Source organism: Mangrovimonas sp. TPBH4 (genome assembly GCF_001280505.1).
Lineage (GTDB): Bacteria > Bacteroidota > Bacteroidia > Flavobacteriales > Flavobacteriaceae > Mangrovimonas_A.
The window spans coordinates 1-57,671 of sequence record NZ_LBIO01000043.1 but is presented as its reverse complement, the minus strand read 5'-3'; the positions used below and the strand labels follow the sequence as shown (position 1 = coordinate 57,671).

General features: G+C 38.2%; 57 protein-coding genes (1 of these 57 running past the window's edge). 20 read left to right on the top strand and 37 right to left on the bottom strand.

All coding sequences use genetic code 11. The annotated features are described in order from the left end of the window. Together ZA05_RS07670 and ZA05_RS07665 are read left to right on the top strand one after the other, a co-directional pair. Nucleotides 1–185, top strand: the 3' portion of a protein-coding gene (locus ZA05_RS07670) for an alkene reductase (protein ID WP_053991108.1). Its footprint begins 925 nt before the window's first position; the window shows 185 of its 1,110 coding nt (coding positions 926–1,110); the start codon falls outside the window, past its left edge; the stop codon is at nucleotides 183–185. Between the two features lie 313 nt (nucleotides 186–498). Next, nucleotides 499–1,122 carry a hypothetical protein gene (locus ZA05_RS07665; RefSeq protein WP_082333715.1) on the top strand — a complete coding sequence of 208 codons (624 nt, stop codon included), beginning with the start codon at nucleotides 499–501 and terminating at the stop codon, nucleotides 1,120–1,122. Nucleotides 1,123–1,220: 98 nt separating this feature from the next. Here the strand turns inward: ZA05_RS07665 and ZA05_RS07660 are convergent, their stop codons facing one another. After that, the gene (locus ZA05_RS07660; protein WP_053991106.1) at nucleotides 1,221–1,649 is read right to left on the bottom strand and encodes a peptidylprolyl isomerase; all 429 of its coding nucleotides are present in this window, start codon (nucleotides 1,647–1,649) and stop codon (nucleotides 1,221–1,223) included. A gap of 233 nt (nucleotides 1,650–1,882) precedes the next feature. Between ZA05_RS07660 and ZA05_RS07655 the strand changes: the two genes are divergently transcribed. Then, nucleotides 1,883–2,938, top strand: coding sequence for an NAD(P)-dependent alcohol dehydrogenase (locus ZA05_RS07655; RefSeq protein WP_053991105.1), 1,056 nt, complete (start codon nucleotides 1,883–1,885; stop codon nucleotides 2,936–2,938). 7 nt (nucleotides 2,939–2,945) lie between these two features. Here ZA05_RS07655 and ZA05_RS07650 read toward each other — a convergent pair whose 3' ends face one another. Then, nucleotides 2,946–3,329: a DUF3037 domain-containing protein gene (locus ZA05_RS07650; RefSeq protein WP_053991104.1), complete on the bottom strand. Its 384-nt coding sequence runs from the start codon at nucleotides 3,327–3,329 to the stop codon at nucleotides 2,946–2,948. Next, nucleotides 3,307–4,095, bottom strand: a complete 789-nt coding sequence (locus ZA05_RS07645; protein ID WP_053991103.1) for a HipA family kinase — start codon at nucleotides 4,093–4,095, stop codon at nucleotides 3,307–3,309. Before ZA05_RS07645 ends, ZA05_RS07650 begins: the two co-directional genes overlap by 23 nt. A gap of 160 nt (nucleotides 4,096–4,255) precedes the next feature. Here ZA05_RS07645 and ZA05_RS07640 point away from each other — a divergent pair, with 160 nt between their 5' ends. Beyond that, nucleotides 4,256–6,286 carry a M13 family metallopeptidase gene (locus ZA05_RS07640; RefSeq protein WP_053991102.1) on the top strand — a complete coding sequence of 677 codons (2,031 nt, stop codon included), beginning with the start codon at nucleotides 4,256–4,258 and terminating at the stop codon, nucleotides 6,284–6,286. Between the two features lie 100 nt (nucleotides 6,287–6,386). On the opposite strand, the gene ZA05_RS07635 is transcribed toward ZA05_RS07640, so the two are convergent. Further along, nucleotides 6,387–6,992, bottom strand: a complete 606-nt coding sequence (locus ZA05_RS07635) for a hypothetical protein (RefSeq protein WP_053991101.1) — start codon at nucleotides 6,990–6,992, stop codon at nucleotides 6,387–6,389. 199 nt (nucleotides 6,993–7,191) lie between these two features. On the opposite strand from ZA05_RS07635, the gene ZA05_RS07630 reads away from it, so the two are divergent. After that, the gene (locus tag ZA05_RS07630) at nucleotides 7,192–8,010 is read left to right on the top strand and encodes a winged helix-turn-helix domain-containing protein (protein WP_053991100.1); all 819 of its coding nucleotides are present in this window, start codon (nucleotides 7,192–7,194) and stop codon (nucleotides 8,008–8,010) included. A 21-nt stretch (nucleotides 8,011–8,031) separates the two neighbouring features. Here ZA05_RS07630 and ZA05_RS07625 read toward each other — a convergent pair whose 3' ends face one another. The 3 genes from ZA05_RS07625 to ZA05_RS07615 all read right to left on the bottom strand — a co-directional run bounded on the left by ZA05_RS07625 (nucleotide 8,032) and on the right by ZA05_RS07615 (nucleotide 11,135). Further along, nucleotides 8,032–9,465 carry an FAD-dependent oxidoreductase gene (locus ZA05_RS07625; protein WP_053991099.1) on the bottom strand — a complete coding sequence of 478 codons (1,434 nt, stop codon included), beginning with the start codon at nucleotides 9,463–9,465 and terminating at the stop codon, nucleotides 8,032–8,034. A gap of 1 nt (nucleotide 9,466) precedes the next feature. After that, on the bottom strand, nucleotides 9,467–10,138 hold the full coding sequence (locus tag ZA05_RS07620) for a phosphoglycolate phosphatase (RefSeq protein ID WP_053991098.1): 672 nt from the start codon (nucleotides 10,136–10,138) through the stop codon (nucleotides 9,467–9,469). A 97-nt stretch (nucleotides 10,139–10,235) separates the two neighbouring features. Further along, a complete protein-coding gene (locus ZA05_RS07615; RefSeq protein WP_053991097.1) occupies nucleotides 10,236–11,135 on the bottom strand; it encodes a DMT family transporter in 900 nt (299 codons plus the stop codon). A gap of 315 nt (nucleotides 11,136–11,450) precedes the next feature. Between ZA05_RS07615 and ZA05_RS07610 the strand changes: the two genes are divergently transcribed. Next, nucleotides 11,451–11,933, top strand: coding sequence for a hypothetical protein (locus ZA05_RS07610; protein ID WP_157514605.1), 483 nt, complete (start codon nucleotides 11,451–11,453; stop codon nucleotides 11,931–11,933). 323 nt (nucleotides 11,934–12,256) lie between these two features. Here ZA05_RS07610 and ZA05_RS07605 read toward each other — a convergent pair whose 3' ends face one another. Continuing rightward, nucleotides 12,257–12,685, bottom strand: a complete 429-nt coding sequence (locus ZA05_RS07605) for a hypothetical protein (protein ID WP_053991095.1) — start codon at nucleotides 12,683–12,685, stop codon at nucleotides 12,257–12,259. 175 nt (nucleotides 12,686–12,860) lie between these two features. Here ZA05_RS07605 and ZA05_RS07600 point away from each other — a divergent pair, with 175 nt between their 5' ends. The 4 genes from ZA05_RS07600 to ZA05_RS07585 all read left to right on the top strand — a co-directional run bounded on the left by ZA05_RS07600 (nucleotide 12,861) and on the right by ZA05_RS07585 (nucleotide 17,733). Beyond that, a complete protein-coding gene (locus ZA05_RS07600) occupies nucleotides 12,861–13,685 on the top strand; it encodes an OmpA family protein (protein WP_053991094.1) in 825 nt (274 codons plus the stop codon). A 273-nt stretch (nucleotides 13,686–13,958) separates the two neighbouring features. After that, nucleotides 13,959–16,142, top strand: coding sequence for a T9SS type A sorting domain-containing protein (locus ZA05_RS07595; protein ID WP_053991185.1), 2,184 nt, complete (start codon nucleotides 13,959–13,961; stop codon nucleotides 16,140–16,142). Between the two features lie 48 nt (nucleotides 16,143–16,190). Continuing rightward, on the top strand, nucleotides 16,191–16,481 hold the full coding sequence (locus tag ZA05_RS07590) for a DUF3817 domain-containing protein (protein ID WP_053991093.1): 291 nt from the start codon (nucleotides 16,191–16,193) through the stop codon (nucleotides 16,479–16,481). A 1-nt stretch (nucleotide 16,482) separates the two neighbouring features. After that, nucleotides 16,483–17,733, top strand: a complete 1,251-nt coding sequence (locus tag ZA05_RS07585; protein WP_053991092.1) for a mechanosensitive ion channel family protein — start codon at nucleotides 16,483–16,485, stop codon at nucleotides 17,731–17,733. A 31-nt stretch (nucleotides 17,734–17,764) separates the two neighbouring features. Here the strand turns inward: ZA05_RS07585 and ZA05_RS07580 are convergent, their stop codons facing one another. The 4 genes from ZA05_RS07580 to ZA05_RS07565 form a co-directional block, all read right to left on the bottom strand. After that, nucleotides 17,765–18,433, bottom strand: coding sequence for an OmpA family protein (locus ZA05_RS07580; RefSeq protein WP_053991091.1), 669 nt, complete (start codon nucleotides 18,431–18,433; stop codon nucleotides 17,765–17,767). Nucleotides 18,434–18,447: 14 nt separating this feature from the next. Then, nucleotides 18,448–18,951: a lipocalin family protein gene (locus ZA05_RS07575; protein ID WP_053991090.1), complete on the bottom strand. Its 504-nt coding sequence runs from the start codon at nucleotides 18,949–18,951 to the stop codon at nucleotides 18,448–18,450. A gap of 61 nt (nucleotides 18,952–19,012) precedes the next feature. Then, a complete protein-coding gene (locus ZA05_RS07570) occupies nucleotides 19,013–19,402 on the bottom strand; it encodes an acyl-CoA thioesterase (RefSeq protein ID WP_053991184.1) in 390 nt (129 codons plus the stop codon). A 5-nt stretch (nucleotides 19,403–19,407) separates the two neighbouring features. Beyond that, a complete protein-coding gene (locus tag ZA05_RS07565; protein ID WP_053991089.1) occupies nucleotides 19,408–20,298 on the bottom strand; it encodes a DUF72 domain-containing protein in 891 nt (296 codons plus the stop codon). Nucleotides 20,299–20,485: 187 nt separating this feature from the next. On the opposite strand from ZA05_RS07565, the gene ZA05_RS07560 reads away from it, so the two are divergent. Next, nucleotides 20,486–20,887, top strand: coding sequence for a hypothetical protein (locus ZA05_RS07560; RefSeq protein WP_053991088.1), 402 nt, complete (start codon nucleotides 20,486–20,488; stop codon nucleotides 20,885–20,887). Nucleotides 20,888–20,890: 3 nt separating this feature from the next. Continuing rightward, a complete protein-coding gene (locus ZA05_RS07555; protein WP_053991087.1) occupies nucleotides 20,891–21,337 on the top strand; it encodes a hypothetical protein in 447 nt (148 codons plus the stop codon). On the opposite strand, the gene ZA05_RS07550 is transcribed toward ZA05_RS07555, so the two are convergent. Together ZA05_RS07550 and ZA05_RS18335 are read right to left on the bottom strand one after the other, a co-directional pair. Next, nucleotides 21,334–22,011, bottom strand: a complete 678-nt coding sequence (locus ZA05_RS07550) for a DUF2461 domain-containing protein (RefSeq protein WP_053991086.1) — start codon at nucleotides 22,009–22,011, stop codon at nucleotides 21,334–21,336. The two genes, ZA05_RS07555 and ZA05_RS07550, sit on opposite strands and share 4 nt — an antisense overlap. An 80-nt stretch (nucleotides 22,012–22,091) precedes the next feature. After that, the gene (locus ZA05_RS18335) at nucleotides 22,092–22,262 is read right to left on the bottom strand and encodes a hypothetical protein (RefSeq protein WP_197276065.1); all 171 of its coding nucleotides are present in this window, start codon (nucleotides 22,260–22,262) and stop codon (nucleotides 22,092–22,094) included. A gap of 372 nt (nucleotides 22,263–22,634) precedes the next feature. Here ZA05_RS18335 and ZA05_RS07545 point away from each other — a divergent pair, with 372 nt between their 5' ends. Both ZA05_RS07545 and ZA05_RS07540 read left to right on the top strand, forming a co-directional pair. Next, entirely contained in the window at nucleotides 22,635–22,859 is a 225-nt protein-coding gene (locus tag ZA05_RS07545; RefSeq protein WP_053991085.1) for a hypothetical protein, read from the top strand. 138 nt (nucleotides 22,860–22,997) lie between these two features. After that, nucleotides 22,998–23,423: a hypothetical protein gene (locus tag ZA05_RS07540; protein ID WP_231632466.1), complete on the top strand. Its 426-nt coding sequence runs from the start codon at nucleotides 22,998–23,000 to the stop codon at nucleotides 23,421–23,423. A gap of 51 nt (nucleotides 23,424–23,474) precedes the next feature. Here the strand turns inward: ZA05_RS07540 and ZA05_RS07535 are convergent, their stop codons facing one another. The 22 genes from ZA05_RS07535 to ZA05_RS07430 form a co-directional block, all read right to left on the bottom strand. Continuing rightward, entirely contained in the window at nucleotides 23,475–24,260 is a 786-nt protein-coding gene (locus ZA05_RS07535) for a tRNA pseudouridine(38-40) synthase TruA (RefSeq protein ID WP_053991084.1), read from the bottom strand. A 37-nt stretch (nucleotides 24,261–24,297) separates the two neighbouring features. Next, on the bottom strand, nucleotides 24,298–24,894 hold the full coding sequence (gene hisIE / locus ZA05_RS07530; RefSeq protein ID WP_053991083.1) for a bifunctional phosphoribosyl-AMP cyclohydrolase/phosphoribosyl-ATP diphosphatase HisIE: 597 nt from the start codon (nucleotides 24,892–24,894) through the stop codon (nucleotides 24,298–24,300). Nucleotides 24,895–24,933: 39 nt separating this feature from the next. Beyond that, nucleotides 24,934–25,689, bottom strand: coding sequence for an imidazole glycerol phosphate synthase subunit HisF (gene hisF / locus ZA05_RS07525; RefSeq protein WP_053991082.1), 756 nt, complete (start codon nucleotides 25,687–25,689; stop codon nucleotides 24,934–24,936). A 2-nt stretch (nucleotides 25,690–25,691) separates the two neighbouring features. Further along, nucleotides 25,692–26,423, bottom strand: coding sequence for a 1-(5-phosphoribosyl)-5-[(5-phosphoribosylamino)methylideneamino]imidazole-4-carboxamide isomerase (gene hisA, locus ZA05_RS07520; protein WP_053991081.1), 732 nt, complete (start codon nucleotides 26,421–26,423; stop codon nucleotides 25,692–25,694). Nucleotides 26,424–26,435: 12 nt separating this feature from the next. Continuing rightward, nucleotides 26,436–27,023: an imidazole glycerol phosphate synthase subunit HisH gene (gene hisH, locus ZA05_RS07515; protein ID WP_053991080.1), complete on the bottom strand. Its 588-nt coding sequence runs from the start codon at nucleotides 27,021–27,023 to the stop codon at nucleotides 26,436–26,438. Nucleotides 27,024–27,037: 14 nt separating this feature from the next. Continuing rightward, nucleotides 27,038–28,171 carry a bifunctional histidinol-phosphatase/imidazoleglycerol-phosphate dehydratase HisB gene (gene hisB / locus ZA05_RS07510; RefSeq protein ID WP_053991079.1) on the bottom strand — a complete coding sequence of 378 codons (1,134 nt, stop codon included), beginning with the start codon at nucleotides 28,169–28,171 and terminating at the stop codon, nucleotides 27,038–27,040. Next, entirely contained in the window at nucleotides 28,168–29,226 is a 1,059-nt protein-coding gene (gene hisC, locus ZA05_RS07505; protein WP_053991078.1) for a histidinol-phosphate transaminase, read from the bottom strand. The genes hisB and hisC overlap by 4 nt, the downstream gene beginning before the upstream one ends. Continuing rightward, nucleotides 29,223–30,524: a histidinol dehydrogenase gene (gene hisD, locus ZA05_RS07500; RefSeq protein WP_053991077.1), complete on the bottom strand. Its 1,302-nt coding sequence runs from the start codon at nucleotides 30,522–30,524 to the stop codon at nucleotides 29,223–29,225. Before hisD ends, hisC begins: the two co-directional genes overlap by 4 nt. 13 nt (nucleotides 30,525–30,537) lie before the next feature. Beyond that, the gene (hisG, locus tag ZA05_RS07495; RefSeq protein ID WP_053991076.1) at nucleotides 30,538–31,395 is read right to left on the bottom strand and encodes an ATP phosphoribosyltransferase; all 858 of its coding nucleotides are present in this window, start codon (nucleotides 31,393–31,395) and stop codon (nucleotides 30,538–30,540) included. 222 nt (nucleotides 31,396–31,617) lie between these two features. Next, nucleotides 31,618–32,223, bottom strand: coding sequence for a hypothetical protein (locus ZA05_RS07490; RefSeq protein ID WP_157514603.1), 606 nt, complete (start codon nucleotides 32,221–32,223; stop codon nucleotides 31,618–31,620). A gap of 39 nt (nucleotides 32,224–32,262) precedes the next feature. Further along, complete coding sequence (locus ZA05_RS07485; protein ID WP_053991074.1) at nucleotides 32,263–33,078, bottom strand: prohibitin family protein; 816 nt, start codon at nucleotides 33,076–33,078, stop codon at nucleotides 32,263–32,265. 8 nt (nucleotides 33,079–33,086) lie between these two features. After that, a complete protein-coding gene (locus ZA05_RS07480; protein WP_053991073.1) occupies nucleotides 33,087–35,123 on the bottom strand; it encodes a hypothetical protein in 2,037 nt (678 codons plus the stop codon). A 51-nt stretch (nucleotides 35,124–35,174) separates the two neighbouring features. Next, a complete protein-coding gene (gene fabG, locus ZA05_RS07475; protein WP_053991072.1) occupies nucleotides 35,175–35,921 on the bottom strand; it encodes a 3-oxoacyl-[acyl-carrier-protein] reductase in 747 nt (248 codons plus the stop codon). Nucleotides 35,922–36,070: 149 nt separating this feature from the next. Beyond that, nucleotides 36,071–39,040 (bottom strand): pitrilysin family protein, encoded by a 2,970-nt coding sequence (locus ZA05_RS07470; protein WP_053991071.1) that lies wholly within the window; start codon nucleotides 39,038–39,040, stop codon nucleotides 36,071–36,073. Between the two features lie 106 nt (nucleotides 39,041–39,146). Then, a complete protein-coding gene (sucD, locus tag ZA05_RS07465) occupies nucleotides 39,147–40,019 on the bottom strand; it encodes a succinate--CoA ligase subunit alpha (RefSeq protein WP_053991070.1) in 873 nt (290 codons plus the stop codon). Nucleotides 40,020–40,090: 71 nt separating this feature from the next. Further along, a complete protein-coding gene (locus ZA05_RS07460) occupies nucleotides 40,091–40,498 on the bottom strand; it encodes a nuclear transport factor 2 family protein (protein WP_053991069.1) in 408 nt (135 codons plus the stop codon). Next, nucleotides 40,495–41,436 (bottom strand): UDP-3-O-(3-hydroxymyristoyl)glucosamine N-acyltransferase, encoded by a 942-nt coding sequence (locus ZA05_RS07455; protein ID WP_053991068.1) that lies wholly within the window; start codon nucleotides 41,434–41,436, stop codon nucleotides 40,495–40,497. The genes ZA05_RS07460 and ZA05_RS07455 overlap by 4 nt, the downstream gene beginning before the upstream one ends. Before the next feature lie 6 nt (nucleotides 41,437–41,442). Continuing rightward, the gene (gene efp / locus ZA05_RS07450; RefSeq protein ID WP_053991067.1) at nucleotides 41,443–42,009 is read right to left on the bottom strand and encodes an elongation factor P; all 567 of its coding nucleotides are present in this window, start codon (nucleotides 42,007–42,009) and stop codon (nucleotides 41,443–41,445) included. A gap of 4 nt (nucleotides 42,010–42,013) precedes the next feature. Then, nucleotides 42,014–42,799 carry an acyl-ACP--UDP-N-acetylglucosamine O-acyltransferase gene (gene lpxA, locus ZA05_RS07445; protein ID WP_053991066.1) on the bottom strand — a complete coding sequence of 262 codons (786 nt, stop codon included), beginning with the start codon at nucleotides 42,797–42,799 and terminating at the stop codon, nucleotides 42,014–42,016. A 59-nt stretch (nucleotides 42,800–42,858) separates the two neighbouring features. After that, on the bottom strand, nucleotides 42,859–44,265 hold the full coding sequence (locus tag ZA05_RS07440; protein ID WP_053991065.1) for a bifunctional UDP-3-O-[3-hydroxymyristoyl] N-acetylglucosamine deacetylase/3-hydroxyacyl-ACP dehydratase: 1,407 nt from the start codon (nucleotides 44,263–44,265) through the stop codon (nucleotides 42,859–42,861). Continuing rightward, nucleotides 44,252–45,280, bottom strand: coding sequence for a UDP-3-O-(3-hydroxymyristoyl)glucosamine N-acyltransferase (lpxD, locus tag ZA05_RS07435; RefSeq protein WP_053991064.1), 1,029 nt, complete (start codon nucleotides 45,278–45,280; stop codon nucleotides 44,252–44,254). Before lpxD ends, ZA05_RS07440 begins: the two co-directional genes overlap by 14 nt. 25 nt (nucleotides 45,281–45,305) lie before the next feature. After that, entirely contained in the window at nucleotides 45,306–46,538 is a 1,233-nt protein-coding gene (locus ZA05_RS07430) for an HD domain-containing protein (RefSeq protein ID WP_053991063.1), read from the bottom strand. 34 nt (nucleotides 46,539–46,572) lie between these two features. Here ZA05_RS07430 and ZA05_RS07425 point away from each other — a divergent pair, with 34 nt between their 5' ends. The 6 genes from ZA05_RS07425 (at nucleotide 46,573) to ZA05_RS07405 (ending at nucleotide 51,117) form a co-directional block, all read left to right on the top strand. After that, entirely contained in the window at nucleotides 46,573–48,126 is a 1,554-nt protein-coding gene (locus tag ZA05_RS07425) for a bifunctional response regulator/alkaline phosphatase family protein (protein ID WP_053991062.1), read from the top strand. An 89-nt stretch (nucleotides 48,127–48,215) separates the two neighbouring features. Beyond that, entirely contained in the window at nucleotides 48,216–48,680 is a 465-nt protein-coding gene (gene tsaE, locus ZA05_RS07420; RefSeq protein WP_369793853.1) for a tRNA (adenosine(37)-N6)-threonylcarbamoyltransferase complex ATPase subunit type 1 TsaE, read from the top strand. 157 nt (nucleotides 48,681–48,837) lie between these two features. Further along, nucleotides 48,838–48,981 (top strand): hypothetical protein, encoded by a 144-nt coding sequence (locus tag ZA05_RS18330; protein ID WP_197276064.1) that lies wholly within the window; start codon nucleotides 48,838–48,840, stop codon nucleotides 48,979–48,981. 280 nt (nucleotides 48,982–49,261) lie between these two features. Beyond that, the gene (locus ZA05_RS18455) at nucleotides 49,262–49,477 is read left to right on the top strand and encodes a hypothetical protein (protein WP_231632465.1); all 216 of its coding nucleotides are present in this window, start codon (nucleotides 49,262–49,264) and stop codon (nucleotides 49,475–49,477) included. Between the two features lie 61 nt (nucleotides 49,478–49,538). Next, on the top strand, nucleotides 49,539–50,738 hold the full coding sequence (locus tag ZA05_RS07410) for an alanine dehydrogenase (RefSeq protein WP_053991060.1): 1,200 nt from the start codon (nucleotides 49,539–49,541) through the stop codon (nucleotides 50,736–50,738). Between the two features lie 7 nt (nucleotides 50,739–50,745). Continuing rightward, nucleotides 50,746–51,117, top strand: a complete 372-nt coding sequence (locus ZA05_RS07405; protein ID WP_053991059.1) for a DUF4258 domain-containing protein — start codon at nucleotides 50,746–50,748, stop codon at nucleotides 51,115–51,117. A gap of 91 nt (nucleotides 51,118–51,208) precedes the next feature. Here the strand turns inward: ZA05_RS07405 and ZA05_RS07400 are convergent, their stop codons facing one another. Next, nucleotides 51,209–57,328: a hypothetical protein gene (locus ZA05_RS07400; RefSeq protein ID WP_053991058.1), complete on the bottom strand. Its 6,120-nt coding sequence runs from the start codon at nucleotides 57,326–57,328 to the stop codon at nucleotides 51,209–51,211. Nucleotides 57,329–57,671 lie beyond the last annotated feature (343 nt).

Here is a 57,671-nt window from a genome sequence, read left to right as displayed (position 1 = left end):
AGGTCATCGCTTCTTGCAATGCAGATTTGGTAGCTTTTGGAAAACCGTTTATTTCCAACCCAGATTTAGTGGAGCGTATTGAAAAAGGCATTGAATGGACCAAATGGGATCAAGATACATTTTATACTCAAGGAAAAAAGGGCTATACAGATTATGCTTTTGCTAAAGTGGAGCAATCTTCTTAATAGTAAGCAGAGCTTGTTAATTTAAGGCAGTATAATTTTTCCTCCGCAAGCTCAGCTTGACATTAATTAGGCGATAGTTTTTGGATTTCGTATGCGAAGTTAAGGTGAGTTCCTGAAAGAATTTCAAGGTTCATTTTGATTGTATATTAGCTAAACTGCACAATTACAAGATGAACCGTTTTACGCTTTACCGATGATTTTTTACGTTGGTATGAATTGGTGGTCGTACATCGTAAAATTTTTACGTTCATAAGATTTTTAGTTCTAAAAATAGATACTTGTCTAATTTTGAGGTGATTAAAATGAATGTCTTATGAAAACTCTACTCACCTTATTTTGTGGCCTTTTTATGATAGGAGTTGCAGTTTCTCAAAATATGGAGGAAACCATTTCTGAAGAATATAAAAAGAGAAGTCCTATTTATGACTATACAGAAGCATCTCTTAATGCCGTAGATACGATTCCCGGATATGAGACACAAGTGGAAAAATTAAAAATTACCGGTACCATATACCAAAGTGACGGAGTGACTCCAGCTCAAGATGTGATTGTGTTTATCTATCAACCAAATGAAGATGGTGAATATGATAATAGGAAACTAAATGACAAAAAATATGTATATCATAGAGCCTGGGCAAAAACTGATGCCAATGGACAATATACCTTTTACACTTTTGTTCCAGGAGCCAGTTATGCAGCCAATGCTTTCCCGAGACGTCGAGGATTAAAACATATCCATCCTATTGTGATGGCACCTGGAGATGAAGCCCAAAAATTGGATGCTTTTATTTTTAATGACGATCCATTATTGACAAATCGTTGCCGTAAAAAATTAGAAAAAAATAGATTTCAAGGAATGCTTAATTTGAAAAAAGAAGGCAGTCTGTTTGTGGCACATAGAGATCTGGTCTTGCCAGCGCAAAACACCAATTTATAAGCCCCATGGTTAACTAAGCAACCATTATATGCTGTATGCAAAAAGCCTGATAAATGTTGGATTTATCAGGCTTTTACTTATAGATTCAAAAAAAGTATTTATTTTATTTCTACAACTTCCAAATCAAAAATAACATCCTTACCAGCTAGAGGGTGATTGGCATCAACCACAATACTGTCTTCTTTTACTTCTGTAATTAACAATTGGTGTTCTCTACCATCTGGAGCCGTAGAGATTAAAGGCATTCCTACTTCTGGCACCAATTCTTCTGGTAATTGATTTTTTTGAACCTCTTGGATCAATTCTGGACGAGCGTCACCAAAGGCCTCTTCTTTAGTAAGCGAGATGGTTTTTTTCTCATTCAGTTTCATATCAATTAATCCCTTTTCAAATCCAGGGATCATTAGTCCTTGTCCTAAAGTAAACTCTAAAGGTTCACGTCCTTCCGAGGTATCGAAAACTTGACCATCGGTTAATTTTCCTGTGTAGTGCACCTTAACAGTGTTATTCTCTTTAACTTGACTCATAAAATAGTTTTTAATGTGTATGTAATTGTTCAGTATAACTTTTATACCGGATTCAATCCATATTCATGTTGGACAAGGCACATAAACTACGCCAAAGGTTTAAGTCTGAAATAATGTCATGTTTAATTTTCTTCCTAAGTATTCAATTGGAGTTATAAGGTGAAAAACGTCCTAAAGCCTAATAATATTTCCGTAACTTTAAAGTATTCAAAATAAATTAATTACAATAAAAAATGGATACAACAAGTATAAAGGCATTTGGGACAGAAGCAGCAGATGCTGCCCTAGGAGAAATGGGCATTCAAAGACGAAAAGTTACCGATAAGGATGTAGAGATTGATATTTTGTATTGTGGAGTGTGCCATTCAGATTTGCACTTTGCCCGTAATGATTGGGGCTTTAGTGTGTACCCTGTGGTTCCCGGTCATGAAATAGTAGGGAAGGTAAAATCTGTAGGTGAAGGGGTGAACAAATATAAAGCAGGAGATATTGTTGCTGTAGGCTGTTTGGTAGATTCGTGTCGTTCCTGTAGCAATTGCAACAACGATTTGGAACAGTATTGCCCCGAATGGGTTGGCACTTATGGAGGTCATGACAAACATCTGGATTTACCTACCTATGGAGGGTATTCCGAGAGCATTGTAGTGGATGAACATTTTGTATTGAGTGTACCCGAAAATCTTGATTTGGCAGGCGTGGCTCCTGTATTATGTGCAGGTATCACTACTTGGTCGCCGTTACGTCATTGGAATGTTGGTAAGGACAGTAAGGTGGCCGTTGTGGGGCTTGGAGGACTGGGACATATGGCAATTAAATTGGCGGATGCGCTTGGGGCTCATGTCACTCTATTTTCAAGATCGAAGAACAAAATTCAAGATGCAAAAGATTTAGGGGCAGATGCCGTGGTCATCTCTACCAATGAAGATGAAATGGCAGCTGTGCAAGGGCAGTTTGATGTAATCATAGACACGGTGCCTTATGTACATGATGTGAACCCTTATATTGGGACTTTAAATACCAATGGTACTTTGGTATTGGTTGGCTATTTGGGGCCACTGGACCCTATGCTAAATACGGTACCTATGATTATGGGACGTAAAAAGGTAGCTGGCTCCTTGATTGGAGGTATTGCAGAAACTCAAGAACTTTTGGATTTTTGTGGGAAACATAACATTACCTCAAACATTGAAGTGATTAACATTCAGGATATCAATACCGCTTATGAACGCATGCTCAAAAGCGATGTTCATTATCGCTTTGTGATTGATATGGCATCTTTAAAAAGCTAGGTTACACCTAGAGTACAACTTCCTGAAAGAGTTTTTGTGCGGTAGTTTCCAAATTGGTACTAAATCCAGGGTGCGGTCTAGAGGTTTGAATAACCGAACTACGTACCGCGGTTAACCATCTAAATCTGGAAGCTGTATCCATTTGGGCGATCAAGCCACAGGCTTTGTCGCCCGCAGCAATGCGTTTAAATGATTCCAAATGCGATTCTAAAGACTCTATATCCGCTTCAGGACTAAAGGCTGTAATACGAGCTTGGTCTACATGATAGTGCAGGTGAATGCTGCTGCCCTGTTTGGCATACAAGACAATGCCCACATTTATAAATTCTTCACGTTCCACTTTAGGCACGTAACGAATAATAGCGTACTCATATAAGATCTTTTCTGGCATGTATGGCTTGGTTTGTAAAGATTTCAGAATGGGCAAGTCTTGTGTTTAGAAACTCAAGATAGCCATTTTTTAAGTCCTGTTCGGTATAGGGATAACCTTCCCATTGCAACCAAGTGTCTGGTAGGTTGTTGACGATATCATTAATGACTTCTTCAGTCAACAAGGCTTTGAACTCTTGGTGCACCTGTTCCAGTTCACTGGCTTGCGCCAATAAGACATGATCCTTGATAAGGTTGAATGGTGTTTTGGCAGCCTTTGGAATGTCATTCCATGAATGGTGGAAATAGAAGGACGCCCCATGGTCTATCAACCATAGGTTTTTGTTCCAAATAAGCATGTTGGTGTTTCGGGTGGTGCGATCTATATTGGTAATAAAAGCATCCAACCACACAATTTTAGAGGCTAAAAGCGGATCTGGCGTCAATACCACAGGATCGTAATTTACAGCTCCGGAGAGGTAGTGCAACCCGATATTTAATCCCTGGCTCCATTTAAGGAGGTCTTGTATTTCTTCATCCCCTTCGGTGCGACCAAAAGCCTCATCCAATTCGGCAAAGACAACCTCTGGTACCAATAGCCCCAATTTTCGGGCAATTTCACAGCCCAAATATTCGGCAATAAGTCCTTTTACGCCATGGCCAGCCCCTCTAAACTTAACCACATAATTAAATCCATCATCCGCTTCAGCAATGGCTGGGAGGGAACCGCCTTCTCTTAAAGGGGTAATGTAACGCATGACATTGACATGCCGAATAGCTATTGACATAAGGTAATATTTGAGGCCAAAGATAACGGTTTTGGAAGGAAGTTGAGAGCGGGGAGACAGAGATATTTTCCAATTCTAAAGTCCTAGATGCCCGTGAAATGCTTAGCATGACATTTAGGTTTAAAATACTTACTTTTGATACCATCACAAACCATTCATTATGAAACCAGTTCTTTATATTTCTTTTGCAGCCGCTTTATTGGTGGGCTGTAAAGAGGATTCAAAACAGCCTGTGAGCGATGACCCAGCACAGGAATCTGCTCTTATTTTTGAGGGGATTGACCCTTCTATTAAGCCAGGGGATAATTTCTTTGGCCATGTTAACAAAACTTGGTATGACCAAGCCGTAATTGCCGATGACCAAGTCGGGGTGGGCTCCTATAGATTTTTAAATATTCCACAGAAAAAATTGTTGCAAACCATTTTGGAAGAAGTATCTGTAGGTGATTATGCCAAAGGTAGTATCGAACAGAAATTAGGCGATTTCTATGCTTCAGGGATGGATACCTTGAGCATCGATCAGCGTGGGTTTGAACCTATAAAGCCAATTCTGGAACAAATTGATGCTTTAGATAGCCCTGCAGTACTAATTGCTTTTGTAGCCGATCAAATGAAAGTTGGGAATTATTCTTTAATCAATGCGTCCATTTATCCAGATCAAGAGAATAGCGCCTTGAACATTGCCCATTTTGGACAAACAGGATTGGGTTTGCCAGATCGGGATTATTATTTTAATACCGATGCATCCACCGAAGCCATTCAGAAGGCTTATCAAAATTACTTAACGACTTTGTTTGAATTGATTGGCGATTCCAATTCAGAAACTAATGCCCAAAAGGTGTATGCCATAGAAAAGCAATTGGCCGCTTCTCATAAAACCCGAGTGGAATTAAGGGATATCCTGGCAAATTACCATAAATTGGCCGTTTTAGAGCTTGACAAAACACAGAAAAACATAGGTTGGAAGTCCATGTTGGAGCATTTGGGAATGGAGGTAGACTCTGTAGATGTGATGCAGCCGGCCTATTTTGAAACACTTAACACAATGCTTAAAACAGTGGCATTAGATGATTGGAAAACCTATTTAAAGGCCAATACCTTGACGGCATTTGCGTCTATATTGAGCACTCCTTTTCAGGACGCAGAGTTTGCTTATTCAAAGGTGATTTCGGGACAAAGTGTTCAAAAAACTAGAGCTGAGCGCATGGTGCAACAGGTAGATCGCCAATTGGGATTTGCTTTGGGACAATTGTATGTCAAACGTTATTTTGATGAAAATGCCAAAAAGCGAGCTTTGGAATTGGTAAACAATCTTCAAAAATCTTTGGAAAAGCGCATCACCCAATTGGATTGGATGAGCGATAGCACCAAAGTAAAGGCCAAAGAAAAATTACATAGCATAACCAAAAAAATTGGCTATCCCGATGTGTGGAGATCCTATGAGGTTGACATTGACAAAACGCATTATTTTGAAAATGTATTAGCCCTAAATCAAAACAATTATGCCTATCATTTAGCTCAATTAAACAAGGCTCCCAATAGAGATGAATGGTACACCACACCATCTACCGTAACGGCCTATTACAACCCGTCTTTGAATGAAATTGTGTTTCCTGCGGGGATTTTACAGCCTCCTTATTTTGACCCAAATGTCGATGATGCTGTGAATTATGGAGGTATTGGGATGGTCATTGGCCATGAATTTACCCATGCCTTTGACGATCAAGGAGCACAATACGACAAGGAAGGAAATGTTAAAAACTGGTGGACCGAAGAGGATTACGCCAAGTTTAAGGCCAAGACCCAACAGATCATTGAGCAATACGATGCTTTTACCGTATTGGACAGTGTGCACCTAAAAGGAGCTTTAACGGTTGGTGAAAACACTGCAGATAATGGAGGAGTTGCCATAGCCTACGATGCCTTTAAAATGACGGCTCAAGGACAGGATAGTACCAAGATAAAGGGCTATACTCCAGATCAGCGTTTCTTTATGTCGGTGGCACGTATTTGGCGAGTAAAGACTCGTGATGAGTATTTGCGAAATTATGTAGCAACCGATCCACATTCACCGCCTATATGGCGTGTGAACGGACCTTTAATGAACATGACGCCGTTTTATGAGGCCTTTGATTTGGAAGAAGGGGACCAAAATTTTAAAGCTGAAACAGACAGAATCAAGGTCTGGTAAGTTTTAATTGTAAAATCAAATAAAAACACCTCCATTGGAATGGGCTCAAAATGACCAAAGATTTCCATTGGAGGTGTTTTTTTATATTCTGTGTAAAAGACTAGCATTTGGTGATGGCAATCTTCAAATTACCGTCCTTATTGGTGATGCCAAAAGGGACTACTTCCTTGGTAGAACGGGGTTCAATGGTAAATTGTATAAATCCCATAATATAAAAATCCTCAGAGGTATTTAAATGGAAGGGCTGCTTGTAGAACGTGTTTTGTCGTATCCAGTTAGCACCATATCCATTGCAGTGAGGCTCTAAGTCTTCTTTTAAAATAGATGTTTCAGAGAGTGCATCAAACAATTGAATTTTATCATCGGTTTCAACGTCAAAAGAAAAGCGTCCCTTGTAGGCATGAGAGGAATTTGGAGAAGCGTAATAAGATTGTTCTTTTAAGCCCATGTAAACAATAATGTTGTAGTTGTTATTTTCCAAATCTTCCAAATAGAAGGAGGTTTCATAGAGGGAATCTATTTGTGTTTGTCCTTCTATTCTAGGAAATAACACCGGCCCCATGGGGTATTCTGATGTCGCCATTGCCAATTGGGAAGTTTCTGTTTTCGATTCTTGGTATTTGTCCGTTTGACAATTGAAAAGGAGGGTGAGTGTGATCCCAAGAATAAAGAAATACGGCCTCACATAGTTACTAATTGTTTTCATAAGAATTTGGTTTAAATGGAACCTTCAACACGGAAGGTTCGGAGTTATTTGATTGTTATGTTAAAGCTATGAAGGACAGTTCTTAAAAATGTCAAAAAAGTGTCAAAGAAGTGTGAATGCTTGTAAAAAGTCCTAAAAATGTTGGTTATTTACAGTAGATATAATTCCTATGATGCCTAAAATCCGTAATTGCTTCGTAATGTTCCTATTTCTCTTGTTCACTTTGGCTTGTTCTGAGTCCACTGACGAACATTCTCCAGAACGCATTAAAGTAGGCTTACGTGAGGTAGGGCACCAATTGTTGTTGCATTCTGGTGATACTACTTCCCGAGTGCTACCCGTGGTAGCTTTGGATGCTTCTTCTTATCAAATATCCTTTGAAAAACCTTTGCAGATTGTACCTGATAGTCTGGTAGCCATTGTTGAAAGAAGTTTGGAAGCTCAACATTTCTCCAATCGTTATTTGGTAGAAGTGTTGCAATGTGAAGATGCCGAAGTAGCTTATAGTTTTGAAATGTGGCAAGAGGGAGAACAGGGGGTTGTTCCTTGTAAAGGACGTTTGTTGCCAAAATCCTGTTATGCGGTGCGTGTAAAGTTTATGGATGCACAACGGTCCAATTCAAATTTGGTTTGGTTATGGCTATTACCACTAGTTATTTTATTGGTTTTAGGATGGTGGTTTTTTAAACGAAGGCTCGCAGTTTCAGAGAAAATATCTACTAAAGAAGTGCCTTTGGGGCATTTTATGTTTTATCCGGAACAGCATAAATTGGTAACACCGGCCACCGAAATAGCCCTTTCCAAAAAGGAATGTGAACTGTTGGAGCTGTTTGTGGAGCGCCCAAACCAAGTAATTAGCCGTGATGAACTCAGCAAGCGTGTTTGGGAAGACCATGGCGTGGTCGTGGGGCGTAGTTTGGATACCTATATTTCCAAACTCCGTAAAAAACTACAGGATGATGAACGGATCCAACTGGTCAATATTCATGGGGTTGGGTATAAGTTGGAGGTAGTATAGGTAAATTGCAAAACTTTTCGTTTAGTCTTTATCAATAAGCAATCGAGATAGTGCCTCGGGGTAACCACGTTCAATGGCCAAGGCACTGGCCAAGGCATCAATGGCCTGTTTTGAAATACTGTTCAGTAATTGGTTTTGTTTTAATTCGGTTTGAATTGTAGGAATTATGGCTTCTTCCTGAATTTTATGGAGGATTTGATTGGCCACAGTGAGGGCCGAGGACGCCTTAATAATTTCACTGCGGGCATACGATTTACTGGGGAAACTAACTTCTCCAACTCTAAGGTTTGGATCATCTCCAGAAATTTGCTGAGCACCATATAAAGGTGGGCCTCCAACGGATGCCGATTTAAAAGAAGGCACAAATCCCTCAACAAATGCAATGGCTTTTTCGGTTCTGTTTATGATTTCACTGTCGTTCCAACCACGGTTTAGTTTTTCCTTAATGTCCTTATTAAACTTTGGGAGACCCCCTTTTCCTTTGGATTGTACCAATCCATTTTCGAACAACGTAATGTCCTTTGTCATCCCATGAATTTGATAATAATCGTCGCAATAGGGGGTAAGTTGGGCCATGCCGTGTGGCGTGCCGCGCTCCCCATGAAAAATAAGCTCTGGTATGAGTCCTGTAATGGGCTGCCACTTGGACACATAAGCTGCTTTAAATTCAATAAGACGCTCTCTTTTTAATTGTAGCGATTCATCAAATTGCCCCGTATTAAAGCCACTAGAATTCACTAGATACCTCACTTTATAAACAGCAACTTGGGTATGAATTTCCCAATTGTAATCCAAATTTAGATCCCGTGCATCTTTGATATCGGTAACATTGGTACTGGTCTTAAGATTACATTTCTCAGATTTCTCCAAGGCTAGCTGTGCTTGAGCAGCCAACCTAAAAAGGTTCCATCCGTATTCCTGAACAAGAATAACGGGCGTTTTCAATTTTTTGTAATCTATTAATTGAATGGCGTTGCACATCCATTCATCGGCTGTTTTTGGATGTTTTACACTTGGTTGCTTGGAGAGTGCAGTTAAATCATCTTCACTATAAGCCCTGTAATAATCCTGCGGAGCCCCAAGAATTTCATTCAAAGGGTCTTCCTCTATTAATGACTTGTAATAAGCCACGAGCATATCCAAACGTTTCAAAATTGTGCCGACTTCGTATTTTTCGGATTTTGGAATGCTGATAAATGTTGGTCGTTCGTCAATAGATTGCGGAAACAACCGCGCCATTTCTATGGATTGCTTGAGGAGTATTCTGCATTGTTCATCGGAAATATCGGGATATAAATTCCCACCGGCATGCAAATGACAAAATGGAGGCCCGTTAACCACGCTGCTTTCTTGCTCGAACAATATTGAATCTACACCATAATTAGCCAATTGCAAAGCTGTAACCACCCCTGAAATGCCTCCGCCAATGATACCCACATTGTAAATTCGCTCCATACTAAAACAGTTTTTGGAGTTCTGTAAACTGCTCCACCACTAAGGTAGGCTTGTAATCGGAGATGTTTTCGTTATAGTTGTATCCGTAAGTGAGGCCAATATTTTCCATGCCAGCATTTTGAGCCGCAAGGATATCATTCTTGGAATCGCCCACCATGATACTTTTTTCTATGCTTGTATGAAGGCTGTCCGTCAAATGAAGTAGGGGCGCTGCATTTGGTTTTTTTAGGGGTAAGGAATCTTCGCCAATCCAAGATTTAAAATATTGTTTAATTTCTAATGCATCTAAAATAGGCGCAATAAAATGGAAGGGTTTATTGGTGCAAATCACCATTTTATAGCCCTTGTTGTATAGGTATTGCAATGTTTCCAATACCCCTGGATACATAAAGGTATCAACACAGTTGTTTTCACGATACGCCTCAACATAAATCTCAAAAGCTTCCTCTAAAAGGCCGTTTGACAGCTCTTGGTTTTCCAAGGCTAATTCCAGCGATCTACGAACTAGGGGCTTGGCACCATTTCCAACAAATGGAGTCACCTGTTTTACGGTTAAGGGCTCTAAATTATAATGGGATAGCATTTTATTTATGGCCAAGGTAAGATCTGGAATACTGTTGATGAGGGTGCCATCAAAGTCGAAGATAATGAGTTCTTTGTCTTTAAAATTCACAACTTTTAATTTGGGGCAAAGATGCGGAACTTTTAATGAAATAATAAGTATTTAGGGGAATTTTAAGAGCTCAAGGCCGTATAAATAGGATCTAGAGTTATGAATACAGAATGAGAAACACCCCAATCATGATGCCCATTAAAGGTACCAATTTTTTGCGCTTGTTCTGTTCCTTAAATATCAGTCCCCCAACCACTACTGCAATAAGTATCTGGCTGCGTTTGATGGCCGACAACAGCATGATGAGTGCCTCCGGATCTTGAAGAGCCTTAAAATAAAAGTAATCGGCAGACTGCAATAGTACACCAACCCCAACAATAGACCATCTGAACTTAAAAGCTTGGCGTTTTTCAGCATTTGGAAACCAAGTGATCCCTAGAATAACACTTAAGATGAGTAGGGTATAGAGACAGAACCAAAATTGAAGGGTTTGTGGATTAAGTTGTAAACTTTGGATCAGGAATTTATCGTAAAGTCCACTGCTAGCTCCTAAAAATGTGGCAGCTATGATGGCAAAGATCCATTTGTTGCGCTTAAAATTAATGCCTTCCTTTTTGCCAATTCTGGAATAGAGCATTACCGAGAAAATGATGAGGAAGAAGCCCATCCATTGGAACCTATTCGGGCTTTCCTTATAGATGACCATAGCGCCAATAAAGGTGAAAAATGGCCCTGCCGAGCGTATGGGGGTTACGATAGTGATGGGCAGATGTTTCAAGGCTTGATAGGCCAAGACCCAAGAACTGGCCATGATGGCCGACTTGATAAAAATAAAACCATGGGTTTGCCAAGGAATTTCCTGAAAATTAAAACCTCTGTTTAAAGCCCCTTCAGGATTTATAAGTGCCAGCACATAAAAGGCCGCAATAAATACAAAGCCACTCAATACCGTCCCGAAAAGTACAGGGTACACCTCATTCCCCTGTACGGCGTGTTTTTTACATAAGTTGTGTAAGCCCAAAAAGAGCGCTGCCAATAATCCTAAATACATCCACATGGCCGCGAAGATACTTCTTTAGGGAATTTTAGAGATGGAAATTGTGGGGATTTTTGAGGTAGGTTGAATTGCCTTACATGACAAGAAACAAGGTTGTTGGTCAACTAAAAAAAGTGTATCTTTAGGATATTCTCCTTATTGCTAGATTGTTTCATCTAGGTGCTTTTTAATTCTCAAATCTAGGCAAACAAAACTTCCTTTAATATTTTTTGTATCATGATTTTTTCAAGCAATTCTCGATTAAGGCCACATAGTGTTTTTTGGAAACTCAGAAAGCTAAAGCGCATTCTGGCTTTATTTTTAACTGTCCTTTTTTTGCATCTCGCTGTAGGTTGCAGTTATTATACCGTGCGGGATTTACCTGCAAACCAAGGAATGCTATCTAGTGAATTAAATGAATTGGAACCCCAACAAAGTTATGCCATTGTTCATACTAATTCTGGGTATTGGCATTTGAGCAATTTTGTAGTGGACGATGTTGAGCAACATATATATGGAGTAAAGCAGCCTTTAGACGCTATCCATAGTCCCAAAAAAGTAAGAGAAAACAAAAAGACCTATAGAAACAAGGGGGGTGATGCGGTTTTACATGAAGTCCATTTTTATGTGCGTAGCAGTATTGGTTTGGTGGATGGGGCTCAGGTTAGTATTCCATTTTTCGAAATAAAATACATTTCTGTAAATGATAAAAATACTGGTAGAAGCACTGTAAATGTGGTTGCTGGTGTTTTGGGGGTTGTGGCTATGATTGCCATTGGAGCCGCAATTTTTGAAAGTTCTTTTAAATGGGGGGATTGATTTAGAATTCTTATGATTTAGTTATATCAGTTTGCTTTGGGTAAAAAGGTAAAAGTCCCTTTTATAGTTTTAATCTCGAGTGAAGAAGAGTTTTTTGTTAAAAGTTTCGGAATTCAATTTGGTAAGTATCCCTGAGAATCGCGTATTTGAAAATTTCTTGACCTTGGTACGGAATTTTAAAAATATGGCGAGGTGGAATTTTCGTAGTATTTGACTAATTGAACTTGAAGCAGGACGGCTATACAGAAATTATTACATAAATGTATTATAATTTATATTATGTAAAATAGAATTTTCAAATTTATTCAATGGCTCACTTTTAATCAATTCCCTCCCTTTAGATGTTTTTTAAGATCTTCAATCACAACATTGTAGTTTGCAAGATGTTGTTGGTACTGCCTTTCCGTGAGCAATGGTTGCACTTTGGTATGTGTAGCTTTGCTTAAACTGTCAATACGTTCCAAAATTTCATCATAGGTATAATCTTTATCCTTATCGTTCAAGCGTCCAACATCATAAATATGGTCTGATAAAATAGCCGCATAGGTATTTCGAGTTTTTTCATCCAAACCCATCTTGTTGGTTTGTTCGTAAAACCACATTTGGATATTGTCCTTCTCATCTGGTGTAAAGACTTCCACCTTGTTTGCCATGCGTTCCTTTTCCTTTGGAGTTAAGGTTTCTTGTGCCGTCATTGAGAGCATGCCTCCCAAAGCAAAAATGACAATTACATAAGTTTTATAAGCTACCATAAAAATTATTTTCGACTATTAAATATAATATAAAGTATTCATATTGAGTTGTAAACGCTTAATAAACTATACTTTCTTCTAGATTTTTATTAAATTATGTAACCTGTTATAATCTATATACACACTTCATCCGTAGATATAATTAAGACATCTAAACATTAATTAAATAACTATTATGAGAAAATTTTCTATTGTAATACTTACAGCAATTGCCTTGTCTTCCTGTGTCTCTAAAAAGAAATATTTGGCACTTGAAAAGGACAATGGTGAACTTAAAAGTGAATTGACCAAAACCAAGGTTGAAAATGAAGAATTGGAGGCTCAATTTGCCGCCATTCAAGCCCGTGTAGACCAATACAATGCCAGAATCAACTCCTTGTCTGAAGAAAGTGATGCCAAAATGGTGTCTGTAGATGGTGTTGTGATTTCAGAAGACCAAAAGGCGCAAATGCGTGAAATGTTAAAGAACGTCCCTCCCGCTTATTTGGCAGACGCCAAAACCTTGAAGGACTCCATGAATGCGGCTATTTCCTATAACGTTAGAACCAATGTTACCAATATTGATGAAACTGAAGATGTAAGCATGAATATTGAAGGAACTGTAGTGATGATTTCCATTGCAGATGAACTATTGTTTAGATCAGGTAGCTTCAATATCAGTAATGATGCCGACCATATCTTGAAAAAATTGGCGGATGTTATCAACTCAGAACCGAGTGTTGAAGTAATGGTTGAAGGGCATACAGACTCCCAACCTATCAATAATGTAAAAGTGTCGGACAACTGGGAATTGAGTGTATTGCGTGCCGCTTCCGTAGTGAAAAAATTACAGAATGATTTTGAGGTTGCACCAGAAAAACTAATTGCGGCTGGACGTAGTTTTTACCAGCCCCTAACCGATAATGATACTGCTGAAAATAGAGCTATCAACAGAAGAACTAGGATTTTAATCCTTCCTAATTTGGATAAGTTCTTTGCACTAATATCTGCAGAAGAGTAAACTACTCTCCTGTGCGATACCCTGTTATTTAATTAATCCTGTAAAAAAGACTATTTCCCTCAAAGTAGTCTTTTTTTTGTGCCTATTGAAAAAACACAAATAAGGTTTTACCTACAAAATGTAGCGTTAATTGTTAATACCTTATGTTATTTCGGTTAAAATTAAAATATCTACATATTTTTCTGTTAAAAAAGTGTTGGGTTTTGATAGTTGAAAAACTTTGTTACATTTGAAACAACCAATATTCAATTAACTAAACAACCAGTTCTTTTTATGAGAAAAACTACGCTATGTTTTTTACTGTTTTTCATATCCTTACACAGTTGGTCACAGCAATCTGTGGCTCGTGAATGGAATGAAGAGCTTTTATCGGCCATCCGTATAGATTTGGCCAGACCTACGGTTCACGCCCGCAACCTATTTCACAGTTCCATAGTTATGTATGATGCCTGGGCCATTTTTGATGATGTGGCCGAAACGGTGTTTTTAGGTAAAACCTTTGGAGGGTACGAATGTCCATTCGATGGAATTACCACTCCTACCGATGTGGCTGCTGCTAGGCACGAAATTATTAGTTATGCCATGTTTAGGCTTTTGAGCCATCGCTTTGAAAATGCTCCGAATAGCGCCGTTAGCGAGGCGTCATTTTTAACTCGTTTTACAGATTATGGCTATGACGCCGAATTTATTTCAACGGATTATAGTGATAGTTCCTATGCGGCTTTGGGAAATTATTTGGCCGAGCAAATGATAGCATTTGGTCTTCAAGATGGTTCCAATGAATCCGATGGATATCTTAGTGAGTATTACGCCCCTATAAATGACCCTTTGGTTTTGGATTTGTATGAGGACAACAGTGCTATTAATCCAAACCATTGGCAGCCTTTGGCCTTCGATGTGTATATCGACCAGAGTGGAAATGTATATCCTTTGACGACCCCAGATTTTGTGGGGCCGGAATGGGGACAAGTCACTCCTTTTGCCTTGACAAGTGAAGATTTGGATATTTTGAACGATGGGTTTGATTGCTATGTGTATAACGATCCAGGTGCTCCTTGGTACATTCAGGACTCTAATGAAGACGGCATTGAAGATCCTTATAAATGGAGTTTTGCCCTTGTGGCATCATGGTCATCCCATTTGGATCCAGCCGATGAAACCATGATTGATATCTCGCCTGCAAGCATTGGAAATTTTGACAGTGAAGGCTTTCCTGAAACCTTTGCGGAATACCAGGAATTCTATGATTTTATGGGCGGTGGAGATGCCAGTACGGGCCACGATTTAAATCCTGCCACTAACCTTCCCTACGAACCTCAAATGGTGAAACGTGCCGATTACGCTAGGGTTTTGGCAGAATTCTGGGCCGATGGCCCATCTTCTGAAACGCCTCCCGGACATTGGTTTACCATTTTGAATTATGTAAGTGACCACCCTGATTTGGAGAAAAAATTAGGAGGAGAAGGTCCTGTTTTGGAAGACCTGGAATGGGATGTAAAGAGTTATTTGGCACTTGGTGGAACGGTACACGATTGTGCCGTAAACACTTGGGGAATCAAAGGGTATTACGACTATATCCGCCCAATTTCGGCCATTCGTTACATGGCTTCCAAAGGACAAAGTTCTGATGCTTCCTTACCGAGTTATGATCCCCATGGTTTGCCATTGATAGAAGGACGTATCGAACTTATTGAAACAGGAGACCCTTTGGCAGGAGAAGATGATGAAAACGTAGGGCAAATAAAGGTATATGCCTGGAAAGGCCCAGATTATATTGAAGTTCCAGAAACTGATGTTGCCGGAGTGGATTGGATTTTAGGAACCCATTGGTGGCCCTATCAACGCCCATCCTTTGTAACCCCGCCGTTTGCAGGGTACCTATCTGGCCATTCTACTTTTTCCAGAGGAGCAGCCGAAACAATGACCTTGTTAACAGGGGATGAATTTTTCCCTGGAGGTATGGGAACATTCGACTTGGTTGAAAATGAATTTTTAGTGTTCGAGGAGGGCCCTACACAAAACATGACCTTGCAATGGGCAACCTATAGAGACGCTTCAGACCAAACCAGTTTATCAAGAATTTGGGGAGGAATCCACCCTCCTATTGATGATATTGGTGGGCGCATCATTGGTGAAAAAGTAGGCCCAGACGCTTTTGCCAAAGCTATGACCTATTTCAATGGAGAGACTTTGTCTACAAACCCTGTTGCAGATTTGCCTAGCATTAAAATGTATCCAGTTCCTTTCCATGATCAATTAACGGTACAGCATGGCTATGCCGAAGCATTGGAACTGAAACTTTACAGTATGGATGGTAAGCAACTACTGTCCAGAACACTTCAAGCACATGAAACAGCGACCTTGTCATTAGAGCAGTTGGCCACAGGAATGTACTTGGCCAAGTTCTATAATGCCAACAACAGCCCAGTGTTAGTTAAAAAAGTGGTAAAAAATTAGACCATTCCTAAAGCGTATGGTATTTTTGTGTCATCATAAAAGTACCATATGCTTTCACTTCATTCTACCTTTCGTGTGATTGCCTTTTTAGAAGGCCTTTCTTATATTTTATTATTGTTCATTGCGGTTCCTATTAAATATTTTGGGGATGATCCCCAATTTGTTAAGCTATTGGGAATGCCCCATGGACTCTTATTTATAGCGTATATTATCCTAGCCGTTATTTTAGGAAGCAAATTACAATGGAACAACAAAACTCTTGGAAAGGTTTTAATTGCTTCAATACTACCTTTTGCTACCTTTGTTGTAGATAAAAAATTATTAAAACAACAAGCATAACGTGGAATCATTTTCGCATTATTTTTACGATTATTTTATTGGTTTAGATTTTTCAGAAACAGCTGCCATCTATTTAAATATGGGAGTTTTACTGCTTATTTTGGCAGTGATTATTCTAATTTCCGATCTAATTACCAAGAAAATTTTGGTGGGTGCTTTTGAAAGATTTGCCCAAAAGTCCAAAACCAATTTCGACGACCTTTTAATTTCCCATAAGGCCCCTCGGAATTTGGCGCATTTGGTCCCTTTTTTAATCACCTTGAACCTCTTCCCTGTTGTTTTTGTAGACTTTCCAAATTTTGAAGCCCCTGTAGAAGCTCTTATAAAAGTCTATGGAGTGCTACTGTTCATCTGGATTTTGAGAAGTGTTTTAAAAACTTTGGAGGCTTACTTTAAAACCTTACCTCGGCTAAAAGACAAACCTATTGATAGTTATATACAGGTTGTTATGTTATTTGTGTGGGGAATTGGTTTGATTCTTTGCTTTGCAATTCTTACCAATATTTCCGTTCTCAAATTTCTAACAGGCTTGGGAGCAGCCTCTGCGATTTTGCTGTTGATTTTTAAAGATACCATTTTGGGATTTGTGGCCAGTATTCAAGTGGCAGTAAACGATACCATCAGAATTGGAGACTGGGTAACCATTGAAAAGTTTGGCGCCGATGGTACGGTGATTGAAATCAATTTGAATACGGTTCAAGTGCAAAATTTTGACAATACCATTACCAATATCCCTACTTCTGCCCTTATTTCAGAATCTTTTAAGAACTGGCGAGGGATGAGCAATTCTGGCGGGCGCCGTATTAAACGATCTTTGATCATTAAGGTGTCATCCGTAAAATATTTGGATTCCCAAAGTGTGGAAGACCTAAAGAAAATCCAGTTGATTACCAACTATCTTACCAGCCGCCAAAACGATATCGACAACTACAATAACACTCACAATATTGATAAGTCTTTATTGATAAATGGTCGCAACATGACCAATTTGGGCGTCTTTAGGAAGTATATTCAAACCTATATTGAAAACCATTCCGCCATTAACAAGGACATGATGATCATGACGCGTCAATTGGAAGCGACGGCCCATGGGATCCCTTTGGAAATTTATGCGTTTAGTAGTGACAAGCGTTGGGAGAATTATGAGTATATCATTTCAGATATTTTTGACCATATGCTTGCTGCAGTGCCTTATTTTGGCTTGGAAGTTTTTGAGGTATTAAATGGAAACCTAAACCTTAGCAAAAACTAAAGTTTAGGTTTCTTAATAATAATTTGGTGTATTAATTGGCTTTTGCCTTGGCTTCATCAATCATTTCCTGATTGGCAACGATTCCTATTTCAACACGTCTGTTTTTAATTCTCCCTTCTTCGGTTGAATTATCAAAACGCGGTTTGGTTTCTCCATATCCTTCTACAGAAAAACGCCCTCTAGAGACTCCTTTGGCTACCAAATAGTCTACAACGGATTGTGCTCTCTTTTTAGAAAGTGACATATTATAGGCCTCATCTCCCGAAGAGTCTGTATGTCCTTCTACTAGAAGGTTAGTATCCGGAAACTCTATAAATACTTCTGAAAGAGCATCCAAATTCGTTTTGGCTTCTGGAGTCAAATCGGATTTGTTAATGGTAAAGTTTACCCCACTTCTATCATCAAAAGATAAGTGGATCCCCTCTCCTATGCGTTCCACTTCAGCACCAGGAACGGCTTGTTCAATTTTTTTGGCTTGTTTGTCCATGACGTTTCCAATAATGGCACCAGAAGCGCCACCCACTGCGGCCCCAATTAAGGCGCCTTTAAGATCGCCACCTATTAAACCTCCAACCAAAGCACCCCCGGCAGCTCCTGCTACGGCACCTCGTTGGGTTTTATTTGAATTTTGAACGGCACTACAACTAATCATTAGCACCGAAAGCATTATTACAAGCGTATATTTTAATTTTATTTTCATGATTTAATTGGTTTTTATAAAGTTATGTCGTCAGATACTTTGGAAAATTTTAATAGGACATCAAAAGATTTTCCCTCATAGGTGGAAGGCACTCGCAACACCATATTGCTAGCACTTAAACTTTCAATTTTAGAGCGATATCCCGTTTTGGATTTATCCAATGGTCGGTTTTTTTCGTCTGCGTATTTGAATTGGAAATAGCGAGCACCCTCGGTCTCGTAAAAAGACCAAATCATACGACTACTGGCTACTTGGCAGGTAGAATTACTGGCGTTGGTAGTAAAGCGCCCCGTATTGTTGTTGGGGATAAAAACCCACTCACTCCCTCGTAAACAGGCAGAATCGGTGTTATCGAACATATAGGCTTTGTAAAGCCCTTCTTCACCAATAAAATCAATATCTTCAACGGTCCACGTGCCCTTAAGGGTACGTTCGTTCGTTTTATCGGCCGTAGACGATGACGAGCCACAACTTAAAAAAAATAGGCACCCTATAAGGGCAAAGGTCAATGCTTTCATAATTAATGGTTTAAGTGGATTAAAGATACAAAAAAATGATAAGCAGTTGACCTTGAGTTGATTAGTTTTGCAATCTATCTTTTACAAACTCAATTTCTGTTTTGCCATGTGGTTTTGGTTTGCCTTCAGGCCCTAGGTTTACCATTACAATATTGTCAACCGTTAGAATGGTTTCTCGGGTCATTTTATTCCTGGCCTCACATTTTAAGGTCAAGGAACTCTTTCCAAATTTAACCACTTCAATACCAATTTCGATAATATCCCCTTCTTTGGCAGAGCTGGTAAAGTTAATTTCTGAAATGTACTTGGTAACCACTTTAGAGTTCTCCAGTTGGATTACGGTATACAGTGCCACTTCTTCATCTATCCAAGCCAATAATTGCCCTCCAAATAGGGTTCCATTTGGGTTTAAATCTTCGGGTTTTACCCATTTTCTAGTATGAAATCTCATATGCTTTATAATAAGGTTTGTTGTGTATTGTCTTTGTTTGGTATTTTTAATTGGCAACCTAGAGTGCCATTAAGTTTTTCAATGAAATGTGCCGACAGCAATGGGGATTCCCTTTCGATGTTTTGATGTACAAAAAAGTCGATTTCCTTGATGCCTTGATCTTGCCAGGATTTGAGCCTTTTTACCCAATCTTCCAAGCGGTTATAATCTGTGGGGTGGTTGGCACCAACATAGCGGATAAAGGCTTTTGGGGTTGTCAACCGCATATGCATTAAATCTCTCCTTCCTGCGGTATCCACAAGTACATTGGTGATATTGTTGGTTTCGAGAAGGTCATACAGTTGGTCTGACACCACGGAGTCATTATACCAATCCGTATGTCTGAATTCCATGGCAAGTGGTACTTTCTTAGGCCAGTTTTCAGCAAACCTTACAACGCGGTCAAAATCCTTGGGTGCAAAATTATTGTGCATTTGCAAAAAAATAGTGCCCAATTTTTCCTTTAGGTTGGAGGCATTGTAAAGATAATCTTCAACCACAGTTTGAACTTCATTGAGTCGCTTCCAATGACTGATTTCCTGATTCAATTTTGGGAAAAACTTAAAATCTTCTGGTGTTTTGTCATACCAAGTTGCAAACTGTTCTGCCGGGAAAATCCTGTAAAAAGTAGCATTGAGCTCGATAGCGTTGAATTGCCTTGAATAATACCCCAATTCATCCTTTGTACCTCTAGGGTAAAAACCCTTGAGGTCTGTTTTGTTCCATTTGGCACAGCCCACGTAAATTTCCGGCACATTGTCGTCTTTCACCTCATTCAAGACCCGAAGGGTATCTATATGGTCTTCTGGAATGGCAAAATCTATGGTTTCTGGGTTAGGAACGCTTCCAAATTTCATAAAACGTGGGTTTCAAAAGTGCCACTCAAAGATACGGTATTATCAAAAGTTGTCCTATGTAAAGCGCATTTAAAAGGAGAATAGAAGTATTTAAAATCCTTATGTTGTTGATAAACTAGTTAACAACAATTGATTTGACAGCGAAAAAAGGCTTTGATAATTTATAACTTTAAGAAAAACAAAAGCCATGTCACGATCTTCAGACCTGTTACAGGTGCGCCCTGTAATATCTTCCGCTTTAATTTATGAGAACATGACTCGCGATGAGCACTTCCAAAATGCAACCTTAAGACCGATTATCAAACTTCAGGGGGAATTGTTTGTAGCTGTATTTAAAAATTATGTAGATAAACATAAAAATGTCTTTTATGAATTATCTTTGCCTAAGCAACTAGACTACATCGAGAATGCCATCCATAAGGACATGAAATTCCGAAATTCTTTAAAAGGGATGGTAATTGGGCAGTTTACGGTTGAAGAGTATCAAATCTACATCCAAAACTCTTCCGCTTTAAACAAACGCATGATGGGGTTAGTCAAGGACCGATTAATTGATTACATACAGTTATTAGAGCCCAAAGTGGCTTGATTTATGAGTTTAAAACACGAATTGTTATCGGCATGTTTGGAACATGTCAATAAGCGCATTGTTAGTTACAAAAATGAAATAGAACTATTAAAGGAAGCCATAGAATCCAGCGATAAAAGCAAGGATGAAGATGACGATTCCGGGAGCGGAAAGTTATTTGATGACTTGGAAAAGAACGGACAACATTTGGCCGATGCCTCCAAAGCCTTAGACACCCTTAAAATTATCAATCCGAATTTAAAACATGACAGTGCCGTCTTGGGAAGCTTAGTAACTACCAACAGTGCTGCTTTTTATTTGGCTGTAAGTATTGGTAAAATAGAACTAGACACTAGGCCTTACCTGGTTATATCATTAAATTCTCCCATAGGAATGCTTTTAAAGAACAAGTTGACGGGAGATTCTGTAACGTTCAACAATACTACCTACACCATTAAGGAGATTTGCTAGATTATTGATTCTCCATTAAGATTGGTTGTAAGCACTTCGCTCATATAGTCAAAATATGGGCGAACCGCTTTAAATGATACATTTACGTCATTCAGAAAATCTTTAGAGAGTACCTCTTTGTCGGTATAATTTTTGGTAAAGATGTATTGCTTTTTTCTAATAAGGTCTATGGCCGGATCTTCTTTATTAAAGTCTCGTGGCGCGCTTTTAAGTTCGTCTCCTTGTAACTCGCCCCAAACGGATTTAAACTCTGGGTTATTGATGATATTGCGCATCATACTGGGGTCCATTTCAAATTCCTTTCGCATTCTAAACAAATCCTCTTTGTTGGGCTCCCAAAACCCTGTTGCAATAAAAGATTCGTTATTAGGGGCTATATGCAAATAATAGCCTCCTCGCAGTTCTGGTTTGGTTCTTCGAAAGGAGCCCCCAAAATGTGTTTTATAAGGGGCTTTGTTCTTGGAAAACCTGACGTCGCGATAAATTCTAAAAAGCTTTAGATTATCCACGTCATCATGGGTTTTTAGAAGTTCAAATAGGGAGTTGTAGGCAGATTTCACCTCTTTTTCAATGACTTTGAATTCCTTTTTATTATCATTAAACCAATCCCGTTCATTATTTTCTTTTAAACGATTTAAAAAACTGAATACTTCGGGTGAAAAGGATGATGCCATACTATTTTATTTTTTCAGAATTAAAAGTACAAAAAAGTCCTGTTTTAAACAGGACTTTGTAAAGATCTATAAGAATAGAATTAATTATCATCTAGAGCATCTTCCACATCATCGGCAGCATCCTCTATAGCATCTCCTGCATCGTCAATAGCATCTTCAATTTTTTCCCCAGTAGATTTTTTTTCTCTACAGCTAGTAAAGGTTGTTGATAAAGAAAATAATAATACAATTGCGAAAATTACTTTTTTCATAATACTAAATTTAAAGGTTAAAAATGTAGTTTGTCCAAAAACCGAACATTTAAAGGTACAATAAATGTAACAGTAAATTTGAGGTTTGATCAAAACTCTTTTAAATTCACCAATAAATTAAGTGGCGAGCTTTTAAAACAAAAAGGCTTTAACATGTTTAACAGACTTCCTTTTAATTTAACATAATTATAAGAATTATTGTACAATTTTACAGCCAATATTAACGTTTTGCAAAGTTTTGAAAGGTTTTATATTGGCTTATGTTTTACTTTTAATAATAAAAAGCAACCCCTTAAGTAACAATATATTACATTTCATTTGTTTATTGTGATATTTTTTTTTAAACTGCAATTAAATTATTAACATCAAAATATGGGCAGACCAGCAACAAAACCAGCGAAACTAAAAGACGGGTTTTATTTAGAGATACGAAATAAAGGTGCTAAAGATGGTATTAAGCTTTATAGAGACACGAAAGCCAAAATGTTAAGAACCATTAAGGAGTATGAACGCGCCAAGGATATTATCATTTTGGGGGAATCCAAAAACGGAAAATGGGTAAATAAAGAGCCCATTGTTCACATTGCAGAAGGCTAATTTTTTCTTTGACATTTTTCATCATAAAATTTATAGGTTCGTAATAATTTCATAAATTGCTGTAGTAGTTTTCTTTAAACTTTTCCAGCAGCAGTGAATATTAACCAATTAATCTATAGAAATTTTATGAACACAACTTTGAAAACAAAACCACCTATTTGGTTTTGGATTGTATGTGTTGTTGCGTTGGTGTGGAACGCCATGGGTGTCATGCAATACTTAGGGCAGACCTATCAAACAGAAAGCTTCAGGGCTCAGTACACCAGTGAACAACTTGAACTAATCTCCAATACGCCCGCTTGGGCCATTGCAGCATTTGCAATTGCTGTTTTTGGAGGGATCTTAGCCAGCATCGCACTGGTTTTAAGAAAAAAAGCAGCCTACCCCCTATTTGTTATTTCCTTAGCGGGAGTTGTGGTACAGATGATCCACAATCTATTTGTAGTTAATTCTGTTGACATATATGGACCTTTTGCAGTAATCATGACGGGGATGATTATTGTTTTCTCTCTTTTGTTTTTGTGGTTTTCAAAAAAATCAATTTCAAATCACTGGATTTCTTAAGCTATCAATATAACATTTCACATAGAGGTATCAGTTTCTGGTACCTTTTTTTTATTCGTGAAATTCAATGGAATTTAAAATTAATCCAGACGGCGGTGCTATGTAATCAATTTTTAGCTTGTTATCGGGCAGTAGAGATTCCTTGATAAAGTCTATTGAAACCAGGCCCTTTCCTAACTGTATTAAAGCACCCATCATCATTCTAACTTGATTCCTCCCAAAGCCCTGTCCTTTCACCTTAAAAGCATAGGTGTTTTCAGGGAAAAAATTTGCGGTAAACATTGTGTTTTCTACAATTTCACTGTGTAAAATGGTGCGGTCATAAACCCCATTTTCCGAAGCCTTGTAACAGTAGGTTTTAAAGTTGTGAGCACCTTGAAACATTTTGGCTCCTTCTTTCATGAGCTCTATATTTAAGGGATCTAGGATTGTCGACAGTATGGGAGCGCAAAACGGATGGCACTTTTGACCATAGGTAAAGAGGTATAGGTATTCCTTGACTTTGGAGTGTTGAATAACGTTAAAGTTTTCATCTACTTTTTGAATTGATAAGGCTCTGATGTCCTGTGGCAAATTGTAATTAAACCATTCCAAGAATTCGGTTTCATTTTCAATTTCATGAAACAAAAACAATTCGAATGCTGCTTCATTGGCCGACACCATGGCATCTGTTCTACCAGCTGCCAATGTCTTAAATCGTTTCCCTTCCAAAATATACTTAAAGGTGCGATCTATCATTAAATGAAGGGTTTTTAAATTGGGTTGCTTTTGCCAACCATGAAAGCGATATCCTAAATATTGTATCTTAAAAACGTAGTAAAACCTTTTTTCAAACATGGCGGCAAGTACGTTATTTTTGAGGCTATCACAAAATTTAATGCCGTTCTTTTAGAACATTAACCACGTCCTTTAGCATGTAGCCTTTGGCTTGAAGCAAGATCAAATAATGAAATAGTAAATCGGCGCTTTCATTTAGAAACAAGTCTTCATTATCATCCTTGGCTTCAATAACCACTTCAACAGCCTCCTCTCCCACTTTCTGAGCAATTTTGTTAAGGCCCTTCTCAAATAAAGAGGCTACATAGGATTCGGAAGGTTTAAAGTTTTCTTTCCTGTTTTGGATGATGTCTTCCAAGTCTGATAAAAATCCGAAATTGAGTCGGTTGGGCATGTCCCAACAGGTGTCGGATCCTTTGTGGCATGTAGGTCCAAAAGGTTGGGCCTGCACCAATAGGGTGTCACCATCGCAATCAATCTTCATATCCACGAGTCTCAGCACATTGCCACTCTCTTCCCCTTTTGTCCATAGGCGCTGCTTGCTCCTACTGTAGAAGGTTACCAGCCCTGATACTTTAGTTTTTTGAAGCGCTGCTTCGTTCATATAACCAAGCATGAGAACATTTTTGGTTTCTGCATCCTGGATGATTGCAGGAATTAAACCGTTGTCGTTTTTATCAAAATTAATCTGCATTCTTTCTTCGAGTTTTTATAGATGGATTTGGCATCATTTTTATAGTCGAACCGCTATGCCTTTTTCTTTTAAATTCTGTTTAAGTGTTTTGATTTCAATTTCGCCATAATGAAACACGCTGGCAGCCAGTGCTGCATCGGCTTTTCCTTCTGTGAAAGCTTCTTCAAAATGGCCTATAGTCCCTGCTCCTCCCGATGCAATGATTGGAATATGGAGATCTTTGGACAATTGCGCTAGAGCTTCATTGGCGAAGCCATTTTTGGTACCATCGTGGTTCATAGAAGTGAAGAGGATTTCCCCCGCCCCTCTATCCTGTGCTTCCTTGGCCCATTCAAAAAGGTCAATATTTGTTGGAACGCTGCCTCCCACCAAATGGACTTTCCATGCGCCGTTTATTTGTTTAGCATCTATGGCCACCACAATGCATTGGTTCCCAAATTTAGCCGACAACTCATTGATCAACTCCGGTCTTTTCACTGCCGAAGAATTGATTGATACTTTGTCGGCTCCACATTTCAATAAGGAGTCGACATCACTTATAGAACCAATCCCCCCTCCAACCGTAAATGGAATATTCACCTGTTCAGCTACATGAAGCACGAGTTCCAAGGTGGTTTTACGGGCTTCCTGAGTAGCCGAAATATCTAAAAACACTAACTCATCGGCACCTTTTTGGGCATATTGTTGGGCTAATTCCACTGGATCTCCAGCATCCATCAAATTAACAAAATTTACACCTTTGACGGTCCGCCCGTTTTTTATATCCAAACAAGGAATGATACGTTTTGTAAACATAATTAAATCAGTCTTTTTTCTAGTTCCTTCAATTGAATTCGACCTTCATAAATAGCTTTTCCTATGATAGCTCCGTCGCAGCCAAGAGCTTCCAATTCATTAATATCATGCATATTACTGATACCTCCAGAAGCAATAAGTTTTAAGCGGCGAGTTCCCTCTGTACTATCGGTTAGGATTTTTTTGTAAAGTTTGGTTGAAGGGCCTTCCAGCATTCCATCCTTACTGATATCTGTACAGATGACATACTGTATTCCTTTATCCCGATACGACTTTATAAAAGGAACGATATCCAAATCACTTTGTTCTAGCCAGCCAGAAGTAGCAATTTTCTCATCTTGACAATCGGCTCCCAAAATAATTTTGTCACTTCCATATTTGTTCAGCCATTCTTCAAATATTTCAGGGTTTTTCACAGCAATGCTTCCCCCGGTAATTTGTGAAGCACCAGAATTAAAGGCGATATGCAAATCTTCATTGGATTTTAAGCCGCCTCCAAAATCAATTTTCAGGTTGGTTTTAGACGCAATCTGTTCCAAAATTTTATAATTGACAATGTGCTTACTTTTCGCACCATCCAAATCAACCAAATGCAAGTATTCAATACTAGAACCTTCAAAGGTTTTGGCAACCTCTATTGGGTCTTCGTTATATATTTTTTTTGTACTGTAATCACCTTTGGTAAGACGAACACATTTACCTTCTATAATATCTATGGCTGGAATTATTCTCATGTTCTTATTTTCTTAAAGTTCTAAAAAATTAGCTAGGATTTTGCTGCCAATGTCACCACTTTTTTCTGGGTGAAACTGTACCCCATAAAAATTGTTGTGCTGAAGTGCTGAAGCATATGAGGTTCCATAAGTTGTTGTAGCTATGGTTTCCGGGCACATTTCAGCATAATAACTATGCACTAAATACATGAAGGCTTGGTCAGGAATGTCTTTAAACAAATCAGATTTTACATTCTCTATAGTATTCCAACCTATTTGAGGCACTTTGATGTGTTTGTCCATAGCAAATCGTTTGACCTTGGTTTGAAAAATTCCTAGGCCAACTGTATTGCCTTCCTCCGTATGTTGGCATAATAACTGCATCCCTAAGCAAATCCCCAAAACAGGTTGTTTGAGATTAGGAATTAAGTCGTGTAAATCATGGTTTCGCAACATCTTCATGGCCGAACTAGCCTCTCCTACCCCTGGGAAAATTACTTTATCAGCAGCTAAAATGGTTTCTATATTGGAAGACAATGAAGTTTCCATTCCAAGCCTCGCAAAGGCAAATTGAATGCTTTTAATATTTCCCGCACCGTAATCGATAATTACTAGTTTCATTGCTTTTTCTTTGTTTATAACACTCCCTTAGTGGATGGCAATACCATTTTTTCGACATCTCGTTTTACGGCCACCTTGATAGCTTTAGCAAAGGCTTTGAAAATGGCTTCTATTTTATGGTGTTCGTTGGTACCTTCTGCCTTGATATTCAAATTACATTTAGCGCCATCTGTGAAGGATTTAAAGAAATGAAAAAACATTTCCGTAGGCATTTGGCCTATCATTTCCCGTTTAAATTCCACATCCCAAACCAGCCAATTTCGGCCACCAAAATCGATGGCAACCTGCGCCAAACAATCATCCATTGGCAAACAGAAACCATAGCGTTCCATACCTCGTTTGTCCCTCAAAGCTTTGGCAAATGTCTCGCCCAAAGCAATGGCCGTATCTTCAATAGTGTGGTGTTCATCCACTTCCAAATCGCCATCAACCTTAATACTTAAATCCAATTGACCGTGACGCGACAATTGATCTAGCATGTGATCAAAGAATTTGATACCAGTGTCAATGTCACTTTCTCCTGTGCCATCCAAATTCAGTTCTATGTCTATTTTAGTTTCATTAGTATTACGGGTTAGTTTTGCCGTACGTTGCTCAGCTTTTAAGAACTTGTAAATCTCTTCCCAGCTATCGGTCTCCAATGCAATATATGCTTGCAATTCTTCTTCCTGGATCGAGATTTCTGAAGTCCCCAAATTGGTGTGATTATTAATGTAAACAGCCTTGGAATTTAAGTTTTTAGCTAATTCAACATCGGTTAGGCGATCCCCTATTACAAAGGATTTGGACAAATCATAGGCCTCTGAAAAATACTTGGTCAATAGTCCTGTGTTTGGTTTTCTTGTAGAAGCATTTTCATGCGGAAACGTACGGTCTATACACTGTTCTGAAAACACAACATCTTCCTGCTGAAACGTTTCTATAATGAAATTGTGTACTGGCCAAAACGTGTTTTCTGGGAATATTTCAGTGCCCAAACCGTCTTGGTTGGTAATCATTACCAATTCAAAATCCAATTCCTTTGAAATCTTGCTTAAATACTGAAATACCTTAGGGTAAAACTGCAATTTTTCAAAAGCGTCTATTTGCTCATCTTCAGGTTCTTTAATCAAAGTGCCGTCACGGTCTATAAACAATACTTTCTTCATAATGATGGTTTTAAGTTTTTTAGGGCTCGGATTAAATATTGGTTTTCTTTGGAATTCCCTACTGTAATTCGCAAACAATTATCACATAAAGGCTCTTTACTTCTATTTCTAACTACCACGTCCTTTGCTATAAGTTGGGCATATCTTTCATTGGCATCATCTACTTGCAAAAGCAAAAAATTAGCATCTGAAGGATATATCTTTTGGATAAATGAAATGTCTTTGAGCTCTTTAAGAATCAGTTCTCGTTGTTCTAAAATGGTTTTGATTTCTTGTTGAACCTCAGTTGTATTTTGCAGTTGACTTATGGCTTTTTGTTGTGTTAACTCATTGATATTGTATGGAGGTTTAATCTTGTTGAGTATGTCAATAATTTCTTTGGATGCATAGCAAATCCCTAATCGTATTCCTGCCAAACCAAAGGCCTTGGACAAGGTTTGGGTTACGATAAGATTTGGAAATTCATCCAATCGATTAAGCCAACTTTCCTGTGTAGAAAAGTCGATATAAGCTTCATCTATAACAACTAAACCATGAAATGATTGGAGCAATTCTTCAACAACCGACGCATTAAAACTGTTAGCAGTTGGATTGTTTGGTGAGCATAAAAACAATAGCTTGGTAGTTTTGACTACAGCATTTAAAATAGCTTTAACATTGGGCTGAAAATCCTCAGTAAGCAAAACCTTTATGGTTTTAATAGCGTTCACATTAGCCAAGACTTCATACATTCCATACGTTGGTGGCAATAATGCAACACTGTCTTCATTCGGTTCACAAAATGCCCTAAAAATCAAATCTAACACTTCATCGCTACCATTGCCTAAAAGTATTTGTTCCTTAGAAATTTGCTTTAAGCCAGATAACACCGCTTTAAGTTTGTTTTGCTGCGGATCTGGGTAACGGTTTAAACCATTGTTAAAAGGATTTTCATTGGCATCCAAAAACACATAGTCAGAATCTATATTTTTGAAGTCGTCCCTTGCTGAGCTATAAGGCTTTAAGGCCATGACATTGGGGCGTACTAATTTTGAGATATCAATCATTGTTTTCATGCTGTGGTAGTTTCGTTTAATACATCTTTTAGGCGAATGGAAACCGCATTCTTGTGGGCCTGTAGGCCTTCAGCATCTGCCATGAGTTCTATAGCGTCTCCAATTCCAACCAATCCTTTTGGAGTAATCTTTTGAAAGGTGATACTTTTGGTAAAACTGTCTAAATTCACTCCTGAATAAGCTCTACTGAATCCGTTGGTTGGCAAGGTGTGATTGGTTCCCGAAGCATAATCGCCAGCGCTTTCAGGAGTGTAATTACCAATGAATACCGATCCCGCATTATTGACACCGTTGATATAAAAATCTTCGTCCGCTGAACAAATGATTAAGTGTTCAGGGGCATAGCTGTTAATTATACCTAAGGCCTCTTCTTTATTTTTCATGAGAAAGCATTTGGAATTAGTAATGGCCTTTTTAGCGATTTGCATTCTAGGTAATTGTTGAAGTTGTATCTCTACTTCCTTGACGACTTTATTAATGAACGATTCTGAAGTAGATACCAAAATCACTTGGCTATCGGAGCCGTGCTCTGCTTGACTTAACAGATCTGAGGCTACATAAGCGGCATTGGAAGAGTCATCTGCCATGACCAACAATTCACTAGGGCCTGCAGGCATATCTATGGCCATTCCGTATTTTGTTGATAATTGTTTGGCTACTGTTACATATTGGTTTCCGGGACCAAATATTTTATAAACTTTCGGAATTGTTGTTGTTCCGAACGTCATTCCTGCAATAGCTTGTATACCGCCAACTTTAATGATTTTTTTTATTCCACATAAATTAGCTGTGTACAGAATTTCATTTGCGATAGCTTCAGATTTGTTGGGAGGTGTGCATAAAACGAGTTCTTTACAGCCTGCTATTTGAGCAGGCACGGCAAGCATTAAAACTGTGGAAAATAAAGGAGCGGTCCCCCCTGGAATGTACAATCCTATTTTTTCAATTGGCCTTTTTTCTTGCCAACATGAAACGCCAGGCATAGTCTCAACAGCTACTTTTGCTGTTCTCTGGGCCTTGTGAAAGGCCTCGATGTTGTTCTTTGCAATATTTATAGCCGCTTTTAGGGAATCTGGAACAGCATTGCAAGCGGTTTCTATTTCTTGGGGCGTCACTAAATTGGACTCTAAAGTCACGCCATCAAATAACAAGGTGTATTTTTTTATGGCCTCATCGCCACTTCGTTGTACATCCTCAAATATCTGCTCTACAGTGTGTTCTATGGTAGCCAAACTTTTGGTTGGCCGTTTTAATAGACTTTCCCATTGCGATCTATCTGGATTTTGAATAATATTCATAGTTGCCGTTATTTTATAGTACCATATTTTCAATTGGACAGACCAAAATACCTTGGGCGCCAACTCGTTTTAGTTCATCGATAATATCCCAAAATTCGTGTTTATTAATCACCGAATGCACAGAGCTCCATCCTTCTTGAGCGAGTGGCAATACAGTTGGACTTTTCATTCCCGGAAGAATTTTTATGATGTCCTCAATTTTGTTATTTGGCGCATTGAGAAGTACATATTTGGATTGTCTTCCTTTTAAAACGGATTGTAATCTAAATTGAAGTCGGTTTAAAATTTCTTCTTGCTCCTTGGCTATAAGGGGTGAGGCAGCCAATACAGCTTCGGATTTTAAAATAACTTCAACCTCTTTCAAATTGTTTTTAAACAAGGTACTTCCACTAGAAACAATATCCACAATGGCATCTGCAAGACCAATGTTTGGAGCAATTTCAACAGAACCATTGATAATATGCAAATGGGCCTTTATGTTGTTTTTTGTAAGGTATTGATTAACGGTGTTGGGGTAAGAGGTTGCAATCCGTTTTCCTTCCAGATCTTTATAACTTTTAAATTTTGAATTTTTGGGGATGGCAACGGATACTTTGCATTTTGAGAATCCCAATTTTTCAACAATGGATAGGTCCGCTCCTTTTTCAACCAGGACGTTCTCGCCAATAATAGCCGCATCTACCACGCCATCCCTAAGATACTGCGGAATGTCCCCATTTCGCAAATAGAACACTTCCAATGGAAAATTGCGGGCCGCAGCTTTTAGCTGGTCTTTGCCATTGTCGATAGCCACTCCAATATCATTCAGGATCTTCATGGAATCATCATGCAAACGTCCCGACTTTTGAACTGCAATTTTTAATTTACTCATTTTTTATTTTTTAATGTTTGAGTAAATCTGAGGCATTAAAGCAAAAAACCCGTTTGATTTACTCAAACGGGTTTTAGATAATATTTGGATTTATTCAATACATCTTCATCTCGCTTGAGGGCAAGTATGTAAATGATGATGTAATTGAATAAAAGTCATTTTTTAATGATTTGAAGTACAAATATTTGTGATTTAATTTTAGATATCCAAATTATTTAAAATCTATTTTAGGATTTCTTTTTTGTAAAGGTGGTCAACCAACACTTTGGAAAAACGTTTGGCTCCCTTTTTTACACTGGAAGGCGATGGTACAGACGACTGCCCTTTCCATATTAAAGCTTCTTCCTTGGATTGCATTGAACTTAGATCGTACAGGTAGGCCTCAAACCAATATTTTTTGTTGTTGGATGTATAGTAATCGGGATCGGACACCTCTGTATAACGTAAATTGACATGTTGGCCCAATCGTTGGTTTGCCGGAGCTCCGTAAAGATCGTTGTTATCATATTGGGGCAAGTTTAAATCGCCCAAATAACTAACAATTATGGCGCCATCAATACGGTGTTTGGTAAGAGTTTCAGTTATATGAGCTTCATTCCAGTTTCCTTGAACTATATTGTCCTGAAACAGTTCAGAACCATAAACAACATTGTCCATGCCATGTTTTTCGAACCTATGGCTAATGTGCTTTTCTAGGACGTCTCTTAATTCTGCATCAGAGCTCACGGCTACCACCGCTATACGCCCATAGTATTTAGGGGTTTCAATGTTTGGTTTAAGCCAATTTGATGTCATGGATGGCCCGCAGGACACCAGCAGTAAAAGCATCAAAAAAGTTAAACCAAACCTTGTCACCTCATTTTTATATTATTGATTTCCTAAAATAATTGGCATACCACTGTCTCCAGAACCAATTACGATAACTTTGCTATTTTCCGATTCCGAAAGTTTTATTGTGGCCTCAATTCCTTTGTCTTGAAGGATTTTATCAGTAAGTGATGCGCTTAGAATTTTATTGGCATCGGCCTTTCCTTGGGCTTCAATTATTTGGCGTTCCGCTTCTTTTTGGGCGGTTACCAAACGGAATTCATATTCCAAAGATTCTTGCTCTTGTTTCAATTTGCGCTCAATGGCATCCTTAATGGTTGGAGGAAGGGTTACATCCCGTACCAAAACTTCATTTAATTGAATGTATTGATCATCTACAATCTTCTTGGTCTCTTCAAATATTTCTTGTTGAATAGCATCCCTTTTACTGGAATATAATTGTTCGGGAGTATAACGACCTACAACACTTCTAGCTGCGGACCTGATTGCTGGCAAAAGCACACGTTCCCGGTATTTTTCACTTTTTTCTTTATGCAGTTTCCCTAGACTTTCATACTTAGGCTGAAACCATACTGAGGCTTCCAACTTAATGTCCAACCCGTTGGAAGACAATACATTCATTTTTTCCAAAACTTCCTGCTGTCTCACTTCATAGATAAAGACTTTGTTCCAAGGTGCTACCACATGAAAACCTTCAGACAAGGGAGGTTTATCGGTTACGACCCCTCCACTAAATGTCCTGTAGAGTACCCCTGCTTCACCGGGGCCAATGGTAATTGCTGATTTGGTAATTGTGATAATTAAAACAACTAGCAATGCCACAAAAGGCAATGCTATCTTTGGCATTTTTTCCATAAATAAAATTAAATTAAACCTTTGTATTTTCTAATGAACCATTCTAGGGATAGGCTTAGCACAATAAGTCCTAGCAAATATTTCCAGTCTATTAAAGATACGATTTTTTTTGTGCTTTTTTGTAACGTTTGATACCTAGAATCCGAGGATATTAAGGATACCAACTCAGTAAATTGACTGTGAAAAAATGATTTGCCATTACTGGCTAAAGCTATGCTCTTAAGCTTTTGATTATTTGCGTTTAAAAATTGTTGTTCAACATTATAATCCAGAACTCTTAATTCGCCTTGTTTTGAAATGTTTTCATTTTCTACCTTAACGGTAAAACTATACTGTCCAGGAGCCAATCCACTCAAATCTACTTGATAGTTGGTGTTTTTCAGGACAAAGGGAAAACTAAACGCTTCATTGGTTTCCTGATTTTTTAAGGAAATCGTTATGGATGCATTAGAGTCGAACTCATAATTTTTGTTGAAGAATTGCGCTGTAATTTTAAGGTCGTCGTTGCCATTGTAAAACGATTCGTAATCTACATTCAATCGACTCTTATGTTGATTCGTGCTTAGATACTGTATTAGTTTCCCCATAAAATCATCAAACTTCTGAAAGGATTGCGCTTCCAAAAATGATTGTGCGCGCCATCTCCAAATACCTTCCCCAATTAGGACGGCTTGTCGTTGACCTCCTGTTTCAAATGTAGCCAATAAGGGTTCTTTCAATTGGGTGCCATTAATGGTTTTGAACAAAATAGGATCAATAGGTACCGTAAAAGTAAGTGGGCCGAATTCCGATTGTAAAGGAGGGAAATCAAAAAAGCCCAAATCCTCTATAATGAAAGTAGCATAGTTGGGATTTAAAGCAGGTTGAAAATCTTCAGTTTGACGTGTTATTTTTTGTTGGTAAAATGATTGCACACTATTCAAAAATGTCCAATTTGTCTTTGAACCTAAAATAACAAAGCTATTTAGTTTACGTTTTTCAATTTCGTCATAAACGAGCTTAAAACTAATGGTTGGTTGATATAATATAACCGATTGAAAATCTTGATTTGTACTCAGAAAATCTTTAGCTGTCAAGATTGTTGCAGACCGCTGTTCGTTACTTTCAATAGCCTTTTTTAAAGCTCCCAAATCTGGATGAACAATATCCGAAATGATGGCCACATTGTTTTTTTGATCAATTACTTCAACGGCAAAATTTTTGTAGTTGTTCACCGTGTTTTTTTCACCTTCCAAAGCTGTTAGTTCAGCTTTGTAATTATTGACGCCCACTCTATTGGCAGGAAGGGTTAATTGAATGATTCTGGAGGTGTTTTCAGGATTGAATTCCAAATGTTCGGAATGAACAAGCACATTGCCAGAGCTTATCTTAAGTTGGGTAGTTGTTTTGCCATTACCGTCGTAAACCGCAATAATTTCAATAGGAAACCTGTTTTTTAAATAGGCATATTTATTAACGTTTAACTGCTGTATTTTAAGGTCTTTATATTTAGTAGTGTCTCCTAATACAATTGGGTAAATAGGCTGATTATACACTCTGTTAGGTGCATATTCATAATCATTTCCGTAGGTTTGGTTACCATCGGTAATTAAGATGGTTGGTGCGATAGAATTACTATAGACTTCAGATAGCCTTTTAAAAGCAACCGACATATCCGATTGTTTTTCATTAAAGCTTAGAGAATCCAGAGGCTGTAGCTGCTTTCCAAAGCTGTAATATTCTACATTGAAATTGGAGTTTAAGGTCTCGTCGGACTTTAAAGCACTTATTATATTCTCGACATTTTCCTCTTGTTGTAAATAGGAAACAGATTCGGAATTGTCGATTGCCACAACTAGGTTGGGTTTTTCATTGTAATAAGTTACTTTTTCAAACTTAGGATTAATGAGTAACAATAAAACTGAAAACACCGTAATAAATCTCAAAAAGGCCAAAAATATATGGGTCTTTGTTCGTTTCTTGGATTTATATATATACTGAAAAAGCGCTACTAGTAGCGCTATTATTCCAGCAATTATGATATATAAAATTGTTATGTCATTCATTAACAATTGGTTTTGGTTGATGTGTTTAAATGTTGTTATAGGTGCTAACCATTAGGTTAACATTCCTCCATCAACATTAAGTGTTTGCCCTGTAACATAGGCACTCATATCACTCGCCAAGAACACACAAACATTAGCAATATCTTCTGGAGTACCACCACGCTTTAAAGGAATGGCATCTCTCCAACCTTTCACTGTATTTTCATCCAATTTAGCCGTCATTTCTGTTTCAATAAAACCAGGAGCTACCACATTACATCTAATGTTTCTGGACCCCAACTCCAAAGCAACGGATTTTGAGAATCCAATGATTCCTGCTTTAGAAGCTGCATAATTGGTTTGTCCTGCATTTCCTTTAACTCCAACCACAGAACTCATATTGATTATAGACCCTTGACGTTGCTTTAACATGGTGCGTTGCACGGCTTTGGTCATGTTAAACACCGATTTAAGGTTGACTTCTATTACCTTATCAAAATCCTCTTCGCTAATACGCATTAAAAGGTTGTCCTTTGTAATACCGGCGTTATTTATTAAAATATCAATGCTTCCAAATTCCTTTACCACATCTTCCACCAAGGATTGAGCCTGGTTGAAATCAGCAGCGTTGCTTTGGTATCCTTTTGCCTTTACCCCCATATCATTTAATTCTTTTTCCAAGGCATTTGCTGCTTCTACCGAAGAACTGTAGGTAAATGCTACATTTGCCCCTTGTTGAGCAAATACTTCGGCGATTCCCTTTCCTATTCCTCGACTAGCCCCTGTAATGATGGCTGTTTTTCCTTCTAGTAATTTCATTTTAATTTTTACGATTGGTTGCTTATTATTTCTAATAAACAATAATTGTTTACACTATTTTATTAATGTCAAATATAGCAATTACAAGTTGCAAGAAATAAAAAAACCTCACAAATTGTTGTGAGGTTTTTAACAGATTAAAGTTGAGATTACAACTTAACTTCTTCGGGTTTTTCGTAGTTGAACAGGTAATCAATATCCATTTCCTGCACTTCGCCCAATTTGGCCAAAGCATTAAAATCGATTTCCTTCTTGTTACCTATTACCATAACATTATAGTTTTCACCTTTAATGTTTTCATTGAAGAAGTTACGCAGATCTTCCATAGTCATACCTTGGATCTTGTTATAGATTTCTTCCCTATTATCATAATCGATACCTCTTTTCTTTAAACGCTCATAATTCCAGAAAATACTGGATTTAGTAATACGCCCCGCAGCTATTTTCTTTAATGCCGCTTCTTTGGCTGCATCAAATTGCTCCTCAGCCTCTGGCATATTGGTCATCAATTCCATCATAGCATCCACAGCTTGCGGCATTTTGTTGGCTTGTGTACCTATATAAGCTCTCACATAGTTAGATTTATCTTTTTCTGAAGCATCACTATAATTTGCCCATGCAGAATAAGCTAAAGACTTAGATTCTCTTATTTCCTGAAATACAATAGATGATAAGCCGCTTCCAAAATACGTGTTAAACAAGGTTGAAGCCGCCATATTTTCTGGCTTGAATGGCTCTCCTTTGGCTAAGAATAACATTTCAGACTGTACCATGTCAAAATCAACAAAGTAAACATTACCTCCAGTTTCTTGCTCAATATAAGTAGTTTCTTCTGGGTAGGTCTTCAATTCTGAAGGAATTGAATGATGACTATTAAGAGCCGCTACTGCCTTATCCACATCTTTTCCGTAATAGAAAATGCGTTGTTCAAAGTTTCTTAAATCTTTTACCAAATCCACCAATTCTTGCGGATCTTGAGCTTTTAACTCCTCTGCTTGCATGATGTTTCTCAAGCGGGAATTTTCACCATATTTACCATAGTTCATTAATCCATTGTGTAGAATATTTCCTTTTTGAGTTTTACCATCTTCCCTGCTCTTCAAGATTTTGTCTACATACTTGTCATAAGATTCTTGATCTGCTACAGCATTGGTCCATAAGTTTTCCAACAACTCCAAACCTTTAGGTAGATTTTCCTTCAAACCACTTAAACCTACATAAGATGTGTCATAACCGGTACTTACATAGTAATTGATTCCTAATTTATAGAATTCCTTTTTCAGATCTTCTGCAGAATAGGAGTCTGTTCCCAAATATTCCAAATAGCCAACGGCCAATCCTAACTTTTTGTCATGGTCACTTCCCATGTCAAAAATGATATTCAAGTTGAACAAATCGTTCAATTCATTCTCTATGTAGGATACTTTAATTCCATTGGAAGTGGATACTTCTTTGATGGCCTCTTTATAATCAACAAACAATGGTTGCAATGGTTGTGGCTCAATCTTGTTGAAGTTGGTTAAATACTCAGAACTTTTGTCTCTGTTAAGGTTTACTGGCGTAATTCCTGGGTTTTCTACTTTTACAATAGTGCTATCTTCCCCTTGACGTTTGTAGGTTACCACATAGTTGTCTTTGTAAAATTGATTGGCAAAATCAACCACTTGCTGCTTAGTATAGCCTTTTAAATCATTCAAGAATTTCACTTTATCCTGCCAATCTTCGTGATGTATGAAGGCATTGTAGTACATAGAAGCTAAGGCTGTACTGTTTTCGTATTGTTGGGTTTGATTCAGTTTTAAATCATTTACAACAGCATCGATCATCCAATCCTCAAACTCTCCATTTTTTAATTTTTCAACTTGTGCCAATAATAAGTCTTTAACTTCATCTAAAGTTTGGCCTTGTTTAGGACTGCCGTTAAATACGTGATATCCATAGTCATTTAAAAAAGTTGGACTACAACTCGCGTATTGCACAACTTGTTGTTGGTTCAAGTTTAAATCGATAAGACCCGCATTTCCGTTGGCCAAAATCATATCACATAAAGTGACCAATTTTTCTTCTTCAGTGTTCACTCCTTTTGAACGGAATGCGATAGAAATACTTTCAGATTGAGGTCCAAACACCTCTCTGACCACAGGTGCAGAAATAGGTTCTTCTTTAGGCAATTCTGGATGCACAACTTCTTTACGCTCCATTTTACCAAAGGTTTCGTTCACTTTTTTGATAGTGGCATCAAAATCCAAATCACCAACCAATACTACAGCCATATTGTTAGGCACATAGTATTTATTGAAATAATTGTGGATATCAACCATTGATGGGTTTTTCAAGTGCTCTCCTGTTCCAATAGTGGTTTGTTGCCCATAAGGATGGTTAGGGAACAGACCATCCAACATAGCAAAATAGGACTTTCTAAAGTCATTATCTTGCCCTCTGTTGAACTCTTCAAAAACAGCTTCTAATTCTGTATGGAACAAACGCAGTACCAATTGACTAAAACGTTCGCTTTCCAAGTCCAGCCATTTATCCAATTCATTGGCAGGGATTTTGTTTTTATAAACAGTTTCTTCAAACCAAGTGTGGGCATTGGTTCCTGTGGCACCTAATGAACTTACCATTTTGTCGTATTCATTAGCCACACAGTAGTTGGATGCCTCTAAAGAAACCTCGTCAATCTTCTTATAGATTTCCTTTTTCTTTTCAGGGTCTGTTGCTGCTCTATGTTGTTCGTATAAATCGGAAATTTGTTCCAAATACACTTTTTCTTTTTCCCAATCTAGTGCACTGATCTCGTCGGTGCCTTTAAATACCATATGCTCTAAATAGTGAGCAAGACCGGTAGATTCTTTTGGGTCGTAATTGGATCCTGCTCTTACAGCAATGTAAGTTTGGATTTTTGGCTCGTCGTTATTTTTACTCAAGTATACTTTCAATCCATTTTCCAGGGTGTATAAACGTAAGCCTGTTGGATCGTCTGCAACGGTTTCATAGGTAAAACCGCTGGGGTCGTTGTGGGTTTCTATGGCATAGGCCATATCGGCGCTTTTCTCCGTCTTACAGCCATAGGCCAGCAGAAAAAATACCAAAAGGTAAAGAGGATTAAATTTTCTCATGCTAATAATTTGATTAGTTTTTTTGGTGAAATAAAAAAAATTCCGTTGACTAAAATAAGTCAACGGAATGATAACGAGTTTGTTTTGTATGTATTTTAACAGTTTTTTATGCTAAAACCTCGGCAACTTTTTTACCAATTTCGGCAGGAGAATCCACAACATGGATTCCACAAGCACTCATAATTTTCTTTTTGGCTTGTGCTGTATCGTCGCTTCCACCTACAATAGCACCAGCATGTCCCATTGTACGTCCAGCGGGAGCAGTTTCACCAGCAATAAATCCTACAACAGGTTTTTTGCTTCCACTTTCCTTGTACCAGTTTGCAGCATCAGCTTCCAATTGACCACCGATTTCACCAATCATGACAACGGCTTCAGTTTCTGGATCATTGATTAAAAGTTCAACAGCTTCTTTTGTAGTAGTTCCAATAATTGGGTCTCCACCAATACCAATAGCAGTAGTGATTCCTAAACCTTGTTTTACAACTTGGTCGGCCGCTTCATATGTTAGTGTACCAGATTTAGAAACAATCCCAACCTTACCTTTTTTGAATACAAAACCAGGCATGATACCAACTTTCGCTTCACCTGGAGTGATTACTCCTGGACAGTTAGGTCCAATCAATCTACAATCTTTATCCTTAATATAATCTGCAGCTTTGATCATGTCTGCCACAGGAATTCCTTCAGTAATTGTAATGATAACTTTGATACCGGCATCAGCAGCTTCCATAATAGCATCTGCAGCAAACGCAGGCGGAACGAAAATAATAGTAGTATCAGCCTCTACTTCCTTAACAGCTTCTGCTACGGTATTGAAAACAGGCTTATCCAAGTGCGTTTGTCCACCTTTTCCAGGGGTTACACCTCCTACTACATTGGTTCCATATTCAATCATTTGCCCAGCGTGAAACGTACCTTCACTACCAGTAAAACCTTGAACTATAATTTTTGAATCTTTATTTACTAAAACACTCATTTATATCTAGTTTTTTATTTTTAATTATGCTCGAACAAAAGTAAACTTTTAACATCTAATTAAAAGTATTTTTAAAGTTTTATTTCCGAAAATGATTTAAGACTAGGAAGACTTTCGTCGGCTAATTGACTTATCTCATGACCTCTATAAAGTTTGCCATCCTTTAGCTCCCAAATGGTAATAAAATGGGCCATAGGCTCCTCTTCTTCAGGAGTTTCAATTGGATGGACATACATGGTGTACCTGATGGTTATGAAGTTACCATCCTGGAGCATATGACTAATTTGATTTCTTGCGGAAGAATATGCTTTGCTAAAGTTTTTAAACAATAATTCTATGTCGGAGTAGTTTAACTCTTTAAACCCAGTACTACTGTTCCAATTCAACTGGCAGTTTTCATGGAAAAATTCTGATGGCTTAAAGGCTTCACTACCAAAATCTGAATGATAAAAACTCGTTACAAATTCTTTTGCTGTCATTGCTTTATATTTTTGATATCGTCCAATATTTTCGGGATCTGCTTGATCATGGCCATTTCTTTGAGTTTTTGCCTAGATTCCTCTGCCGGGTAACCAAAATAGGTTTTATGACCTTCAAGTGATTTACTCACCCCGGATTGCGCTAATATTACTGCTTTCTCACCAATGGTAATACCACTGGTGCTTCCTACCTGTCCCCAAATGGTTACTTCATCCTCAATGACCACACAGCCAGCAATACCAGCTTGGGAGGCGATCAAACATTTTTTACCTATTACCGTATCATGACCAATTTGAATTTGGTTATCCAATTTAGAGCCCTCACCTATGATAGTGTCTCCGGTCACGCCTCGATCTATCGTACAAGCAGCGCCAATATCCACATTGTCTTTTATCACCACTCTTCCTCCAGACAGCAATTGATCGAAACCTTCAGGACGATTTTTGTAATAGAAGGCATTAGCTCCCAAAATAGTTCCTGCATGGATGGTGACATTGTCACCGATAACGGCATCGTCGTAAATACTTACATTGGAATGAATGATGCAGTTATCCCCAATGATTACATTGTTCCCAATGAAACAATTAGGCTGTATAATAGTATTCTCCCCTATTTTTGCCGTTGGGGCAATAGCCACATTAGAAGCTTGGAAGGGTTTGAAATGGCGTGTCAATTTATTGAAATCCCTAAAAGGATCCTCACTTACCAAAAGTGCCTTTCCATCAGGGCATTCAACCTCTTTATTGATTAACACAATAGTAGCCGCCGAATTAAGCGCCTTATCATAATACTTTGGATGATCCACAAACACAATATCTCCGGGTTCAACGACATGAATTTCATTCATTCCGAGTACAGGAAAATCTTCTGGACCAACAAAATCACAACCAATCAAGGTTGCGATTTCTTTAAGCTTATATGTTTTTGGAAATTTCAATTAAAGTTATTCTTTAATTCGTTCCTTGTAAGTTCCTTTGTCAGTTTCAACTTTAATCTTGTCGCCTTCGTTGATAAATAAAGGAACGTTGATTTCTGCACCTGTTTCAACAGTCGCAGGCTTAGTAGCGTTAGTTGCAGTGTTTCCTTTAACGCCTGGTTCTGTATGCGTAACTTCCAAAATAACACTAGCAGGCATTTCTACTGATAAAGGCATGTTATCTTCAGTATTAATGATTACAGTTACCACTTCACCTTCCTTCATCAAATCTGGTCTATCTAAAGCTCCTTCTGTTAATTGGATTTGCGTGTAATCCTCGGTATTCATAAAATGGTAGTATTCACCATCGTTGTATAAAAATTGAAATTTGTGCGTTTCAACACGTACATCTTCAATTTTGTGTCCAGCAGAAAACGTATTGTCCAAAACTTTTCCTGTAGTTACACTTTTCATTTTGGTTCTTACGAAAGCTGGACCTTTACCAGGCTTTACGTGTAAAAACTCAATGATTTTGTATATATCGTTGTTGTATCTGATACATAATCCGTTTCTGATATCTGATGTAGTTGCCATAAAATTAATTTGATTTAAAATATCCTTTCATTATTCCGCGCTGAGAATCCTTAATAAATTGAAGTATCTCATCACGCTCTGGAGTGGCCTCCATTTCTGCTTCGATGATTTCTGCAGCTTGTGTATTGTTGTAATTTTTTTGATATAAAATTCGGTAGATGTCCTGTACCTCCCTAATTTTTTCAGTTGAAAACCCTCGGCGTCTCAACCCTACAGAGTTGATTCCAACATAAGAAAGAGGCTCTCTTGCAGCTTTTACAAAAGGCGGCACATCTTTTCTTACCAAAGACCCTCCGGTTACAAAAGCATGGTTACCAATTGAACAGAATTGGTGTACTGCAGTCATACCTGCCAACACTACAAAATCGCCCACGGTAATATGACCTGCCAAGGTGGAATTGTTGGAGAAGATACAATTGTCTCCCACGATACAATCGTGTGCAATGTGGCAATATGCCATGATCAAACAGTTGTTGCCAACTACCGTTTTCATTCTATCTGAAGTCCCTCTGTTAATGGTTACACATTCTCTAATGGTAACATTATCACCAATAATGGTAAGTGTATCTTCATCTTTATATTTCAAGTCCTGAGGAACTGCCGAAATTACAGCCCCTGGAAAAATATTACAATTTTTCCCAATTCTAGCACCTTCCATAATGGTTACATTGCTTCCAATCCAAGTGCCTTCTCCAATAGTTACATTGTTATGGATAGTTGCAAATGGCTCAATAACCACATTTTTGGCTATTTTGGCACCGGGATGCACATATGCTAAAGGTTGGTTCATCTTTTGATTTTTATTGTTGTAAAATCCATTCTAATTGAGTTTTCAATTTAGATTTTAGATTATTTAATCTTTGAAATTTGTGCCATCAATTCAGCTTCGGCACATAGTTTACCATTGGCGTAGGCATATCCCTGCATATGACAGATCCCTCTTCTAATAGGCGTAATCAAATCACATTTGAAAATAAGCGTATCTCCAGGCACTACTTTGTGTTTGAATTTCACTTTGTCAATCTTCATGAAATACGTCAGGTAGTTTTCAGGATCTGGCACTGTACTCAACACCAAAATACCTCCTGTTTGAGCCATAGCCTCTACAATTAAAACTCCTGGCATTACAGGAGCTCCAGGGAAATGTCCCGCGAAGAAAGGCTCGTTCATAGTGACATTTTTCATACCAACCACGCAGCTATCAGACAGTTCAAATATTTTGTCAATCAACAAAAATGGCTGTCTATGAGGCAACATGCTCATAATTTGGTTGACATCCATTAACGGTGTTTGATTTAAGTCGATTGTAGGAACGTTGTTACGTCTTTCGTTCTTTATAACCTTAGACATTTTTTTCGCAAACTGTGTGTTTACGTAGTGTCCCGGTTTATTGGCAATAATTTTACCTTTTATATGTGTTCCTACCAAAGCCAAGTCCCCTATTACATCCAATAGCTTGTGTCTAGCAGCTTCGTTGGGATGGTGTAAGGTTAAATTATCCAAAATTCCATTTGGCTTGATGGTTAAATCATCTTTGTTGAAAGCCAATTTAAGCTTCTCTAAAGTTTGAGGAGATAATTCTTTATCTACATAAACGATAGCATTGTTTAAATCTCCCCCTTTAATTAGACCATGGTCCAATAGCATTTCCAATTCATGTAAAAAGCTAAAGGTACGGGAATCTGATATTTCCTCTTTAAAATCGGAAATATGGTTTAAAGTAGCATTTTGAGTGCCAAGCACTTTGGTCCCGAAGTCTACCATGGTAGTTACTTGGTATTCTTTTGCAGGCATGACAATAATCTCACTTCCAGACTCTTCATCTGAATAAGAGATAATTTCGGTAACCACATATTCTTCCCTGAAATCCTCTTGCTCCACAATGCCCGCTTTTTCCAAAGCTTCGATAAAATACTTTGAGGAACCATCCATAATAGGAGGCTCTGAGGCATTTAATTCAATTATAATATTGTCTAAATCCAAACCTACCAAAGCAGCCAAAACATGCTCGGAAGTTTGAATTTTAACTCCGTTTTTTTCTAAACAAGTTCCTCTTTGAGTGTTGGTAACATATGTTGCATCGGCTTCAATTACAGGATTTCCCTCAAGATCGACCCTTTCAAAAGTAAAACCATTGTTTACTGGTGCAGGTTTAAACGTAAGGGTTACATCTTTACCTGTATGCAAGCCAACACCTGTTAAAGACACTTCTTTTTGAATGGTCTTTTGCTTAACGTCTGTTTTAATTATTGCCATTTACCTTTTTTTCGATTTCGTTTATATCTTTTACAATCTTAGGAAGATTTTTAAAGTGAACATAGGATTTGTTATATTCACCATACCCCAAGGCAGGAGATCCTTGCAAGACCTCATTGTCCTTGATGTTTCTTCCAATCCCAGACTGTGCTTGTATTTTAACGTTATTTCCAATACTTAAATGGCCTGCTATTCCTACCTGTCCTCCAATCTGACAATTCTGGCCTATTTTAGTAGATCCTGCAACTCCTGTTTGGGCTGCAATCACCGTATTTTTTCCAACTTCAACGTTGTGTGCTATCTGTATCTGGTTGTCTAGTTTAACCCCTTTTCTAATAATAGTAGAGCCTAAAGTTGCTCTATCAATAGTAGTAGTAGCTCCAATGTCCACATAATCTTCAATGATTACATTTCCAATTTGAGGAACTTTACTGTATTCTCCATTTTCATTAGGTGCAAATCCAAAACCATCGGCGCCAATAATAGCTCCTGAATTGATGACACAATTGCTTCCAATTACACAGTCCGAATACACTTTTGCTCCTGCAAACACAATAGTATTATCACCAATGATGACATTATCTCCTATGTAAGCGCTCGGGTATATTTTTACATTGTTCCCAACTTTCACATTGTCTCCAAGATAAGAAAAAGCCCCAACATAGATATTTTCACCATATTTAGCTGTTTCCGATATAAATGATGGCTGTTCAATACCATTTTTATTTAGCTTAATATGGTTGTAATATTCTAAAAGTTTTGAAAACGATTTGTAGGCATCTTCCACCTTTATTAAAGTAGTTGTAATAGGTTCTTCAACTACAAAATTGTGATTAACAATGGTAATAGATGCTTGAGTTGAATAAATATAAGGTTTGTATTTTGGATTTGCCAAAAAGGTAAGCGAACCTTGTGTTCCTTCCTCTATTTTAGAGAGTTTATAGACCTCTACTTCTGGATTTCCAACGACGTCTCCCTCTAAAATTTCCGCTATTTGTATTGCTGTAAATTTCATCAGTGGCAAAAATAGAAAAAATGTATCACATTTTGTCCTTGGGATAACATATATAATATTTGGTCACAGGTTTGGATAGTGCTTTGATATGAAACTGGCCTGATGCCTTTCCTATTTTAACAATCTTTCCCGTTTTCTTCAGAATATGTATCGGTTGGCATTTAGGGTTGTAAGCCTGATTTGAAATATCTCCGGTAAAAACAAAATAAGAGGCTTCATATTCAGAAATACCATAATCATCCATCAAGTTCTTGACTTGTTTTTCGATTAGCCCCTCCTTTATTTTATTCTCTTTAAATTTTATTTTTAGAAGGTCCCGATTAATAATCATACTACTTAGGTTACTCAATACAAAATCGTCATGATATTGCCATTCTTTCATGGCTGAGATAATATCATTGTCATCCAATCTTGAGAATAATTCCAAATCGTTCTCACTAAAGTTTTCAACGGTTACTTCACGTTCCAAAAAATAAGAAAGCGGTTTGCTAGCATTTAAGTAAATTCCTGAACTCGTGAGTTCCTTGGCACGTTTTAATACACGGGTTAATAATTGCTCTGCTACCAATCCTGTTTTATGCAAGTAAACCTGCCAATACATGAACCTTCGTGCAATCAAAAACTTCTCTACACTGTAAATGGCCTTCTCCTCTACTACCAATTGGTCATCAACCACATTAAACATCGTGATTAAGCGTTCACTATTCACATTACCTTCTGCCACACCCGTATAAAAGCTGTCTCGCTTTAGGTAATCAGAACGATCCATATCCAACTGACTAGAAATTAATTGGCACATAAACTGGCGGTGATAGTTTCCTTTGAAAATATCTAGGGCAAGCGTTAAACTTCCGTTAAATTCTTCGTTTAAACGCTCCATAAATAGAAGTGAAATAGTCTCATGGGAAACTCCGTTTACAATGCTATGCTCCATGGCATGCGAAAATGGACCGTGCCCAATGTCATGTAATAAAATGGCAATATAAAGTGCATTTTCCTCTTCTTCAGAAATTTCAATCCCTTTAAAACGAAGCACATTCAAGGCTTTTTGCATTAAATGCATGCAGCCAATAGCGTGATGGAATCGTGTGTGATGAGCTCCTGGATATACCAAATAGGACATGCCCATTTGGGTAATTCTTCGGAGGCGCTGAAAATATTTGTGTTCAATCAAATCAAAAATCAACGAATTCGGAATAGTAATAAATCCGTAAATTGGGTCGTTAAATATTTTGAGTTTGTTTACTTTATTTTCCAAACTTGAGCTATTACATTAATTTAAACAAATATACATGAACCAAATAAATATTCTTTGGGTTGATGATGAAATCGACCTGCTTAAGCCTCATATCTTATTCTTAGAAAAAAAACAATACAGCGTTACAACTTGCCAAAGTGGTACAGAAGCACTGGAGGCAATTAATAATTCCAGTTTCGACATTGTATTCCTGGATGAAAATATGCCAGGACTTACGGGATTGGAAACCTTAACGGAGATAAAAGAGAAAAGGGCCAATCTTCCTGTGGTAATGATTACTAAAAGTGAAGAGGAATATATCATGGAAGAAGCCATAGGTAGTAAAATTGCCGATTATTTGATAAAACCAGTAAATCCGAACCAGATATTACTGAGCTTAAAGAAGAATCTGGACCATTCGCGATTAATTTCTGAAAAGACCACTTCCAATTACCAACAGGAATTCCGAAAAATAGCAATGGACTTAACCATGGTCAACAGTTTTGAAGAATGGGAAGACCTTTACCAGAAATTGCTGTATTGGGAGTTGCAACTAGAGGACATTGAAGATGTGGGGATGACAGAAATTTTGGAGTCACAAAAAAACGAGGCAAACTTACAATTTGGGAAATTTGTAGAAAAGAATTATGCCTCTTGGTTTAAAGATGTTGAAGACGCTCCGGTTATGTCGCATAGGTTGTTTAAGGAAAAAGTAGTGCCGGAGTTGAGTAAGGAACAACCAACTTTATTGGTTGTAATTGACAATTTACGCTATGATCAATGGAAATCCTTTGAGCCATTTGTGAACAATTATTACAAAAAGACTGCAGAGGAACCTTATTTCAGTATACTACCTACAGCTACCCAATATGCCAGAAACGCCATATTTTCAGGTCTAATGCCTGGTGACATGGAAAAACTACACCCCAATCTTTGGAAAAATGACACGGACGAGGGAGGTAAAAATCTACATGAAGAAGAGTTCATGGAGCATCAGTTGAAAAGATTAGGGTTGAAAGATTTAAAATTTGAATATCATAAAATAACTAATCTTAAATCAGGAAAAAAACTAGTAGACAATTTCAAGGCCTTAAAAAACAATGACCTCACGGTAGTCGTTTATAATTTTGTGGATATGCTCTCGCACTCCAAAACAGAAATGGAAGTAGTGAAGGAACTTGCTTCCAATGACAAGGCTTACAGATCATTAACTCAAAGCTGGTTTAAAAATTCTCCCTTATTGGAAATGATACAGCAAGCACAGCTTTTAGGTTTTAAATTAATATTGACTACAGATCATGGAACCATTAATGTAAAAAGCCCTTCAAAAGTAATTGGTGATCGTGACACAAGCTTGAACTTAAGATATAAAACAGGTAGAAGCTTAACCTATGAAAATAAGGATGTCTATGCTATAAAAGATCTAAAGTCGGTGAACCTGCCTTCCATTAATATGACAAGCTCTTTTATTTTTGCTAAAGGGGATGCGTTTTTGGCATATCCAAACAACTATAATCACTATGTAAGTTATTACCGAAACACCTATCAACATGGAGGCATTTCTCTAGAGGAAATGATTATCCCTTTTGTAGTTTTGGAGCCTAAATAATCTATGTAATACAAAAATATTCGATGAAATACTTGTTTTTTTAGGAAATTCATATATTTATTCATATAATTGTATTCATAAATAATCCATTGAATAAATTGAAAATCAGTTACGAAATACATGATATTGAAACTGTTGTAAAAAAGGTTTTAAATGAAGTAAACTCAAAAACCCTTCTGTTTTACGGAAAAATGGGTGTTGGAAAAACAACTTTAATAAAAGCCTTGGTGAAAGCTCTTGGTAGCAACGATACTGTAAGTAGCCCTACATTTTCGATTGTGAATGAATATAACCTTGAAAAAGGTTCTGTTTATCATTTTGATTTTTATAGAATAGAAGATGAAGAAGAGGCTCTGAATTTTGGTGTGGAAGAATATCTGTATAGTGATGCGTGGATTTTGATGGAATGGCCAGAAAAAATACCTTCATTATTGCCAGAAGATGCCGTTTCTATGGAAATTGTAACTGACGAAAATGGCCAAAGAACCCTAAAATTAACCCAAAACATAAAACTAACTGGACAAAACAACATGAAGCCTCAAAATTTTTTATAAAAAACAGGTGTTTGCCCACCTGACGATTGCTAAAGACTACGGAAAAACCGTAACATACTCGGGATTTGGCAATATGATTTTAACATTTCTTTAACAGTTTTTGTAAGCTGTTACCTATAAATTTGAATCATATTAATTAATTAAATCCCTTGAAATTATGAAAACTAAAAAGTATGTATTAGCAATTGCTATTTTTGGTGGAATGTTGTTTGCAGCTCAGGCTACAAATTTAATCGACCTAAATGACCAAGTCAAAACTGAAATTCAAAAGAAACCAAGACCAATCATTCCTGGTACCTAAAAAAATAACTAAGAGAGTTGTATCTGGTAGTATCATTGCTACTATAATTGCTGCAACCCCCTTATTTTATTCTTTATATGAAAGTGTTCCTGCTCAAAAAGTATGGGACACTTTTTTATTTACTTACGATAGTACCTTTTGGAAAGACGCCAATTATGCCATGTGGGTTCTGACAGGTAAAGTTGTCCCTTTATTATTACTTCTTTTATGGTTTTTTACTTGTCGTCATTGGTGGTACCATACTTTACTAGTACCTATTCTTATGTATCTTATCCAGATTATGACTACCATAAAAGGTGACACAGAATATATTGATGAATTCCAATTAGTTTCTATGCTCCCTGTAATGGCCATAGTCATTCCTTCAATCTATTTGATAAGAGCCAGAATGTTTAGTAAAATAAATGATGTAGACAAAACCATGCAGGAATTGGAGGATGAATTTAAAATTGGTCCTCCCAAAAATTTCATGGGAAGGCTTAAGGACTATTTTTAGTCTTAAAATCAGCTTTTATATCAAAATTTTATTTGTAATTTGAGTTTTTAATTCAACTTAAATGAGCAAACCCTTATCTCCTTTTACAAAAGCACAGCTTTTGCCTCAGGAAGAGACTTTAGAGGTCTACAAAAAAAAAGGTGAACTTTTTATTGGCATTCCAAAAGAAACACATTTTCAAGAAAAAAGAGTATGCTTGACGCCTGATGCAGTTTCTGCTTTAGTATCAAATGGCCATAAAGTTATGGTGGAATCTGGTGCGGGTGAAGGTGCTAATTTCAGAGACAAAACCTATAGCGATGCTGGTGCCGAAGTAACCAAGGACACGGCTAAGGTTTTTGCCAATCCTATTATCTTAAAGGTAGAACCACCTTCTTTAGATGAAATTAAACTTATCAATCCGCATACCCTTCTTATATCTGCATTACAGCTAAAAACACAGCAGAAGAAATATTTTGAAGCCCTAGCAGCTAAACGTATAACTGCTTTAGCTTTTGAATTTATAAAGGATGAAGATGGCGCATACCCTGCCGTAAGGTCGCTAAGTGAAATTGCAGGAACAGCTTCAGTTTTAATTGCTTCAGAATTATTATCAAATATCAATGGAGGTAATGGCCTAATGTTTGGAAACATTACAGGCGTTCCTCCTACCGAGGTTGTTATTATTGGAGCAGGAACAGTTGGTGAGTTTGCTGCAAGATCTGCGATTGGATTAGGTGCTAACGTTAAAATGTTTGATAACTCGATTACCAAATTAAGAAGATTACAATTCAATCTTGGCCAAACTATCTATACATCTACAATACAGCCAAAGAATCTTATCAAAGCCTTAAAACGTTGCGATGTGGCCATTGGTGCAGTTAGAGGTTCCAACAGAGCCCCTGTAATTGTCACAGAAGACATGGTGAGCTGTATGAAGAATGGATCGGTGATTATAGATGTAAGTATTGATATGGGGGGATGTTTTGAAACAAGTGAAGTTACCAATCATGACAAACCAACTTTTGAATACAATGGAGTTACCCATTATTGTGTTCCCAATATCCCTGCTCGATATTCTAGATCAGCCTCGGTAACGATTAGTAATATCTTCACCCCCTATCTAATGCAAATTGGTGAAGACGGAGGAATCGAAGATGCGATTAGATATGATCGCGGTTTAAAAAATGGGTTGTATTTTTACCACGGAATTCTTACCAACAAATCTGTTGCGGATTGGTTCGGTTTGAATTACAGTGACGTAAATCTTCTAATTTTTTAAATATTATATGAAATTAATACAACGTATTGGATACTACTTAGGTGGTTTTTCCATTGGATTAATATTTTTAGCATTTTTCTTAAAAGGAAAAAACACATCTTGTAGCTATGGGCCTAATGCCAGAACAATAAAAAACATTTCGTTGAAAAAGAAAGTGTATTCAAAAGAAGCATTGGCAACCATGCAATTGCATGAATTGGATACTATCGCTATTTCAGAACTCATCTGGTCTGGAAATGTCAATTTTTCCAAAAGCAATACCAAGCCTAAAGATTGCAAAACCTATGTTATAGAGAATTCCTTAGAAAACAAAGAAGTTATTATCGATGTTGAAAATTGTGATTCCATCGCTAAAATATTGTTGGTACATTTAAAGTAATGGCCTTCATAAATTAATGACTTTATAGAAAATGAAAAAAGCGCGACTAATTGTCGCGCTTTTTGTTTGATGCTATTTCTAAATTGAAACCTTAGTTGAATACAGTTTTCTTAGTGATAACCTCAGTGCCATTACAAAGAACTTTGATAATAAATGCTCCGTTTTTGAAACTTGAAGTATCAATATCCAAAGTAAATTCTTCACCTTCCAAAAGTTGGTTTAAATCAATTTGATAAACAAGGTTTCCTTGCATGTCATAAATCGCAATACTTTGAACACTTTGGTATCCCGAAAAATTTAAGGTTAATATATCAGCTCTTTTATTGAAATAAAAACTAAACTCGCCTTCTGTAATCTCTGGGCCAACAATTGCATCACAATCTACTACATTAATGGATACAGAAGCCTGGTCTTCATCCAACTCATTGTAAACAGTTACCGTGTATTCGGTAGCCTCTTCTGGAGTTACGGTGATACTTTGAGTTGTTTCACCATTGCTCCAAAGAAATTCATCACCTCCAGAAGCTGTTAATACAACACTCTCACCCAAACATACTTCCAGACTTTCTGCTACTATTTCAGCAGAAACAGGCTCAATAACCTTTACAGTAACCTGTTGAGTAGCCTCACATCCATTGATAAAGCCAGTTACTTCATAAACGGTAGTTACAGTCGGGCTTACTGCAATATTTGGTTCTGTAGCACCATTGCTCCAAACATAATTATTTGCGCCTATAGCTGATAAGGTTACATAATCTCCCAACAGAATTGTTACTACTTCTCCATTAGTGATGTTCACATTAGGAAGAGGGTTTACTGTTACGGTAACGTCGTCCGTTCCTTCGTTCTCTCCGATATAAGCAATTACCGAATAAGTTGTAGTTGCGTCTGGGCTTACAGTGATACTCGCGGTAGTCTCACCTGTATTCCATAGGTAAGTGTCACCTCCGGTTGCAGTCAGTGTCACGTTGCTTCCCTGACAGATGGTTTGGTCCTCACCTGCATTGGCATTAACGATTACAGTCGTATCCTCTTCAACGGTTACGGTCACCGTATCGGTAGCCTCACATCCGTTTACAAATCCAGTCACTTCATAGGTCGTGGTTACAGCTGGACTTACGGTGATTGTAGCGGCCGTTGCTCCTGTGTTCCACTCATAGGTATTACCTCCGGTTGCGGTAAGTGTTACGCTCTCACCTTCGGTGATCGTTACATTGGCTCCTGCATCCACTACAGGCAATTCATTTACCGTTACGGTAACGTTGTCCGTTCCTTCGCTCTCTCCGATATAAGCAATTACCGAATAGGTAGTGGTTGCTTCTGGGCTTACAGTGATGCTAGCGGTAGTTTCACCTGTGTTCCATAGGTAAGTGTCTCCTCCGGTTGCAGTCAACGTCACGTTGCTTCCCTGACAGATGGTTTGGTCCTCACCTGCATTGGCATTAACGATTACAGTCGTATCCTCTTCAACGGTTACGGTCACCGTATCGGTAGCCTCACATCCGTTTACAAATCCAGTCACTTCATAGGTCGTGGTTACAGCTGGACTTACGGTGATTGTAGCGGCCGTTGCTCCTGTGTTCCACTCATAGGTATTACCTCCGGTTGCGGTAAGTGTTACGCTCTCCCCTTCGGTGATTGTTACATTGGCTCCAGCATCCACTACAGGCAATTCGTTTACGGTTACTGTTACTTCATCCGTTCCTTCATTTTCTCCGATATAAGCAGTTACCGAATAGGTAGTCGTTGCCTCTGGGCTTACAGTGATGCTAGCCGTAGTCTCACCTGTGCTCCATAGGTAAGTGTCACCTCCGGTTGCAGTCAACGTCACGTTACTTCCCTCACAGATGGTTTGGTCCTCACCTGCATTGGCATTTACTATTACAGTGGTATCCTCTTCAACGGTTACGGTCACCGAATCGGTAGCCTCACATCCATTTACGAATCCAGTCACTTCATAAGTGGTGGTTACAGCTGGGCTTACAGTGATTGTAGCGGCCGTTGCTCCTGTGTTCCATTCATAAGTGTTTCCTCCGGTTGCGGTAAGCGTTACGCTCTCCCCTTCGGTGATTGTTACGTTGGCTCCTGCATTTACTACAGGTAATTCATTTACGGTTACGGTTACTTCGTCCGTTCCTTCATTTTCTCCGATATAAGCAGTTACCGAATAGGTAGTCGTTGCCTCTGGGCTTACAGTGATGCTAGCCGTAGTCTCACCTGTGTTCCATAAATAAGTATCACCTCCGGTTGCAGTCAACGTCACGTTACTTCCCTCACAGATGGTTTGGTCCTCGCCTGCATTGGCATTTACTATTACAGTGGTATCCTCTTCAACGGTTACGGTCACCGTATCGGTAGCCTCACATCCGTTTACAAATCCAGTCACTTCATAGGTCGTGGTTACAGCTGGGCTTACAGTGATTGTAGCGGCCGTTGCTCCTGTATTCCATTCATAGGTATTTCCTCCGGTTGCAGTAAGCGTTACGCTCTCCCCTTCGGTGATTGTTACATTGGCTCCAGCATCCACTACAGGCAATTCGTTTACGGTTACTGTTACTTCATCCGTTCCTTCATTTTCTCCGATATAAGCAGTTACCGAATAGGTAGTCGTTGCCTCTGGGCTTACAGTGATGCTAGCCGTAGTCTCACCTGTGCTCCATAGGTAAGTGTCACCTCCGGTTGCAGTCAACGTCACGTTACTTCCCTCACAGATGGTTTGGTCCTCACCTGCATTGGCATTGACGATTACAGTCGTATCCTCTTCAACGGTTACGGTCACTGTATCGGTAGCCTCACATCCGTTTACAAATCCAGTCACTTCATAGGTTGTGGTTACAGCTGGGCTTACAGTGATTGTAGCGGCTGTAGCTCCCGTATTCCATACATAAGTATTTCCTCCCGTTGCGGTAAGTGTTACGCTCTCCCCTTCGGTGATTGTTACATTAGAACCTGCATCCACTGTTGGCAATTCGTTTACGGTTACGGTTACTTCGTCCGTTCCTTCATTTTCTCCTATATAAGCAGTTACCGAATAGTTAGTCGTTGCCTCTGGGCTTACAGTGATGCTAGCCGTAGTTTCACCTGTGTTCCATAGGTAAGTGTCACCTCCGGTTGCAGTCAATGTTACTGTACTTCCCTCACAGATTGTTTGGTCCTCACCCGCATTGGCATTTACTATTACAGTCGTATCCTCTTCAACGGTTACGGTAATCGTATCGGTAGCCTCACATCCGTTTACAAATCCAGTCACTTCATAGGTCGTAGTTACAGCTGGGCTTACAGTGATTGAAGCGGCTGTAGCTCCTGTGTTCCATTCATAGGTATTTCCTCCTGTAGCGGTAAGTGTTACGCTCTCCCCTTCGGTGATTGTTACATTGGCTCCTGCATCGATTACAGGCAATTCATTTACGGTTACAGTAACTTCGTCCGTTCCTTCGCTCTCTCCGATATAAGCGGTTACCGAATAGGTAGTCGTTGCCTCTGGGCTTACGGTGATGCTAGCAGTAGTCTCACCAGTGTTCCATAGGTAAGTGTCACCTCCGGTTGCAGTCAATGTCACTGTGCTTCCCTGACAGATAGTTTGGTCCTCACCTGCATTGGCATTAACGATTACAATCGTATCCTCTTCAACGGTTACGGTCACCGTATCGGTAGCCTCACATCCGTTTACAAATCCAGTCACTTCATAGGTTGTGGTTACAGCTGGGCTTACAGTGATTGTAGCGGCCGTTGCTCCTGTGTTCCATTCATAGGTATTTCCTCCGGTTGCGCTAAGCGTTACGCTCTCCCCTTCGGTGATTGTTACATTGGCTCCAGCATCCACTGTTGGCAATTCGTTTACGGTTACGGTTACTTCGTCTGAAGCCGCACAAGAATTAGAGGAGACTTCAACAGAATATATTGTTGTTGTATTAGGATTTACAGAGATACTTGCAGTTGTTTCCCCTGTGTTCCATAGGTAATTCGTTCCTCCTGTAGCTGTTAATGTCACTGACTCACCTTGACAGATGCTCACATCATTACCTGCATTTGCAGAAGGAAGTGTATTTACTGTTACGGTTACCTGATCTGTGTCAGAATTACTTCCGGCACTGCTATAGGCAGTCACAGTATAAGTAGTAGTTTCATCCGGCGATACGGTGATACTTGCTGTAGTAGCTCCATTACTCCACTCATAAGTACTACCTCCGGTAGCTGTTAAAGTAACAGTTTCACCTTGACAAATTTCCTGATTTTGACCAGCGTCGGCGATTACGCTGTTATCTACCAAAAAAACTGTGACGGTATCTGTGGTCTCACAACCATTACTATACCCTGTGACTTCATATGTTGTGGTTTGTGCAGGACTCACTGTAATACTTTGAGTAGTAGCTCCTGTATTCCAGCTGTAGGTATTAGCTCCTGAAGCGGTAAGTGTTACACTTTCTCCATATCCAATAGTTACATTGTTTCCTGCATTTACTTGTGACAATTCATTAACCGTTACAGTAACTTCATCTGAATCAGAACAAGAATTAGAGGTTACTTCAACCGAATAAGTAGTTGTTGAGTTAGGGCTTACTGTAATACTTTGAGTAGTAGCTCCTGTATTCCAAAGGTAGCTTCCTCCTCCTGAAGCAGTAAGTGTTACATTATTTCCTTGACAGATACTTACATCATTTCCCGCATTTGCAGTTGGAAGTGCATTTACTGTAACTGTCACTTCATCTGTGTCAGAGTTACTTACAGTGCTTCCATAAGCAGTTACTGTATAAGTGGTAGTTTCCTCTGGAGATACTTCAATACTTGCCGTAGTTTCTCCGTTGCTCCATTCGTATGTAGTACCACCTGTAGCTGTTAATGTTACAGACTCACCTTCACAAATTTCTTGATCTTCTCCTGCATTGGCGGTAACGGTTTCATTACCGTTTCCCAAGGTCATACCGTTTAAGTAATACTCTAAGTTTGTATACCCGTCTGGTTGAACAATGTTCCTGTCTGATGCATCGTTAGGGTTTAAACCATTTGCAATTTCCCAAGAGTTTGGCATACCATCATCATCAGAATCAGTTAGTGCTGTTCCTCCAGATATTGTTGGATAGATACCCGAAGAAGCTAAAGCACCATTACCTGCGTTATATTGATTAATAAGCCTGTTATCCACTGCATCCCTATTAGGCAAACTACAACCTACATGAGATAATATATTATTAGCAACTTGATTAGCATTCACAGCTTCAATTCCAGAACTTAGATAAGGAGTTGTTTCAATATAAGGGGATAAAGCGCTGTTATATTCACTCGCACCTCCTGCGGTAATATTTCCACTAATATATGCATAAGTTTCAGAGGCTGTACCTTGACCACTTGTTGTACCATCAACCATAGACCCATTCACTGTAACTTGGCTAGATTTTCTATAATGATTGTTTAGTACCGTAAACTTCGTACCTAAACTTGGTGACGTCGACCATTTACAACCATAAATCAAATTGTTAATCATTTCAAAACTAAATGTTCCTGGGTCCGGATAGTTGGAACGAATATTTCTCTCACTATTATGAGCAAAAAGATTATTATAATAAGTCTTATTGTATGTTCCTGGGCCCGCTAAAGCTCCGTATCCGCTTTCGGATACAATTGAATTTTGAAGTGTAACATTTTGGACCTTTCCTGAACCAACTGCTCTAATATCGAAATTTTCGTCATCAGACCAACTTATAGAACAATGATCAATAATGATATTTTCAACAGTCCCGCTCCAAGCAGTAATATTTAAACCATCAGCTGTATTTGCTGCGGATGGACCAGGTCGAAAACGTAAATACCTTATGATAACATTTGAATCTTCAACTATAACCATTGATCCTTTTATTAGAATCCCATCACCTGGAGCTGTCTGTCCTGCTACAGTTACATCTCCATTTGTAACACTCAATGCACTAGTCAAAGTAATAGTCCCGCCAACCTCAAAGACAATGGTCCTTGGTCCTGACGAATATTGAAGTGCTTGTCTCAAACTTCCAGGTCCACTATCATTTAAGTTGGTAACTTTTAAGACGACTCCTCCTCTTCCCCCTGTGGCATGTCTACCAAAACCTTTGGCTGAAGGGAAAGCTAATTGTTGAGAAAAAGAATTGAAATTAATAAATAATAGTAATAAAAATAGAAATGTTTTTACACAAAAGTTGTGCACACCACTAAAGTGGCAGTTAAAATTTGGGGACTTCATATGCTATTAATTTTGGGGCGTACTTATCGTACTAATTGTTGTGTAATTGTTTTTTGTAATTTTATTAAAAATCCGTTGTAAAGAAAAATATATCCGATATAAGTCAATAATAATAAGGAATTAACTTACTTTGATTGTATTTTTCAATGAAAAAACTGACTTAATAATCCTTATTATCAAATCAGGAGTGCAATAATATCTATTTAATTACGAATGAGTTACATAAAAAGACTTTTTATTAGAAACTTTAACATCTGTACGAAATTTCAATTGTAAAAACAAATTTATTTTTATATATAATTACTTACAATGAAAATTTTAATCCTGAAGTCTTGTTAGAATG

Excerpts from the sequence above, each read along its gene's own strand:
- ZA05_RS07665 (WP_082333715.1), top strand. The coding sequence starts at position 499 with ATGAAAACTCTACTCACCTTATTTTGTGGCCTTTTTATGATAGGAGTT.
- ZA05_RS07660 (WP_053991106.1), bottom strand. The coding sequence starts at position 1,649 with ATGAGTCAAGTTAAAGAGAATAACACTGTTAAGGTGCACTACACAGGA.
- ZA05_RS07655 (WP_053991105.1), top strand. The coding sequence starts at position 1,883 with ATGGATACAACAAGTATAAAGGCATTTGGGACAGAAGCAGCAGATGCT.
- ZA05_RS07650 (WP_053991104.1), bottom strand. The coding sequence starts at position 3,329 with ATGCCAGAAAAGATCTTATATGAGTACGCTATTATTCGTTACGTGCCT.
- ZA05_RS07645 (WP_053991103.1), bottom strand. The coding sequence starts at position 4,095 with ATGTCAATAGCTATTCGGCATGTCAATGTCATGCGTTACATTACCCCT.
- ZA05_RS07640 (WP_053991102.1), top strand. The coding sequence starts at position 4,256 with ATGAAACCAGTTCTTTATATTTCTTTTGCAGCCGCTTTATTGGTGGGC.
- ZA05_RS07635 (WP_053991101.1), bottom strand. The coding sequence starts at position 6,992 with ATGAAAACAATTAGTAACTATGTGAGGCCGTATTTCTTTATTCTTGGG.
- ZA05_RS07630 (WP_053991100.1), top strand. The coding sequence starts at position 7,192 with ATGTTCCTATTTCTCTTGTTCACTTTGGCTTGTTCTGAGTCCACTGAC.
- ZA05_RS07625 (WP_053991099.1), bottom strand. The coding sequence starts at position 9,465 with ATGGAGCGAATTTACAATGTGGGTATCATTGGCGGAGGCATTTCAGGG.
- ZA05_RS07615 (WP_053991097.1), bottom strand. The coding sequence starts at position 11,135 with ATGTGGATGTATTTAGGATTATTGGCAGCGCTCTTTTTGGGCTTACAC.
- ZA05_RS07605 (WP_053991095.1), bottom strand. The coding sequence starts at position 12,685 with ATGGTAGCTTATAAAACTTATGTAATTGTCATTTTTGCTTTGGGAGGC.
- ZA05_RS07600 (WP_053991094.1), top strand. The coding sequence starts at position 12,861 with ATGAGAAAATTTTCTATTGTAATACTTACAGCAATTGCCTTGTCTTCC.
- ZA05_RS07595 (WP_053991185.1), top strand. The coding sequence starts at position 13,959 with ATGAGAAAAACTACGCTATGTTTTTTACTGTTTTTCATATCCTTACAC.
- ZA05_RS07590 (WP_053991093.1), top strand. The coding sequence starts at position 16,191 with ATGCTTTCACTTCATTCTACCTTTCGTGTGATTGCCTTTTTAGAAGGC.
- ZA05_RS07580 (WP_053991091.1), bottom strand. The coding sequence starts at position 18,433 with ATGAAAATAAAATTAAAATATACGCTTGTAATAATGCTTTCGGTGCTA.
- ZA05_RS07575 (WP_053991090.1), bottom strand. The coding sequence starts at position 18,951 with ATGAAAGCATTGACCTTTGCCCTTATAGGGTGCCTATTTTTTTTAAGT.
- ZA05_RS07570 (WP_053991184.1), bottom strand. The coding sequence starts at position 19,402 with ATGAGATTTCATACTAGAAAATGGGTAAAACCCGAAGATTTAAACCCA.
- ZA05_RS07565 (WP_053991089.1), bottom strand. The coding sequence starts at position 20,298 with ATGAAATTTGGAAGCGTTCCTAACCCAGAAACCATAGATTTTGCCATT.
- ZA05_RS07560 (WP_053991088.1), top strand. The coding sequence starts at position 20,486 with ATGTCACGATCTTCAGACCTGTTACAGGTGCGCCCTGTAATATCTTCC.
- ZA05_RS07555 (WP_053991087.1), top strand. The coding sequence starts at position 20,891 with ATGAGTTTAAAACACGAATTGTTATCGGCATGTTTGGAACATGTCAAT.
- ZA05_RS07550 (WP_053991086.1), bottom strand. The coding sequence starts at position 22,011 with ATGGCATCATCCTTTTCACCCGAAGTATTCAGTTTTTTAAATCGTTTA.
- ZA05_RS18335 (WP_197276065.1), bottom strand. The coding sequence starts at position 22,262 with ATGAAAAAAGTAATTTTCGCAATTGTATTATTATTTTCTTTATCAACA.
- ZA05_RS07545 (WP_053991085.1), top strand. The coding sequence starts at position 22,635 with ATGGGCAGACCAGCAACAAAACCAGCGAAACTAAAAGACGGGTTTTAT.
- ZA05_RS07535 (WP_053991084.1), bottom strand. The coding sequence starts at position 24,260 with ATGTTTGAAAAAAGGTTTTACTACGTTTTTAAGATACAATATTTAGGA.
- hisIE (WP_053991083.1), bottom strand. The coding sequence starts at position 24,894 with ATGCAGATTAATTTTGATAAAAACGACAACGGTTTAATTCCTGCAATC.
- hisF (WP_053991082.1), bottom strand. The coding sequence starts at position 25,689 with ATGTTTACAAAACGTATCATTCCTTGTTTGGATATAAAAAACGGGCGG.
- hisA (WP_053991081.1), bottom strand. The coding sequence starts at position 26,423 with ATGAGAATAATTCCAGCCATAGATATTATAGAAGGTAAATGTGTTCGT.
- hisH (WP_053991080.1), bottom strand. The coding sequence starts at position 27,023 with ATGAAACTAGTAATTATCGATTACGGTGCGGGAAATATTAAAAGCATT.
- hisB (WP_053991079.1), bottom strand. The coding sequence starts at position 28,171 with ATGAAGAAAGTATTGTTTATAGACCGTGACGGCACTTTGATTAAAGAA.
- hisC (WP_053991078.1), bottom strand. The coding sequence starts at position 29,226 with ATGAAAACAATGATTGATATCTCAAAATTAGTACGCCCCAATGTCATG.
- hisD (WP_053991077.1), bottom strand. The coding sequence starts at position 30,524 with ATGAATATTATTCAAAATCCAGATAGATCGCAATGGGAAAGTCTATTA.
- hisG (WP_053991076.1), bottom strand. The coding sequence starts at position 31,395 with ATGAGTAAATTAAAAATTGCAGTTCAAAAGTCGGGACGTTTGCATGAT.
- ZA05_RS07490 (WP_157514603.1), bottom strand. The coding sequence starts at position 32,223 with ATGCTTTTACTGCTGGTGTCCTGCGGGCCATCCATGACATCAAATTGG.
- ZA05_RS07485 (WP_053991074.1), bottom strand. The coding sequence starts at position 33,078 with ATGGAAAAAATGCCAAAGATAGCATTGCCTTTTGTGGCATTGCTAGTT.
- ZA05_RS07480 (WP_053991073.1), bottom strand. The coding sequence starts at position 35,123 with ATGAATGACATAACAATTTTATATATCATAATTGCTGGAATAATAGCG.
- fabG (WP_053991072.1), bottom strand. The coding sequence starts at position 35,921 with ATGAAATTACTAGAAGGAAAAACAGCCATCATTACAGGGGCTAGTCGA.
- ZA05_RS07470 (WP_053991071.1), bottom strand. The coding sequence starts at position 39,040 with ATGAGAAAATTTAATCCTCTTTACCTTTTGGTATTTTTTCTGCTGGCC.
- sucD (WP_053991070.1), bottom strand. The coding sequence starts at position 40,019 with ATGAGTGTTTTAGTAAATAAAGATTCAAAAATTATAGTTCAAGGTTTT.
- ZA05_RS07460 (WP_053991069.1), bottom strand. The coding sequence starts at position 40,498 with ATGACAGCAAAAGAATTTGTAACGAGTTTTTATCATTCAGATTTTGGT.
- efp (WP_053991067.1), bottom strand. The coding sequence starts at position 42,009 with ATGGCAACTACATCAGATATCAGAAACGGATTATGTATCAGATACAAC.
- lpxA (WP_053991066.1), bottom strand. The coding sequence starts at position 42,799 with ATGAACCAACCTTTAGCATATGTGCATCCCGGTGCCAAAATAGCCAAA.
- ZA05_RS07440 (WP_053991065.1), bottom strand. The coding sequence starts at position 44,265 with ATGGCAATAATTAAAACAGACGTTAAGCAAAAGACCATTCAAAAAGAA.
- lpxD (WP_053991064.1), bottom strand. The coding sequence starts at position 45,280 with ATGAAATTTACAGCAATACAAATAGCGGAAATTTTAGAGGGAGACGTC.
- ZA05_RS07425 (WP_053991062.1), top strand. The coding sequence starts at position 46,573 with ATGAACCAAATAAATATTCTTTGGGTTGATGATGAAATCGACCTGCTT.
- ZA05_RS18330 (WP_197276064.1), top strand. The coding sequence starts at position 48,838 with ATGAAAACTAAAAAGTATGTATTAGCAATTGCTATTTTTGGTGGAATG.
- ZA05_RS18455 (WP_231632465.1), top strand. The coding sequence starts at position 49,262 with ATGACTACCATAAAAGGTGACACAGAATATATTGATGAATTCCAATTA.
- ZA05_RS07410 (WP_053991060.1), top strand. The coding sequence starts at position 49,539 with ATGAGCAAACCCTTATCTCCTTTTACAAAAGCACAGCTTTTGCCTCAG.
- ZA05_RS07405 (WP_053991059.1), top strand. The coding sequence starts at position 50,746 with ATGAAATTAATACAACGTATTGGATACTACTTAGGTGGTTTTTCCATT.
- ZA05_RS07400 (WP_053991058.1), bottom strand. The coding sequence starts at position 57,328 with ATGAAGTCCCCAAATTTTAACTGCCACTTTAGTGGTGTGCACAACTTT.